The sequence below is a fragment of the Streptomyces sp. MBT65 genome, assembly GCF_016612545.1.
Taxonomy (GTDB): domain Bacteria; phylum Actinomycetota; class Actinomycetes; order Streptomycetales; family Streptomycetaceae; genus Streptomyces.
Map to the genome: position 1 here is coordinate 1 of NZ_JAENRY010000038.1, position 57671 is coordinate 57671.

Annotated in this window: 38 protein-coding genes and 1 pseudogene (1 of these 39 running past the window's edge); 16 read left to right on the plus strand and 23 right to left on the minus strand. The window is 68.8% G+C overall.

Going from position 1 to position 57671, the window contains the following annotated elements:
* The first annotated feature begins 60 nt into the window (after positions 1 to 60).
* The 4 genes from JHN63_RS11265 (at position 61) to JHN63_RS11280 (ending at position 6087) form a co-directional block, all read left to right on the plus strand.
* Positions 61 to 1338 carry a ribonuclease D gene (locus JHN63_RS11265; protein WP_200679301.1) on the plus strand — a complete coding sequence of 426 codons (1278 nt, stop codon included), beginning with the start codon at positions 61 to 63 and terminating at the stop codon, positions 1336 to 1338.
* A gap of 231 nt (positions 1339 to 1569) precedes the next feature.
* Positions 1570 to 2592, plus strand: coding sequence for a LacI family DNA-binding transcriptional regulator (locus JHN63_RS11270; RefSeq protein WP_200679303.1), 1023 nt, complete (start codon positions 1570 to 1572; stop codon positions 2590 to 2592).
* A 142-nt stretch (positions 2593 to 2734) separates the two neighbouring features.
* Positions 2735 to 3952 (plus strand): acetyl-CoA C-acyltransferase, encoded by a 1218-nt coding sequence (locus JHN63_RS11275; protein ID WP_200679304.1) that lies wholly within the window; start codon positions 2735 to 2737, stop codon positions 3950 to 3952.
* Positions 3949 to 6087: a 3-hydroxyacyl-CoA dehydrogenase NAD-binding domain-containing protein gene (locus JHN63_RS11280; protein ID WP_200679305.1), complete on the plus strand. Its 2139-nt coding sequence runs from the start codon at positions 3949 to 3951 to the stop codon at positions 6085 to 6087. Before JHN63_RS11275 ends, JHN63_RS11280 begins: the two co-directional genes overlap by 4 nt.
* A 123-nt stretch (positions 6088 to 6210) precedes the next feature.
* Here JHN63_RS11280 and JHN63_RS11285 read toward each other — a convergent pair whose 3' ends face one another.
* Genes JHN63_RS11285 through JHN63_RS11300 form a run of 4 tightly spaced genes read right to left on the minus strand, consistent with a single transcriptional unit; the run spans position 6211 to position 10104 of the window.
* Positions 6211 to 6354 carry a hypothetical protein gene (locus JHN63_RS11285; RefSeq protein WP_200679306.1) on the minus strand — a complete coding sequence of 48 codons (144 nt, stop codon included), beginning with the start codon at positions 6352 to 6354 and terminating at the stop codon, positions 6211 to 6213.
* Positions 6355 to 6366: 12 nt separating this feature from the next.
* Positions 6367 to 7053 carry a hyaluronoglucosaminidase gene (locus JHN63_RS11290; protein ID WP_200679307.1) on the minus strand — a complete coding sequence of 229 codons (687 nt, stop codon included), beginning with the start codon at positions 7051 to 7053 and terminating at the stop codon, positions 6367 to 6369.
* 43 nt (positions 7054 to 7096) lie between these two features.
* Positions 7097 to 8608, minus strand: a complete 1512-nt coding sequence (locus JHN63_RS11295; RefSeq protein ID WP_200679308.1) for a hypothetical protein — start codon at positions 8606 to 8608, stop codon at positions 7097 to 7099.
* 32 nt (positions 8609 to 8640) lie between these two features.
* Positions 8641 to 10104, minus strand: coding sequence for a hypothetical protein (locus JHN63_RS11300; RefSeq protein ID WP_200679309.1), 1464 nt, complete (start codon positions 10102 to 10104; stop codon positions 8641 to 8643).
* A 79-nt stretch (positions 10105 to 10183) separates the two neighbouring features.
* On the opposite strand from JHN63_RS11300, the gene JHN63_RS11305 reads away from it, so the two are divergent.
* A complete protein-coding gene (locus JHN63_RS11305) occupies positions 10184 to 11089 on the plus strand; it encodes an endonuclease/exonuclease/phosphatase family protein (protein WP_234476451.1) in 906 nt (301 codons plus the stop codon).
* A gap of 88 nt (positions 11090 to 11177) precedes the next feature.
* On the opposite strand, the gene JHN63_RS11310 is transcribed toward JHN63_RS11305, so the two are convergent.
* Entirely contained in the window at positions 11178 to 15137 is a 3960-nt protein-coding gene (locus JHN63_RS11310; RefSeq protein WP_200679311.1) for a bifunctional glycosyltransferase family 2 protein/CDP-glycerol:glycerophosphate glycerophosphotransferase, read from the minus strand.
* Between the two features lie 395 nt (positions 15138 to 15532).
* On the opposite strand from JHN63_RS11310, the gene JHN63_RS11315 reads away from it, so the two are divergent.
* Positions 15533 to 16618, plus strand: a complete 1086-nt coding sequence (locus JHN63_RS11315; protein ID WP_200679313.1) for an LCP family protein — start codon at positions 15533 to 15535, stop codon at positions 16616 to 16618.
* Between the two features lie 13 nt (positions 16619 to 16631).
* Here the strand turns inward: JHN63_RS11315 and JHN63_RS11320 are convergent, their stop codons facing one another.
* Both JHN63_RS11320 and JHN63_RS11325 read right to left on the minus strand, forming a co-directional pair.
* Positions 16632 to 17729, minus strand: a complete 1098-nt coding sequence (locus JHN63_RS11320) for a hypothetical protein (protein ID WP_200679421.1) — start codon at positions 17727 to 17729, stop codon at positions 16632 to 16634.
* 128 nt (positions 17730 to 17857) lie between these two features.
* Positions 17858 to 18877, minus strand: a complete 1020-nt coding sequence (locus JHN63_RS11325) for a hypothetical protein (protein WP_200679315.1) — start codon at positions 18875 to 18877, stop codon at positions 17858 to 17860.
* A gap of 69 nt (positions 18878 to 18946) precedes the next feature.
* Here JHN63_RS11325 and JHN63_RS11330 point away from each other — a divergent pair, with 69 nt between their 5' ends.
* The gene (locus JHN63_RS11330; RefSeq protein ID WP_200679317.1) at positions 18947 to 19318 is read left to right on the plus strand and encodes an NTP pyrophosphohydrolase; all 372 of its coding nucleotides are present in this window, start codon (positions 18947 to 18949) and stop codon (positions 19316 to 19318) included.
* 99 nt (positions 19319 to 19417) lie between these two features.
* Here the strand turns inward: JHN63_RS11330 and JHN63_RS11335 are convergent, their stop codons facing one another.
* The 9 genes from JHN63_RS11335 to ngcE form a co-directional block, all read right to left on the minus strand.
* Positions 19418 to 20941, minus strand: a complete 1524-nt coding sequence (locus JHN63_RS11335) for an amino acid permease (protein WP_200679319.1) — start codon at positions 20939 to 20941, stop codon at positions 19418 to 19420.
* 147 nt (positions 20942 to 21088) lie between these two features.
* A complete protein-coding gene (gene dxs / locus JHN63_RS11340) occupies positions 21089 to 23017 on the minus strand; it encodes a 1-deoxy-D-xylulose-5-phosphate synthase (RefSeq protein WP_200679321.1) in 1929 nt (642 codons plus the stop codon).
* A 204-nt stretch (positions 23018 to 23221) separates the two neighbouring features.
* Positions 23222 to 24541, minus strand: a complete 1320-nt coding sequence (locus JHN63_RS11345) for a sugar ABC transporter permease (protein WP_200679323.1) — start codon at positions 24539 to 24541, stop codon at positions 23222 to 23224.
* Positions 24538 to 25326 carry an ATP-binding cassette domain-containing protein gene (locus tag JHN63_RS11350; protein WP_200679325.1) on the minus strand — a complete coding sequence of 263 codons (789 nt, stop codon included), beginning with the start codon at positions 25324 to 25326 and terminating at the stop codon, positions 24538 to 24540. The genes JHN63_RS11345 and JHN63_RS11350 overlap by 4 nt, the downstream gene beginning before the upstream one ends.
* Positions 25327 to 25553: 227 nt before the next feature.
* Positions 25554 to 26651 carry a sugar ABC transporter substrate-binding protein gene (locus JHN63_RS11355; protein ID WP_200679423.1) on the minus strand — a complete coding sequence of 366 codons (1098 nt, stop codon included), beginning with the start codon at positions 26649 to 26651 and terminating at the stop codon, positions 25554 to 25556.
* Between the two features lie 131 nt (positions 26652 to 26782).
* The gene (locus JHN63_RS11360) at positions 26783 to 27982 is read right to left on the minus strand and encodes an ROK family transcriptional regulator (protein WP_200679327.1); all 1200 of its coding nucleotides are present in this window, start codon (positions 27980 to 27982) and stop codon (positions 26783 to 26785) included.
* Positions 27983 to 28181: 199 nt separating this feature from the next.
* Positions 28182 to 29117, minus strand: coding sequence for a carbohydrate ABC transporter permease (locus JHN63_RS11365; RefSeq protein ID WP_200679329.1), 936 nt, complete (start codon positions 29115 to 29117; stop codon positions 28182 to 28184).
* A gap of 17 nt (positions 29118 to 29134) precedes the next feature.
* The gene (locus tag JHN63_RS11370; protein WP_200679331.1) at positions 29135 to 30070 is read right to left on the minus strand and encodes a carbohydrate ABC transporter permease; all 936 of its coding nucleotides are present in this window, start codon (positions 30068 to 30070) and stop codon (positions 29135 to 29137) included.
* Between the two features lie 59 nt (positions 30071 to 30129).
* Positions 30130 to 31578 (minus strand): N-acetylglucosamine/diacetylchitobiose ABC transporter substrate-binding protein, encoded by a 1449-nt coding sequence (ngcE, locus tag JHN63_RS11375; RefSeq protein WP_200679333.1) that lies wholly within the window; start codon positions 31576 to 31578, stop codon positions 30130 to 30132.
* Between the two features lie 369 nt (positions 31579 to 31947).
* Between ngcE and JHN63_RS11380 the strand changes: the two genes are divergently transcribed.
* Positions 31948 to 35730, plus strand: a complete 3783-nt coding sequence (locus JHN63_RS11380) for a GH92 family glycosyl hydrolase (RefSeq protein ID WP_200679335.1) — start codon at positions 31948 to 31950, stop codon at positions 35728 to 35730.
* Positions 35731 to 35737: 7 nt separating this feature from the next.
* Here the strand turns inward: JHN63_RS11380 and JHN63_RS11385 are convergent, their stop codons facing one another.
* The 3 genes from JHN63_RS11385 to JHN63_RS11395 all read right to left on the minus strand — a co-directional run bounded on the left by JHN63_RS11385 (position 35738) and on the right by JHN63_RS11395 (position 41000).
* Positions 35738 to 36112, minus strand: coding sequence for a hypothetical protein (locus JHN63_RS11385; protein WP_200679337.1), 375 nt, complete (start codon positions 36110 to 36112; stop codon positions 35738 to 35740).
* A gap of 67 nt (positions 36113 to 36179) precedes the next feature.
* Positions 36180 to 39440 carry a GH92 family glycosyl hydrolase gene (locus JHN63_RS11390; protein ID WP_200679339.1) on the minus strand — a complete coding sequence of 1087 codons (3261 nt, stop codon included), beginning with the start codon at positions 39438 to 39440 and terminating at the stop codon, positions 36180 to 36182.
* A gap of 501 nt (positions 39441 to 39941) precedes the next feature.
* The gene (locus JHN63_RS11395) at positions 39942 to 41000 is read right to left on the minus strand and encodes a lytic polysaccharide monooxygenase (protein ID WP_200679341.1); all 1059 of its coding nucleotides are present in this window, start codon (positions 40998 to 41000) and stop codon (positions 39942 to 39944) included.
* A 271-nt stretch (positions 41001 to 41271) separates the two neighbouring features.
* Between JHN63_RS11395 and JHN63_RS11400 the strand changes: the two genes are divergently transcribed.
* Complete coding sequence (locus tag JHN63_RS11400) at positions 41272 to 41829, plus strand: hypothetical protein (protein WP_200679343.1); 558 nt, start codon at positions 41272 to 41274, stop codon at positions 41827 to 41829.
* Between the two features lie 198 nt (positions 41830 to 42027).
* Here the strand turns inward: JHN63_RS11400 and JHN63_RS11405 are convergent, their stop codons facing one another.
* Complete coding sequence (locus tag JHN63_RS11405) at positions 42028 to 43560, minus strand: cell wall metabolism sensor histidine kinase WalK (RefSeq protein ID WP_200679345.1); 1533 nt, start codon at positions 43558 to 43560, stop codon at positions 42028 to 42030.
* Complete coding sequence (locus JHN63_RS11410; protein ID WP_200679347.1) at positions 43557 to 44282, minus strand: response regulator transcription factor; 726 nt, start codon at positions 44280 to 44282, stop codon at positions 43557 to 43559. The genes JHN63_RS11405 and JHN63_RS11410 overlap by 4 nt, the downstream gene beginning before the upstream one ends.
* Before the next feature lie 278 nt (positions 44283 to 44560).
* On the opposite strand from JHN63_RS11410, the gene JHN63_RS11415 reads away from it, so the two are divergent.
* Entirely contained in the window at positions 44561 to 48235 is a 3675-nt protein-coding gene (locus JHN63_RS11415) for a S8 family serine peptidase (RefSeq protein WP_200679350.1), read from the plus strand.
* Positions 48236 to 48314: 79 nt separating this feature from the next.
* Positions 48315 to 49316 carry a response regulator transcription factor gene (locus JHN63_RS11420; protein WP_200679353.1) on the plus strand — a complete coding sequence of 334 codons (1002 nt, stop codon included), beginning with the start codon at positions 48315 to 48317 and terminating at the stop codon, positions 49314 to 49316.
* A gap of 64 nt (positions 49317 to 49380) precedes the next feature.
* On the opposite strand, the gene acnA is transcribed toward JHN63_RS11420, so the two are convergent.
* A complete protein-coding gene (acnA, locus tag JHN63_RS11425; RefSeq protein ID WP_200679355.1) occupies positions 49381 to 52095 on the minus strand; it encodes an aconitate hydratase AcnA in 2715 nt (904 codons plus the stop codon).
* A gap of 258 nt (positions 52096 to 52353) precedes the next feature.
* On the opposite strand from acnA, the gene JHN63_RS11430 reads away from it, so the two are divergent.
* The 5 genes from JHN63_RS11430 to JHN63_RS11450 all read left to right on the plus strand — a co-directional run bounded on the left by JHN63_RS11430 (position 52354) and on the right by JHN63_RS11450 (position 57573).
* On the plus strand, positions 52354 to 52551 hold the full coding sequence (locus JHN63_RS11430) for a DUF4236 domain-containing protein (RefSeq protein ID WP_200679357.1): 198 nt from the start codon (positions 52354 to 52356) through the stop codon (positions 52549 to 52551).
* Between the two features lie 64 nt (positions 52552 to 52615).
* Positions 52616 to 54145, plus strand: a complete 1530-nt coding sequence (locus tag JHN63_RS11435; protein ID WP_200679360.1) for a UDP-N-acetylglucosamine 1-carboxyvinyltransferase — start codon at positions 52616 to 52618, stop codon at positions 54143 to 54145.
* A gap of 1235 nt (positions 54146 to 55380) precedes the next feature.
* Entirely contained in the window at positions 55381 to 55929 is a 549-nt protein-coding gene (locus tag JHN63_RS11440) for a hypothetical protein (RefSeq protein WP_200679362.1), read from the plus strand.
* Complete coding sequence (locus JHN63_RS11445; protein WP_200679364.1) at positions 55827 to 56894, plus strand: ROK family protein; 1068 nt, start codon at positions 55827 to 55829, stop codon at positions 56892 to 56894. The genes JHN63_RS11440 and JHN63_RS11445 overlap by 103 nt, the downstream gene beginning before the upstream one ends.
* Positions 56895 to 56985: 91 nt before the next feature.
* On the plus strand, positions 56986 to 57573 hold the full coding sequence (locus tag JHN63_RS11450) for an immunity 21 family protein (RefSeq protein ID WP_200679366.1): 588 nt from the start codon (positions 56986 to 56988) through the stop codon (positions 57571 to 57573).
* 27 nt (positions 57574 to 57600) lie between these two features.
* On the opposite strand, the pseudogene JHN63_RS11455 reads toward JHN63_RS11450, so the two are convergent.
* Positions 57601 to 57671: pseudogene (locus JHN63_RS11455) on the minus strand (transposase family protein); its annotated part runs 202 nt beyond the window's last position; the annotation flags it as partial.

A 57671-nucleotide genomic window follows, 5' to 3' on the forward strand; every position in this document is an offset into this window, starting at 1 on the left:
ACGCCCGCCGACGGAACGTTCCGTCGGCGGGCGTTGTCCATACACGGATACCCTTGACAGGTGACCGACGCCCAAGAAACCGCAGCAGACAGCTCACTGCGAACCACCGGAGGCGCCCCTCCGGACGACGTCGAACCGGCGCCGATCCCTTTGCTCGAGCCCCGAGAGGGCATTCCGCCCGTGATCGCCGACGAGGAGGCCCTCGCGGAGGTGATCGCGGCCTTCGCCGCCGGCACGGGTCCCGTGGCCGTGGACGCCGAGCGCGCGTCCGGCTACCGCTACGGACAGCGCGCCTATCTGGTGCAGCTGCGCCGTGCGGGGGCGGGCACCGCGCTGATCGACCCCGTCGCCTGCCCCGATCTGTCGGGCCTCGGCGAGGCCATCTCCGGCGTCGAGTGGGTGCTGCACGCCGCCACCCAGGATCTGCCCTGTCTGCGCGAGATAGGCATGGTGCCGACGCGGCTCTTCGACACCGAGCTGGCGGGTCGGCTCGCCGGATTCCCGCGGGTCGGTCTGGGCGCGATGGTCGAGGGTGTGCTCGGTTTCGTCCTGGAGAAGGGGCACTCCGCCGTCGACTGGTCCACCCGCCCGCTGCCCGAACCCTGGCTGCGCTACGCGGCCCTCGACGTGGAACTCCTCGTCGACCTGCGGGACGCCCTGGAGAAGGAGCTCGACCGGCAGGGCAAGCTGGACTGGGCCCGCCAGGAGTTCGACGCGATCGCGGCCGCGCCGCCCGCCGAGCCCCGCAAGGACCCGTGGCGTCGTACGTCCGGGATGCACAAGGTACGGCGGCGCCGGCAGCTCGGTGTCGTACGGGAGCTGTGGCAGACGCGGGACCGGATCGCGCAGCGCAGAGATGTGTCGCCGGGGAAGGTGCTGTCCGACGCTGCGATCGTGGAGGCGGCGCTCGCGCTGCCGCTGGACGTGCAGGCGCTGGCCGCGTTGAACGGGTTCGGGCATCGGATGGGCCGGCGGCAGCTGGAGCAGTGGCAGGCGGCCGTCGACCGGGCCAAGGCCCTTCCCGACTCCGCGTTGCCGCAGCCGGGGCAGCCGGTCACCGGGCCGCCGCCGCCCCGCGCCTGGGCCGACAAGGATCCCGAGGCCGCGGCTCGGCTGTCCGCGGCCCGTGCCGCGGTCTCCGCGGTGGCCGAGGGGCTCAACATGCCTCAGGAGAATCTGATCACTCCGGACACCGTGCGGCGGGTGTGCTGGGAGCCGCCGAAGAGTGCGGACGTCGAGTCCGTGGGGGCCGCGCTCGCCGGGTACGGGGCGCGACCGTGGCAGGTGGAGCAGGTGGCGCCGGTCCTGGTGGAGGCGTTGACCGCGAAGGCGCCGTAGGGGTTCTGTGTCGTTTTGCGGGTGCGGGTCCGCCGGGGCCGGTCGCGCCCGCACGGCGGAGCCGCACATCGACACAGCTCCGCGCCCCAAAAACACCCAGCACTTGGACGTCTAGATCAGGCCAAGATCCTCGGGTCATTTGTGGGGAACAGGGCGCGGTCGGAGTACGTGGCTGCCAGACTCCGGAGGCAGCCGTCGACCGATCGCCCTGTACCGCGTGGAGCGCACCCGATGACGACAACTCGCGTCACCATCAAGGACGTTGCCGCGCGTGCCGGTGTGTCGAAGGGGGCGGTGTCGCTCGCCTTCAATCACAAGCCGGGGTTGTCGGAAGCGACCCGGGAGCGGATCTTCGAGGCCGCGCGGGCGCTGGACTGGGCGCCGAACCTGGCCGCACGGTCGCTGGCCGGGGCGCGCGTCGATGTCGTAGGGCTCGCTCTGTGTCGGCCCGCTCGGCTGCTGGGGCTCGAATCGTTCTCCATGGAGTTCGTCTCCGGTGTGGAGAGTGTGCTGACCGAGCGGTCCTGTGGGCTTTTGTTGCGGCTCGTCGGGGATCCGGCGGAGGAGGCCGGGCTGCTGGAGGCGTGGTGGCGGGCGCGGCAGATCGGCGGGGCGATCCTGGTCGACCTGTGGGCCGACGATCCCCGGGTCGCGGTGGTGCGGCGGCTCGGGATGCCCGTGGTGGCCGTGGCGGATCCGGCGTTGACGGGTGGGCTGACCTCCGTGTGGGTCGACGAGGCCGCTGCCGTGACCGAGGCCGTGCGGTATCTGGGGGCGCTCGGGCATCGGCGGATCGCGCGGGTCGGTGGGGCGGCGGAGCTGGGGCGGACGGCCGTGCGGAGTGCCGCCTTCGAGGCGGCGGTGCGGGCGTTGGGGGTGTCGGACGTTCGGCAGGTGGTGACCGATCAGTCCGGGGAGGCGGGGGCGCTGGCCACGCGGTCGTTGCTGGCGGAGGCGGAGCGGCCCACCGCCATCGTCTACGACAACGACATCATGGCCGTCGCCGGGCTGGCGGCGGCCGTGGCGGCGGGGCTCGGGGTGCCGGCCGATGTGTCGCTGCTGGCCTGGGACGACTCCCCGCTGTGCCGGGTCACGCATCCGACGCTCTCCGCGATGGGCCATGATGTGCACGGATTCGGCGCGGACGTGGCCCGGACGCTGTTCGGGGTGATCGCCAGGCAGGGGCCCGGTTCGCATGCCGTGCCCGCTCCGGTGCTGACCCCGCGGGGGTCGACGGGACCGCCCGGGGCATGATCGCGAGGGTTTCGGGGTGTGACGTTCGCCGCTTGGAGCCCCGGGACTGGGCAGCCTGGTTACTCACAAGTAGCATGGTTCCTGAGCGCGCGCTCAGCGCATCGCAGCAGTGCCGATCCCGCACCCTGGAGGAGAGCCAATCGTGCCTCGTACCGTCAGGGACGTCGTCTTCGTCGACGGCGTCCGCACCCCGTTCGGCAAGGCGGGCCCGAAGGGCATCTACCACGAGACCCGGGCCGACGACCTCGTCGTGAAGGCGATCCGGGAGCTGCTGCGCCGCAACCCCGGGCTCGACCCCGCGAAGATCGACGAGGTCGCGATCGCCGCGACCACGCAGATCGGCGACCAGGGACTCACGCTCGGCCGTACGGCCGGCATTCTCGCCGGGCTGCCGCAGTCGGTCCCGGGTTACTCGATCGACCGCATGTGCGCCGGTGCGCTGACCGCCGTCACCACGACCGCCGGTTCGATCGCCTTCGGTGCCTACGACGCCGTCATCGCCGGTGGTGTCGAGCACATGGGCCGCCACCCCATGGGCGAGGGCGTGGACCCGAACCCGCGGTTCGTGAGCGAGAAGCTGGTCGACGACTCCGCCCTGTTCATGGGCATGACGGCGGAGAACCTGCACGACCGCTACCCGCACATCACCAAGCTGCGCGCCGACGAGTACGCGGTGCGTTCGCAGGAGAAGGCCGCCAAGGCGTACGCCAACGGCAAGATCCAGCAGGACCTGGTGCCGATCTCGGTGCGCAACACCAACGAGCAGGTGGGCGAGGTCGGTTGGGGTCTCGTCACCGCCGACGAGCCGATGCGTCCGGGGACCACCCTGGAGAACCTCGCCGGGCTCAAGACGCCGTTCCGTGTGCACGGCCGGGTCACCGCGGGCAACGCGGCCGGTCTGAACGACGGTGCCACGGCGTCGATCATCGCGAGCGAGGACTTCGCCCGCGAGCACAACCTGCCGGTCAAGATGCGGCTCGTCTCGTACGCCTTCGCGGGCGTCGAGCCGGAGGTCATGGGCTACGGCCCGATCCCGGCGACCGAGAAGGCGCTCGCCAAGGCGGGCCTCGGCATCGGTGACATCGGCCTCTTCGAGGTCAACGAGGCTTTCGCCGTGCAGGTGTTGGCCTTCCTGGACCACTACGGCATCGCGGACGACGACGAGCGCGTCAACCAGTACGGCGGCGCGATCGCCTTCGGTCACCCGCTGGCCTCGTCGGGCGTCCGCCTGATGACGCAGCTGGCCCGCCAGTTCGAGGAGCAGCCGAACGTCCGCTACGGCCTGACGACGATGTGCGTCGGCTTCGGCATGGGCGCCACGGTCATCTGGGAGAACCCGCACTTCGAGGGGGACAAGTGAGCACCACCACCGAGCTTCTGAAGGGTGCGGCCGAGCTGTTCCCGGACGAGGTCGTGACGTCCGCGCACGTCCGCCACCTCGAACTGCCGTACAGCGCCGGGCGGTTCGCGCTCATCACGCTGGACAACGGCTTCGACCACACCAAGCCGACCACCTTCGGTCCGGCCTCGCTGGCGAACCTCAACACCGCCATCGACCAGGTCGAGAAGGAGGCGGCGGCCGGCGAGATCGTCGGTGTCGGCATCACCGGCAAGCCGTTCGTCTTCGCCGTCGGCGCGGACCTCAAGGGCGTCGAGCTCCTGAAGAACCACGACGACGCGCTCGCCATCGGCAAGGGCGGCCACGAGGTCTTCAAGCGCCTCGCGGACATCGCGGTACCGACCTTCACGTACTACAACGGCGCGGCCATGGGCGGCGGCGTCGAGGTCGGTCTGCACTGCGAGTACCGCACGGTGTCGAAGCACATCGCCGCGTTCTCGCTGCCCGAGGTCTTCCTCGGGCTGGTCCCGGGCTGGGGCGGCTGCACGCTGCTGCCGAACCTGATCGGCGCCGAGAAGGCCGTCTCGGTGATCATCGAGAACAGCCTCAACCAGAACAAGCAGCTCAAGGGCCAGCAGGTCTTCGACCTCGGGATCGCCGACGCGCTCTTCGAGGGCGCCGACTTCCTGGAGCAGTCGCTGATCTGGACGGCGAACGTCCTCAAGGGCGACATCAAGGTCGAGCGTCCGGCGATCGACCGCGGCGAGGCCTGGGACCAGGCCGTCGCCAAGGGCCGTCTCGTCGCGGACTCCAAGGTGCACGGCGCGGCCCCGGCCGCCTACCGCGCGCTCGACATCGTCGAGGCCGCGAAGAACGGCGACCTCCAACAGGGTTACGACGCCGAGGATCTGGCCCTCGCCGACCTCATCATGGGTGGCGAACTCCGCGCCGGTATCTACGCGTTCAACCTCGTGCAGAAGCGCGGCAAGCGTCCGGCGGGCGCCCCGGACAAGTCGCTGGCGCGTCCGGTCACCAAGGTGGGTGTGGTCGGCGCGGGTCTGATGGCCTCGCAGCTCGCCCTGCTCTTCCTGCGTCGCCTCGAAGTACCGGTCGTCCTCACGGACATCGACCAAGAGCGCGTCGACAAGGGTGTGGGCTACGTCCACGCCGAGATCGAGAAGCTGCTCGGCAAGGGCCGTATCAACCAGGACAAGGCCAACCGCCTCAAGGCCCTGGTCACCGGTGTGCTGGACAAGGCCGAGGGCTTCTCCGACGCCGACTTCATCATCGAGGCCGTCTTCGAGGAGATCGGCGTCAAGCAGCAGGTGTTCGCGGAGGTCGAGGCGGTCGCCCCGGCGCACGCGATCCTCGCCACCAACACCTCCTCGCTGTCGGTGTCCGAGATGGCGTCGAAGCTGAAGAACCCCGAGCGGGTAGTCGGCTTCCACTTCTTCAACCCCGTGGCGATTCTGCCCCTGTTGGAGATCGTGCGCGGCGAGCAGACGGACGACGCCTCGCTCGCGACGGCGTTCGCGGTGGCCAAGAAGCTGAAGAAGACCGCCGTGTTGGTGAAGGACGCCCCGGCGTTCGTCGTCAACCGCATCCTCACCCGCTTCATGGGCGAGATCCAGAACGTCATCGACGAGGGCACCCCGGTCGCGGTCGCGGAGAAGGCGGTCGAGCCGCTCGGACTGCCCATGTCCCCGCTGGTGCTCCTGGAGTTGGTCGGTCCGGCCATCGGTCTGCATGTCTCGGAGACCCTCAACCGGGCCTTCCCGGACCGCTTCACGGTCTCCCCGAACCTCGCGGCCGTCGTCAAGGCGGGCAAGCGCGGCTTCTACGTCTACTCCGCCGAGAACGGCTTCAAGCCCGAACTCGACCCCGAGGTCGCGGCGTTGCTCCAGCAGGGCGACTCCGTCCTGACCGAGGAGCAGGTCCGCGAGCGGGTCCTGGACGCGGTGGCGCAGGAGATCGGGATCATGCTCGACGAGGGTGTCGTCGCCGAGGCGCAGGACATCGACCTCTGCCTGATCACGGGCGCCGGCTGGCCCTTCCACCTGGGCGGCATCACGCCGTACCTGGACCGCGAGGGTGTCTCGGAGCGGGTGAACGGCAAGCCGTTCCTGGCACCGGGTCTGGCGAGCGTTCCGGCGTAACCGCCTTCGCAGGGACGCGAGTTGGGGAGGGCCTCCGCTTTCGGGCGGAGGCCCTCTACTCATGCCTCGGCTTCGGGCGGAGGCCCTCTACTTATGCCTCGGCTTCGGGCGGAGGCCCTCTACTCATGCCTCGGCTTCGGCCGCCGCGAGCCGTGCCGTCAACTCGGCGTTCTCCGCCTCCAGACGGGCGATGCGCTTGCGGGCGAAGTAGAGCTCCATGACGGCGTCGTGGAACTCGGAGACGAGTTCGTCGGGGGTGAGTTGCATGCCGAATTCCCTTTACGCGGGGGCCAGTTGGGTCACCGTACCGGCGGAGCCCTTCCAGAACAGCTTGCCGTCGCGGGCGTAGAGGGAGCCGCCGCCGGCCGCGGCGGGCGCGTTGGTCGGTTCCGTCGTGACGTTCGCGAGGCGTACGGCGCCCTCGGCGAGGATGGCCGACGCTGCCGCACCGCGCTGGACCACGTGGAGTTGGGACTGGGGTGTGGCGCCGCGGTCGATGCCGACGCCGATCCGGCCGGTGCCCTTGACCACCAGGTCGTCGAGGCCGTCGTTGTTGCGCAGGACGAGCAGGGCGCCCTTGGTCGCGCCGTTGGTGGCGGTCAGATAGATGCCCTGCGGGGCCGTGCCCGCCGTCTGGAGGTCGATGGACAGGGCGGAGGCGCTGGCGTCCGAGCCGTCGGCGTATCCCACGTGGGCGATCTTCAGCGTGCCGCGGCCGGTCTCGACGCCGGTCAGATACATCGCCGAGGTCTCGGGGTTGTCCGAGGTCACGTTGAGCGCCACCGCCGACCCGGAGGTGGCCTTGTGGTTGATCGTCACCGTGTGGGCGGTCGTGGAGGTGCCGTAGAACTGGGCGGGCGCGGTGTACGCGGTGTACTCGCCGTCGGCCGCCGCGTCCGGGGCGGTGGCGACGGTGACGGCGCCCGCGGTGAAGGCGCCGAGGAAGATTCTTCGTCCGACTGTCATGGGGGATACGACCTTTCGGCGGGCGGGTTGGTTGCCCGCTTCCTCAGTAGGTTCCGCCGTAGTAGGACGCGGGGGTCGCTCCGGCCGAGGCGGCCATGACCGTGAAGGGCACCCTGGTCACCGGGGACTCCGTACCGGAGGCGACGACGGCGAAGACGTCGACGACATGCGCGCCCGCGCCCCACTCCCATCCGGCTTCCCACGACCAGCCGCCGTTCGGGGCCACGGGGGTGCCGCCCAGCAGCACTCCGTTCTCCCGGAAACCCACCTGGGCGAAAGCGCCGGCCGAGCCGGTGAAGACGACCCGTGCGGACGCGACCTGCTCGTGGGCCACGGGCTCCAGCACCACCGGCGCGGTGGTGCTCGGCCCGACCGTCGAGATCATCGCGGCCCGGTCCATGGGCGGGGCGGCGACCGCCCCGCCCGAGTCGACCGCCGTGAAGCGGATCTCGGTGCGCCGGGACTGGAAGCCCGCCGCGTCCACGCCGTAGACCTTCACGGGGTGTTCGCCCTTGCTCCAGGCCCTGCCGAGTTCCCAGGACCAGGTGCCGTGGGCGTCGACGTCGGTCTGGCCGAGGTACTTTCCGTGCTCCCAGACGATCACCTTGACCGCTCCCGGGGCGTGGCCCGCGAGCCGTACGGCGTCCCTGCGGATCTCCGTGCCCGGTACGGGTGTTGTCACGGTCGGGGGCAGGAACTCGTCGCCGCGGACCATGGTCGTTGCGGCCAGGTAGGAGTCGATGGCGGACCTGTCGCGGTCCGGCTCCTCGAATCCGTTGCTCACGTACCCGAGCCGTGGGGCGATGCCGTCGATCAGGAGGTTGACGATGCCCATCAGCATCGGGACGTTGCGGCCCGCGATCTGGGTGTGGTCCGCGATGTGCGGGGAGTCGCTGAAGACGAAGTTGAAGTTCTCGTAGTGCTGGAAGAGCCCGAGGAAGGGCTCGATCTGGGTCGGGTACTGGTCGTCCTGGGGCGAGGAGACCAGGTACACGTTGGCCGCGCGGTTGGCCCCGGAGCGGACCAGGTCGGGGACGAGGGAGTCGACGATCCGCACGTTCTCCTCCGGCACGCCCTCGCCGAGCATGAACCGGGCGGTACCGGGGTGCACGTTCTTCACGTACGTGCCGATCGAGAACTGGGGCGCGATGGCGACGATGTTCTTGAAGCCGTACTTCAGGCCGAAGTAGAGGGCCGCGCTTCCGCCCTTGGAGCCGCCCCACAGCGTGACCGACTCCGTGGTGAGGTCGAGGGACTTCATCACGTTCGAGATGAGGGTGACGACGGACTGCTCCAGGCCGAAGTCCATCCCCTTGCACAGGTAGTAGCTCCGGTTGCCCTCGAAACTGTCCCGGATCCAGAGGATGTTCGCGCACAGCTTGTCGAACACCCCGTTGGACCAGCCGTAGTCGCTCGGCGCGGAGAAGTTGGCGAAGACGACGACCAGGTGCCGGTTGCCCTTCTGCGCGTGGGCGAAGCGGTACTCGACCGGGAACGCGCCCGCGGCTTCGATGCCGGTGAGCAGGTGCCTCCCGTTCGCGGGTGCTGGGGACATGGGCGGAATCCGTTCCTGGGTCGAGTCGGGGTTCAGTGGGCGGGGGCGGCCGGGGTCGGGATGACCGCGAAGGTGACGGAGGCGGGCGGCGACTCGTCGCCTGCGGCGTTCACCACGAACGCCTCGACGGTGTGCGGACCCTCGGTCCAGCGCCACTCCGCGTTCCAGAGCCAGCGGCCGTCGTGGGCGAGGCCGCAGGAGCCGAGGAAGACCCCGTTCTCCCGGAAGCCCACCTGGGTAGCGCCGTTGGCTGCGCCGGTCAACCGGACCTGCACGTCGAGGAGTTGCTGGTACGGCTCCGGTGTGTGCACCAGCGGAGGCAGCAGAATTCCTACGGCCACCGGGCTTGGCGTCGGTGCCGCCACGACGTGTTCCGAGACGGTGAACCGGGCCTCCGTGCGCTCGGACTGGTAGCCGCTGGCATCGACGGCGAAGAGCTTCAGCAGGTGCTCGCCCGCGCTCCACGGCCGGTCCCGCTGCCAGGTCCAGCCGCCGTCGGCGCCGACCGGTGCCGACGCCAGGTAGGCACCGTTCTCCCAGATGCTGACGCGGACCGCGCCCGGGGCCCGGCCGGCGCAGCGGACGTCGGTCGTGGGCAGCAGGTCGTGGGGGCGCGGCGCGGTGACGACCGGCGCGGCGAACGACTCCTGCACCACGGCCGTCGACGCCAGGAACTCCGTGATGCCCGAGGTGTCGGCGTCGGGTTCCTCGTAGCCGTGCCGGGTGAGTCCGAGGCGGGGCGTGATCCCCTCGACGAGGAGGTAGGCGATGCCCAGCAGCGGGGGCGTGTTGCGCTGGGTGACCTTCCCGTGGTCGGTGATGAACGGGGACTCGCTGAAGATGAGGTTGAAGTTCGGGTAGTTCCGCAACAGGCCGAGGAACGGCTCCACTTGGGTGCTGTACTGCTCGTCCTGCGGCGAGGACACCAGGTACAGGTTGGTGTCCGGGCTCGCGCCCGCCGCGAGCAGGTCGGGCAGGACCGCGTCGAGGACCCGGACGTCGTCGTCGGCCATCGCCTCGCCGAGCATGTTCCTGCCGGTGTCGGGATAGACATCGCGCACGAAGGTGCCGATCCGCAACTGCGGGACGCTGGCGACGACATTGCGGAAGCCGTATCTGAGCCCGAAGTGGAGCGCGGCGCTGCCGCCCTTCGAACTGCCCCACAGCGTCACGTCGTTCGGGGTCAGTCCGAGGGACTTCGTCACCCGGGTGATGAGCCCGATGACGGACTGCTCGACCCCGAAGTCCATCTCCCTGCACAGGTAGTAGGTGTTCCCGCCGTCGAACCGGTCGCGGATCCAGAGGATGTTGCACCGCAGGGTGTCGAGGATGCCGGTGGCCCAGCCGTAGTCGTCCGGGGCGTAGATGTTGGCGAAGACGACCATCAGATGCCGGTTGCCGCTGCGCGCGTGCGTGAACCGGTACTCGACGGGGTGGCTGCCCGAGGCGTCGATCCCGCCGATCACCTTGCGGCCCTTGGCAGTTGCTTCAGCCATGACGTGCTTCGCTCTCGTCGGGGGTGCCGGGGGCACGGGAAATGTGGTGTCCGGTCGGATGATCAGCGATCATGTCCTGATGCATCCCGCTACCTCCCCGTCCGGGCACATGGGCATCCCGTGGCGCAGGCTCGCCGTCGCCGCGGCGGCCCTGCTCGGACTCGCCACCGTGGTGACCGCGGTCCAGTCGTACGGCCCCACCCGCTCCTACGCGTCCTCCCGGACGCTGACCGTGGCGACCTGGAACATGTGCGGGGTACGGCAGTGGGGCTGTGCCGCGACCGGCAGTTGGGCGGAGAAGCGGACGCAGCTCAGTCACCTCGCGACCCGGGCCGGGGCTCGGGTGGTCTTCCTCCAGGAGACCTGCGAGGCGGAGCTGGAGTCGGTGCGCCGGGAACTCGGCGGGTCCTGGCACATGGCGTTCCACGCCTACTCCGAGCGCGACCGGGCGGGGCGCACGACGCCGATCCGCTGCGCGACGCCCGGGGCGGGCACCGCCGGTTTCGCCATCCTCGCCGCCTACCGTCTGTCGGCCGTCACCGCCGTGGCCGCGCAGCAGCCCACCGTGGGAGTGCGGCGCGGCATCCTGTGCGCCACGGTCGCGGCCCACGACCTCCGGGTGTGCACGGCCCATCTGAGCCCGCGGCACAGCGATGTCGTACACCCCGCATGGGAGTTCCGCGACGACCAGTTGAAGGCGCTGGCCCGCGCGGGGGCCGCGCGGCGCACGGTGTACGGCGGTGACCTGAACGTGAATCCGCCGGGGTCGCGCAACCCCTTCTCCTGGGTGTGGCCGGCCGGCCCCTACACCTCGCACCGGGAGTGCGACCAGGCGTCCGGGTCCTCGCGGGCAGGGCGGGCGACCCATGTGTCGGGCCACAAGTTCGACTACCTCTTCACCGGGTTGCCCCGGGCCGGCTGCACGGTGCGCGACACCGGCAGGTCGGACCACTTCGCCCTGCTCCTGAAGGTGCGCACGGGCTGACCGGAACTCCCGGCGGCCCTCGACGGTGGGGTCGGGGGCCGAGGGTCCGTTCACTGGCTTCGTCATGGCGTGCGATGACCGTTCGATGTCATACGACCACGCCCTCGACGATCCTTCCCGGGGGCGACGGTTCGTCAGTGAAACGATCCTGCCGTGCATCCGTCGACGCGGCCTGCTGCTGCGGCCGCACCATCTGCCGCTGTGGCCCGTTCGCCGTGGCGGAGGGGACCCGGGTGTCGGCCGGCATCGGCTGCGCGGGCAGCGCGTTCACGGACCCGGGGGCACCGGCCGCGGGCTGCGCCGGGTGCCGCTGCGGGGTGAACCAGTGCTGGGCGTTCCAGGCGATCGGCGTGAGCGGGCGGCCCTGGTGACTCGTGTCCACGGTGCCGACGGCCGGCGCCCGTGCCTCCTCGGGCGCGAGGTCGCCGCCGACGACCAGCATCCGGTCCGCGAGCCGTGCCGAGGCATGGCCGTCGTCGAGGTCGCAGAACTCCCGCTGGAACCAGCGGTACCGCTCGGCGTAGGCGTCCTGGATCCCGTCGATTCCCCGGATGGCTGTCACCAGGTCCTCGGAGGAGTACACGAGCGGGCCGGGCGCGCTGCGTTCGAAGTCGAAGTAGAAGCCGCGCAGGGTGTCCCGGTAGTGGTCCAGGTCGTAGGTGAAGAACAGGATCGGGCGCCCGGTGTTGACGTAGTCGAACATCAGCGACGAGTAGTCCGTGATCATCACGTCGGTGATCAGGGACAGATCGGCCATGTCCGGGTAGTCCGAGACGTCGAAGACGAAGCCGTCGCCCGCGCCCGGCACCGGGTCCACCACGTTGGGGTGGCGCCGGACCAGGAGCACATGGTCGGCGGCCAGCCGGGCCCGGGCGTCCGCGAGGTCGACCCGGAAGTCCAGCTTGTACTTGCCGGGCGCGTAGTACTGGTCGTCGCGCCAGGTCGGCGCGTACATCACGACCCGCTTGCCGTCGGGCAGGCCGATACGCCGACGGATCTCCTGTTCGCACTCCTCCATGCCGGGTCTGCGCAGGATGTCGTTGCGCGGGTAGCCGGACTCCACCATCTCGCCCGGGAATCCGAAGGCGCGCTGGAGGATCGGGGTGGAGAAGCTGTTGGGCGAGACCAGCATGTCCCAGTTCCGCACCTCCTTCTCGACCCGCTCCAGATAGCGCTGGTCCGCGAAGTGGATGGCCTCGATGTCGTGGCCGATCTTCTTCAGCGGGGTGCCGTGCCAGGTCTGCACGACGACCTGGCCGTCACGCTTCTGGAACCAGTCGGGCAGGTGGTTGTTGGCGACGACATACCGGCTGGTGGCCAGCGCCTCGTACCACTGCGGCGACCACATGCGCACGGGTGTCGCGGTCGGCGGGACCTGGACCTGGTCGTCGCGGACGACCCAGAGGTGCTCGACGTCGAGGCCCCGGCGCACCAGTTCCTCGTGCAGGGCGCGGGGGCTGTCGGAGTACTGGGTGCCCTTGAAGGCGTCGAAGAGGATCGCGGGGCGTACCTTCTTCCGCCGCGCGGCCGGGTAGGCCTTGGTGCGCAGCAGCTTCTGGCGGTACGGGCCGCGCGCGTCGTCCGGCATCGCGGAGTGCACGAGGAGGGAGAGCCGGTCGTAGGCCTCGGCCTGGAGTTCGTAGCGGCGCTCGTTCTCCTCGAAGTCCTTCGGGAAGGCCTCGACGAGGGACTGCTCGATCTTCACCATGAGGTCTTCGAGCCGGTCCTCGCGGGCCACCGAGGACAGGTCCTGACGGCGCAGGAAGAAGTCCCAGCGCCCGGCGGCCAGCGGGATCTCGCCGGCCAGGGTGCGCATGGCGGCCGGCGAGAGGACGGCGCGGAAGGCGTTGCCGTCCCAGCGGAGCGGGACCTCGCGTTCCGCGCCGTGTGCCCGGGAGCGCACCACGAGGTGGGCGTCGCGGTACTCCCGCGCGGTCAGCCGGTCGGCGGCCAGATAGCGGCCGGTGATCTGGAGGGAGCCGTCCTCGCCCCAGACGAAGTCGTTCGCCATGGGCAGGGTCGCGCGCTCGAAGAGCACGAGGTAGCCGGAGCCGTTGCGGTGGACGACGACCTCGCGGTCGCCCTCGCGGGTCTGGAGCGCGGAGGGCATGGGGTAGTGCCCGTCGGGCGTCTCCTCGGCGACCACCGGATAGATGGTCATCTTCCGGCCCTCGACATGGCAGGTGGTCTTCCAGCCGTTGCTGCCCATGTGCCAGGACTGGGGTACGTCCGCCCCGGCCTCGGCGTCCACGCGGTGTCCCGGTATGAGGACGCGCAGCGGGACCCTGGCGGTGAACGTGCACCAGCCCTCGCCGCCGGGCCGGAAGTGGACGCGTGCGTCGTGCTCCCCGGTCCCGCTCATGCTGGTGACGCGGAGCTTGCCCCACTCGGGGACCTTGGGGCCGAGATAGACGCCGTTCAGCTCCAGTTGGTCGCCGTCGATCCGGTGGCCGGTGATCCGGCAGCGCACGATCTCCACGCGTAGCTTGAGCTTGCCCTGGAGGAACACGGGCAGGACCCGGGTGTTCTTGTCGACATAGCGGTACGGCGGGTTGGCGGCGGTTCCGGCGCCGCCCCGGTCGATGCCCCGGTAGCGGAACAGACCGCGGCTGAGCACACCGGCGGCGACGTCCCAGGTGCCCTCGACCCACTGGCCGCGACGCTTGAGACGGGTGGTGTCGATCCGGGACTCGAAGCCGGCCCAGTCGTAGCAGTAACGATTCTGGTTGGACTGCTCGGTGGCCTGCGGCGCGTACGTGGTCTTCGCCGTGGTGATCACCATCCGCCCCTGCTTCTTGTTGCGCAGGGCGATCGCCTTCACCGACATGTGCTTCTTGTGCACGTTGATGAAGCGGACGTACGCCGAGCCGCTCAGGGTCAGCAGATGGCCGTTCGTGCTCCAGCGGGCGCCGTCGAGCGACCCGTGCAGCGAGAACTCCTTGTCCAGTCGGTAGGCCTTCTTGTCGATGCCCACCTCCCGGTCCCCGAGGTAGGGGTACTTGAGGTAGCGGTGGAACCGGCGCTGGACGGGCATCGGTCCGCCGCGTCGCTCGAACTGGATGACCTCCAGCAGTTCGGGCAGCCGCCAGTCGCGCACCAGGAGCCACTTGACCCGGGCCTCCGCCGGCAGCTCGTCGATGATGGTGGCGTCGGCCTCGTCGAGGAACTCGTTGACCCACTCCATGAAGGCCTGCCGGTACTCCTCGTCCGCGTCCGGGAGCACCTTCAGATGCAGCATCAGGTCGGACTTGAGGCAGGCGAGGTCGTACTTGCGCTTGCTCTCCTCGTACAGCCGGGAGCGTCGCTCGGCCAGGAAGCGGCTGACCGACTGGACGGCGGCGACACGGTCGCGCAGGTTGGACAGCTCGGTGTGGCGCTGGGTGATCGAGGGGGCGGCGCCGCCCTCGCGACGGCGCCAGAAGTAGACGATGTCGGTGACGACGTCGACCTTGGCGGCCCGGAAGTGGGCGAACATGTTGACCCAGGAGTCCTCGTAGAGGACGCCTTCGGGGAACTCGATGAAGTGGTAGTCCCAGAAGGACCGCCGGAACAGCTTGTTCCAGACGGTGCGGTCGTAGATGAGCGCCTCGAACCGGGTGATGTGGGTGCCGCGCCGGCTCTTCTGCATCGGGGTCTTGTGCAGCGGCGACTGCCACTTCTTGGTGGAGTTCATCATCTGCACGTTGCCCGAGACGAAGTCCGAACCGGACTCCTCCACCGTGCGCACGAGGAGTTCGTAGGCGTACTCGGGAATGACGTCGTCCCCGTCGACGAACGCGATGAACTCGCCGCGCGGATGCATCGCCCGCAGACCGGTGTTCCGGGCATGACCCGGCCCCTGCGGCTCCTGCCGGATGAGCCGGAAACGCGGGTCCGCCGCGCAGAACTCGGCGGCGATGGCCGTCGAGCGGTCGGTGGAACCGTCGTCGACGAGGATCACCTCGAAATCGCGGAACGACTGCTGCGCGATCGACTCCAGACATTCCGTGAGATAGGTCTCAACATCCTGAAAGGGAACGACAACACTGAGACGCGGATGATCCGCCAACTCACACTCCTACCGAGACAATTCGCCCACTGAGCTTGGTCGAGAAGCCCACATCGGGCGGACACCCCCCTGGCTCGGCACGCCCCCCAGCCCCATCGCTGGCACGCAACTGCCGTCCCCGTGGCCTCGGGCAGAGCCCCCTCCACCGAGAGCCACAGGATCCACATATTCTTAACAGATACTAACCATGGGTCAAGTGGCGGCAATGTGGAGTTCATCCCCACCCCGCCTCAGGTACATCCCCGCTTAAAGCAGGGTCATGGGGATGTTTATAGTTCTGCCACCGCACTTAGTTCTGACACTGCACCGCTCGTTTCAGTTGGGCCGGAATCCCCCCTACCCGGGCCCCGCAAACTCCGCGCACGCGGAGCCCGTGAGGAGAGGAACCGCACCCGATGTCACACAGCGCCACGACCGAGCCCCGGCGTGCCCGAAAGTCGACCGACCGCCGCAAGAGCACACCGCCCCGCAAGAGACGCCGGGGGCGGATAATCCTGCTGTCGGCGCTGGTCCTGGTGCTGGCGGCGGGCGGTACCGCCTACTGGCTCTACAGCGGCATCGACGGCAACATCAAGGGCGTCGACATCGACAGGGCGATCGGCGACGACCGGCCGGAGAAACTGCCCACATCGGGGCAGAACATCCTGATCCTCGGCTCGGACTCACGCGCCGGCGCCAACGCGAAACTGAACACCGGCGCGGTCTCCGGCGCCCGTTCGGACACCGCGCTGGTGATGCACATACCAGAGGGACGTAAGAAGGCGGTCGCGGTCAGCATCCCGCGCGACACCCTGGTGACCCGCCCCAAGTGCGCCAAGTCGGACGGCTCCTCGGTCGCGTCGGCCAAGCGCGTGATGTTCAACTCCATCTACTCCCAGGTCGGTCCGGCCTGTGTGGTGAAGACGGTGGAGCAGATGTCCGGGGTCCGGATGGACCACTACGTAGAGGTCGACTTCGCCGGTTTCAAGAACCTGGTGGACGCGATCGGCGGCGTGAGCGTCACCGTCGACCAGGACATCGACGACACCTCCAGCGGTCTGCACCTGACCAAGGGCACCCACAAGCTGGACGGCACCCAGTCCCTCGCGTTCGTCCGCACCCGGCACGGCATCGGCGACGGCAGCGACCTCGGCCGGATAGGCCTCCAGCAGCAGTTCATGCTCGCGCTGCTCACCGAGATCCAGAAGCAGGACCTGCTGGGCAGCCCGGTCAAGGCGTACAAGATCGCCGACCAGCTCACCGCCGCGCTGACCACCGACTCCGACCTCGCCTCGCTCACCAAGCTCGCGGAGTTCGGCCGCAGCCTCAACGGCGTCAACCCGTCCACCATGGAGACGATCATGCTCCCGGTGTCGTACGACAAGGTCGACCCGAACCGGGTGGTGGCCGCCGAACCCCAGGCGGGCACGCTGTGGAAGGCGCTCCGGACGGACTCGGAGATCCCCGAGTCGGCCAAGAAGTCCCCGGCGACCGGCGGTTGAGCCGCCCGTAGGCTCAGAGGTCGGACCAGGCGCCGAGGTTCAGCCCCGCGCCCGGCTCCTGCCGGGCGACTCTCGGCGTGCCGTCGGGGGTGATCACCGCCATGACGACGCGTCCGTGGCCGTCCCTGGCCAGCGCCGGAGAGCCCACGCAGGGCTCGGTGAGCGCGTACCACCACAGGCCGTTGCCCTCGTCCCCGGCACCGCCCACGCCGAACACCACGTGTCCGTCCTGGTCCCGGTACGCGAGAACGACGCAGTCGTAACCGTCCACGGTCGTGCGCAGCGTCGCGTACGGCCGCCGCGCCGGGGAGCCGCCCAGCGGAGTCGGCCAGCCGCCGGCCCGCCAGGACATCGCGGCGCCGCTGTCGGCGTCGGTCCAGAAGAAGGTGGCCTGCTCCGGGCCGGTCTCCACCGCGGCGACCGTGCCGGGCGAGGTCCGCAGCGCGAAGCCGCGCGGGCCCGTGAAGTCACCGCCGGCCTCGAGCTGCCGCCAGACGAACACGCCGGTCTCGGCGTCGACGCACACCTCGATCCGGCCGCCGGACAGGGCCACCGGCGCGGGCCACGGGCCGATGCCGGCGCCGTGCAGTTCCTCCCAGGTCCGCCACTTGCCGTTCGTCGCCTCGCGGCGCAGCACCAGTTCGCCGTGCGCGCCCCGGGCGAAGACATGCACAGCGCCGTCCGCCGCGACCGCGCCGACCGGCGGGCCCAGCAACAGCCCCTGCTCCCGGTCCTTGTGCGGGTTGCCCAGCGAACGCCAGTCGGTGAAGGCGAGCCCCGTCTGGTACTGGATCGCGTGCACGACGTCCATCGTGCGGACCCCGTCGGCGCCGGTGCGCTCCCTGCGGCCGAGGAAGTGGACGTAGGAGTCGGCGCCCTGGACCACCGTCAGATGGGTCAGACCGGCGACGGGCACGACATGGGGTCCGCTCCAGCCGGATCCGGCCACGGTGTTCTCGGTCCAGCGCAACAGCCCGCTCTCGGTCGGCGCGTAGAGGCTGAGCCGGCCGTCCCGGCCGAGGGTCAGCCAGTCGCCGTGGGCCGCACCGGATGCGGCCGGTCTCGGGGCCCGGGCGTCCGCCCCGGCCGACTCCGACGCCTTCTTCCGCATCACGTGCCGCACTCCCTCGAAGCCGACGCGTCATGCGTACGGACTGGCTGAAACGCCGATCATCATATGTCGCCCGCGCGGATGTTCCAGGGCGGTACCGACGGATGTGGGGGCCTGCGACCAGGAGGTCAGACCTCCCGCCAGGCCTCCAGCGCCAGCCCCGCCTCCGCCTTCCGCCGGGTGACCAGGAGCTGACCGGTCGACGGCGACACCGTCGCGGCGGCCACCCGCTCGTCCTCGTCCAGGGTGAGGGAGACCTCGGCGTCCGCCGGGAGCTGGTCGCCCGACTCGGTCCACCAGGCGCCGGCCGACTCCTGTTCCGTGGGGTACGCGGCGAAGGCGACCCGGCCGCTGGCCGAGCGCTGGGCGAGCAACGTGCAGTCGTAGCCGTCGAGTTCGCAGCGGACGACGGAGACCGGGCCGGGACCTGCCGAGGCGAGGAGGGGGATCGGCTTGCCGCCGGGGCGCCAGGCGGACAGGTCACCGGAGTCGTCGGTGTAGAAGAGGGTGGTGCTCTCCGGGGAGGTGGCCAGCGCGCGGAGCGTGCCGGGGCGGACGCGGGCCTCCATCGCCTCCTCCAGCACCGGTTGCGTGCCCGGCTCCACTTGACGCCAGTGCAGGATCGCGCCGGACACCGCCGCGTACAGCTCGACCGTGCCGGACTCCCCCGTCACCGCCGCCAGGTCCTCGTGGACGTCACTCCCCTTGAGGTCGCGCCACGGGTCCCAGCCGCCCTTCTCCCGCTGGGCCAGCATGCTCACCCCGCCCGCGGTGTTCCGCACGAAGACATGGGCGCGGCCCTGCGCGTCGACCGCGAGTGCCGGTACGCCGGTGCGGTCGCCCTTCTTGTCGGGGTGGCCGATCGGGGTCCAGTCGAGGGCCGCGAGCCGGGGCCGGAAGTGGGTGGAGTGGACCAGGCCCGACTCGCCGGGCGCCGTGGGGCGCCAGGACACGAGGTGGGCGTAGCCGTCCGCGCCCTGTCCGATGCCGAGCAGCCCCGGGTGCAGCTTCTGGTCGCCGCCGATCCTGCGCGGGGCGCTCCAGAGGCCGCCGGAGGCGGGTTCCGCCCGGCACAGGAGGGCGTCGCCCGAGGGCAGATACACACTGAGCCGGCCGTCACGGCCGCGGAGGAGCCAGTCGCCGTTCACCTGTTCACTGTAATTGGGGCGGGCGCTCGCGCACGGGGCACCCCCCGGCCCGCATGCGACCCTTGCCCCATGGACGAGGACACTCCCCTGCTGGTGATCGTCGACGGCGCCAATGTCGTCGGGTCGGTGCCCGACGGCTGGTGGCGCGACCGCAAGGGTGCCGCCGAGCGTCTCCGCGACCGGCTCGCGAGCGACGGTCTGCCGGGCCGCACGGACCCCGTGGAGCTGGTCCTCGTCGTGGAGGGCGCGGCCCGCGGTGTGGCGTCCGTCCCGGGCGTACGGGTGGTCTCGGCCCCCGGGAGCGGCGACGACCGGATGGTCGAACTGGTCGCCGAGGCCGCGGGCCGGCCGTGCCTGGTGGTGACCGCCGATCGTGAACTGCGGCGCAGGGTCACGGAGTTGGGCGCTGATGTCACCGGGCCGCGCAGCGTACGCGGCTGAACGTCCGTCCTGGCGTGCGGAGTTGATCTGGACGTCATGCGGCCCGGTAACTCCCCCTCGTGGAGCGGGACTTACCGGGCCGACGGTCAACTGGTGTGCCTACGAGGCGTTTCCGCCCGACGGTGTGGTGGACTCGCCCGCCTCCGCAGCCTGTTGCAGACCCAGGCGGCTGTGCGTACGGCCGTAGAAGTAGTAGACGACGAAGCCGATCGCCATCCAGATGGCGAAGCGGAGCCAGGTCTCGGCGGGGAGGTTGAGCATCAGCCAGAGGGAGGCCAGGACCGAGACGACGGGGAGGGCCGGGACCAGGGGGGTGCGGAAGGAGCGGGGCAGGTCCGGGCGCTTGTTCCGGAGGATGACCACGCCGATCGCGACCACGATGAAGGCGAACAGGGTGCCGATGTTGACCAGTTCGGCGAGTTCGCTCAGGCTCGTGAAGCCCGAGACGATCGCGATGATCACGCCGAGGAGGATGGTCGGGCGGTAGGGCGTGCGGAAGCGCGGGTGGACGTGCGAGAAGAAGCGGGGCAGCAGTCCGTCGCGGCTCATCGCGAAGAAGACCCGGGCCTGGCCGAGCAGCAGGATCATGCACACCGTCGTCAGGCCGATCGCGGCGCCGAAGCTGATCAGGCCCGCGAACCACGGGTGTCCGGTGGCCTTGAACGCGTCGGCGAGGGGCGCGTCGATCGACAGCGAGCTGTACTTCTGCATGCCCGTCACGACGACCGCGACGGCGACGTACAGCGTGGTGCAGATGATCAGTGAGCCGAGGATGCCGCGCGGGACGTCGCGCTGCGGGTTGCGGGTCTCCTCGGCCGCGGTGGCGACGACGTCGAAGCCGATGAAGGCGAAGAAGACCACGGAGGCGGCGGTGAAGATGCCCATGACGCCGAAGTTGGAGGGCGCCCAGCCGAACATCAGCTGGATCAGCGGGGCCTTGAGGTTGCCGCCCGCCTCCACGGCCTGCGACTTGGGGATGAAGGGCTTGTAGTTGTCGCCCTTGATGAAGAACGAGCCGGCGATGATCACCACGAGCACGACGGCCACCTTGATGGCGACGACGACCGAGGTGACCCGCGCGGAGAGCTTCATGCCGAGCACGAGGATCGCGGTGAGGACCAGGACGAGCGCGGCGGCGAGGATGTCGAAGCCGAAGCCGTGCGCTCCGTCGCGGCCGCTGAGCGCCTCGGGCAGATGCCAGCCCGCGTTGTCCAGCAGCGAGTGGATGTACCCGGACCAGCCGACGGCCACCACCGCCGTGCCCAGGGCGAGTTCGAGGACCAGGTCCCAGCCGATGATCCAGGCGGGGAACTCGCCGAGCGAGGCGTACGAGAAGGTGTACGCCGAGCCCGCGACCGGGACCGTGGACGCGAACTCGGCGTAGCAGAGCGCCGCGAGGGCACAGACGACGCCGGCCACGACGAAGGACAGGGCCACCGCTGGGCCGGCGGTGTTCTTGGCGGCCGTGCCGGTGAGGACGAAGATGCCGGTGCCGATGACCACGCCGACACCGAACACGGTCAGATCCAGGGCCGAGAGGGATTTTCTGAGCGCGTGCTCGGGTTCCTCGGTGTCCTGGATGGACTGTTCGACTCTCTTCGTCCGGAAGATGGTGCTGCTCACGGGTGTACCTCCCACGCTTGGCGTCCTCGACATGATCGAGAGGGGGCGATGTGCGTATGCCCCGACGCGGGCGGGTTCACGCGAATGGGCCGCTTCCACCACTGCAAAGGGTGGTGGAAGCGGCCCGTTCGGCGGTGCGGCCGTGCCTCAGTCGCGTGCGGACTCCACGGAGTCGACCTCCGCGGTGGGCCGGTCGAAGCGGCCGTCCAACTTCGAGACCAGGCCGGTGACCTGGCGGGCGATGTCGGGGGCGGTGAGGCCGATCTCCGTCATCACCTCGGCGCGGGAGGCGTGGTCGAGGAAGCGCGGCGGGATGCCGAAGTCGCGGAGCGGAACGTCCACGCCCGCGTCGCGCAACGCCTGTGCGATCGACGAACCGACGCCGCCGACACGGGAGTTGTCCTCGACGGTGACGACCACCCGGTGCTGCTCCGCGAGGGGGGCCATGGCCTCGTCGACGGGCTTGACCCAGCGCGGGTCGACGACGGTGGTGGTGATGCCCTGTTGGTCGAGGAGGGCGGCGATCTCGAGGCACATCGGCGCCAGCGCGCCGACCGAGACCAGCAGGACGTCCGGGGCGTCGGTGCCGGGCGCGCGCAGCACGTCCATGCCGCCGACCCGGCCCACGGCGGGTACGGCCGGTCCGACCGCGCCCTTGGAGAAGCGGACCACGGTCGGCGCGTCCTTGACCTGGACGGCCTCGCGGAGCTGGGCCCGGACCTGGTCGGCGTCGCGCGGGGCGGCGAGCCTGAGCCCCGGGACGACCTGGAGGATCGACATGTCCCACATGCCGTTGTGGGAGGCGCCGTCGGTGCCGGTGACACCGGCCCGGTCGAGGACGAAGGTCACCCCGCACTTGTGCAGGGCCACGTCCATCAGCACCTGGTCGAAGGCGCGGTTGAGGAAGGTGGCGTAGACGGCGAAGACGGGGTGCAGTCCCCCGGTGGCGAGGCCGGCCGCGGAGACCGCGCCGTGCTGCTCGGCGATGCCGACGTCGTAGATGCGGTTCGGGAAGGCGTCGGCGAACTTCTTCAGGCCGACGGGCTGGAGCATCGCGGCGGTGATCGCGACGATGTCCTCGCGCTCCTGGCCGAGGGCGACCATCTCGTCGCCGAAGACGGAGGTCCAGTCGGCGCCGGAGGCCTTGATCGGGAGGCCGGTGTCGGGGTGGATGGGGCCGATGCCGTGGAAGCGGTCGGCCTCGTCCTGGAGGGCGGGCTGGTAGCCGCGGCCCTTCTCGGTGAGGACGTGGACGATCACCGGGCCGCCGAAGCGCTTGGCGCGGGCGAGCGCGGACTCCATCGCCTCGATGTCGTGGCCGTCGATCGGGCCGACGTACTTGAGGCCGAGGTCCTCGAACATGCCCTGCGGGGCGATGAAGTCCTTGAGGCCCTTCTTCGCGCCGTGCAGCGTCTCGTAGAGGGGCTTGCCGACGACCGGGGTGCGCTCCAGGAGGTCCTTGCCGCGGGCCAGGAAGCGCTCGTAGCCGTCGGTGGTCCGCAGGGTCGCCAGGTGGTTCGCGAGGCCGCCGATGGTCGGTGCGTAGGACCGCTCGTTGTCGTTGACGACGATCACGAGCGGGCGGTCCTTGGCGTCGGCGATGTTGTTCAGCGCCTCCCAGGCCATACCGCCGGTCAGCGCGCCGTCACCGATGACCGCGACCACGTGGTCCTCGCGTTTCAGCACCTGGTTGGCCTTGGCGAGGCCGTCGGCCCAGCCCAGCACCGTCGAGGCGTGCGAGTTCTCGATGACGTCGTGCTCGGACTCGGCCTGCGAGGGGTAGCCGGAGAGGCCGCCCTTCATCTTCAGCTTCGAGAAGTCCTGGCGGCCGGTGAGCAGCTTGTGGACGTAGGACTGGTGGCCGGTGTCCCACAGCACCCGGTCCTTCGGCGACTCGAAGACGCGGTGCAGGGCGATGGTCAGCTCGACCACACCGAGGTTCGGGCCGAGGTGGCCGCCGGTCTTGGAGACGGCGTCGACGAGGAAGGTCCGGATCTCCTCGGCCAGCTGGTCCAGCTGCTCCAGGCTGAGCCGGTCCAGATCGCGCGGTCCCCTGATGCGGGTCAGCAGCGGCACCCGTGCCTCCTTGCAGTAGAGCTGATCGAGCTGTTGCCGGGCGTGTCGAGTCTAATGTTCCGCCTTTGCGGACGACGCCCGGGCTGTGCGTCATACGTCACGCGATCGGCTGTACCCAAGAACGGTCTTTCCTATGACCTTTCTACGACATGACTGTGCCCGGTACCTCGATCGGTACCGGGCACTCGTCCGAACGGGTGCGGATCAGCCGCGCCCGGACGCCTTCTGGCTCTTGCGGGACACCGAGTCGATGACGACCGCGCCGAGCAGAACACCGCCGGTGATCATGTACTGGATCGACGTGTTCATGTTCAGCAGGTCGAGACCGGTCTGGATCGACTGGATGACGAGCATGCCCAGGAGGGCGGACCAGACCGTGCCGCGACCGCCGAAGAGGCTCGTACCGCCGATGACCGCGGCCGCGATGGCCAGCATCAGGGTGTTGCCGCCGCCGGCGTTGAGCGTGGCGCTCTGGGTCTGACCGGCGAAGAACATACCGCCGACCGCCGCGAAGCCACCGGAGATGGCGAACACGGTGATGCGGATCAGCGGCACGTTGATACCGGCACGGCGCGCGGCCTCGATGCCGCCGCCGACCGCGAAGACCTTGCGGCCGTACGGGGTACGGCGGAGCACGAAGTCCACGATCACCAGGGACACCAGGAAGATCACCAGGGCGTTGGAGACACCGGCCGAGGAGTTCAGCACGTACGCGGTGACGAACGCGGCCACGGCGAGCAGGCCAACCCGCAGCCCGATCTCGCTGGTGGGCCGGAAGGGCACCCCGGCGGCCTTGCGGCGGCGCTGGTCGACGAGCGAGCCGTAGAGCAGGGAACCGACGCCGAGGGCGGCCAGGATGTAGGCGCCCGCGATGGACTGGTCCATGAAGAACGAGCTCTGGCCGAGCAGGTGCACCGGGCCGCTGTCGGTGATGTTGATCGTGCCGCTCGAACCGAGCAGCCACAGCATCAGACCGTTCCAGCCGAGGAAGCCGGCCAGGGTGACGACGAACGCCGGTACGCCGATCCTCGCGAAGAAGAAGCCGTGCAGCGCGCCGATGCCGATGCCGGTGACGATCGTGAGGACCAGCGCCAGCCAGCCGTTCATCCCGTGGTTGACCACGAAGACGGCGAACAGGGTGGACGCCAGACCGCTGACCGAGCCGACCGACAGGTCGATCTCGCCGAGCAGCAGCACGAAGACCAGGCCGATGGCGAGCATGCCGGTGGCCGACAGGTAGTAGCTGATGTTGGACAGGTTGTCCGCGCTCAGGAACCGGCTGTTCTGCGACTGGAAGATGATGCCGATGACGATCAGGCCGGCGACGACCGGCAGCGAGCCGAGTTCACCGCCCTTGACCTTGCGCTTGAACTCGGTGATGTAGCCCTTGAAGCCCTCTTCGCGGACCAGCAGCCGCGGGTCGACGACGGTGGCGGACGCGGCCGCCGCCGTGGGGTCGTCCGCGGGAGTCGCGTTGGCCGTGGCCACCGCGTCCTTCTTCACGGTGTTGGACGTCTCGCTCACTTTGCCGCCTCCGTGCTGCGCACCGCACGACGGGTCACGGCGTTGTCCGTGGCACCGGTGATCGCGGCGATGATCGTTTCCTGACTGGTGTCCTTCACCGGGAAGGAGCCGTTGTTCTTGCCCAGGCGCAGCACGTTGACGGTGTCGGCGACCGCCTTCACGTCGGCCATGTTGTGGCTGATGAGGATGACGCCGAGATTGCGCTCGCGCAGCCGCTCGACCAGGTCGAGGACCTGCGCGGTCTGCTCGACGCCGAGGGCGGCGGTGGGCTCGTCGAGGATGACGACCTTGGGGTCACCGATCAGCGCGCGGGCGATGGCGACGACCTGCCGCTGACCGCCCGAGAGGCTGGCGATCGGGATGCGCACGCTCGGGATGCGGATCGAGAGCGTGCTCAGCAGCTCACGGGAGTTCTTCTCCATCGTGACCTCGTCGATCACACCGCGGTGCAGCAGCTCACGCCCGAGGTAGAGGTTGCCGACGACGTCGAGGTTGTCGCAGAGCGCGAGGTCCTGGTAGACGGTGGCGACGCCGAGTCCCTGGGCGTCGTGCGGCTTGTTGATGCTGACCGGGTTGCCCTCCCACTCGATGACTCCTTCATCGATGGGGTGCACTCCGGCGATGGTCTTCACCAGGGTGGACTTTCCTGCGCCGTTGTCGCCGACCAGGGCGACGACCTCTCCGGCGTGAACCTCCAGCTCTACTTCGGTGAGGGCCTGCACCGCACCGAATCGCTTGGAGACTCCGCGCAACGCCAGCACGGGCGTAGCGGACACGTGAACCATCTCCTTCGCCGCCTGACCGGCGGGGATGCCGCGCTTGTCGAAAGACGCGGAGGGTTGTGCCTAGGCACAGATTTACAAGATGAACATGCGCGCGGCCGATGCCTGTTGGCAACGGCTGCGTTCGCACAGGTTCCGATCGGCGCCCGCCCCACAGCGGGGTTGGAAGGTGGGGCGGACGCCGAAGGGGGTCTGTCACCGCGGGGCGGCGGCTGCACCGCCGGGCGGTGTTACTGCAGACCGGCCGCCTTGCACGCCGCGGCGTAGTCGGCGGTGCAGATCTGCGCGACGGTGTAGAGACCGTCCTTGATGACCGTGTCCTTGATGTTGGCCTTGGTGACCGACACCGGGGTCAGCAGCTGCGAGGGCACCTTGTTGCCGGAGCCGCTGGTCTGGGTCGTGGTGGCGAGCGAGGAGATGCTCTTGCCCTGCGCCAGGTCGACGGCGAGCGTGGCGGCCGCCTCGGCCTCCGGCTTGAAGGCCTTGTAGACGGTGCTGGACTGGGTACCGGCGACGATGCGCTGGATACCGGCGAGCTCCGCGTCCTGACCCGTCAGCGGGATGCCGCTGATCTTGGCGCCCTTGAGGACGGTGGCGATGCCACCGGCCATGCCGTCGTTGGCGGAGTAGACGCCCGCGATGTTCTTGGCACCGAGCTGGGTGATCGCCGCGGACATCTTCTGCCCGGCGACGCTGTCCTTCCACAGGCCCGACTGCTCGTAGGCGATGTCGACCTTGCCGTCGAGGGCCTCGTGGGCGCCCTTCTTGAACTGCGCGGCGTTCGGGTCGGCGTCGTCACCGTTGATCATGACGATCTTCGACTTCGTGGTGGCCTTCGAGCCCAGCGAGGTGAGGAGCGCCTCGCCCTGGAGCTTGCCGACCTGGACGTTGTCGAAGGAGACGTACGCGGAGACCGGGCCCTGGGCCAGACGGTCGTAGGCGACGACCTTGATGCCCTTGTCGACCGCCTGCTGGATCGAGGACTTGATCGCGGCGGAGTCCTGGGCGCTGATCACGATGACCTTGACGCCCTTGGTGATCATCGTGCTGACCTGCTGGGCCTGCGTGGCGGCGCTGGCGTTGGCGTTGGCGTACTGGACGCTGCAGCCGGAGCAGAGCTCCTTAACCTTGGCCTCGAAGTACGGCTTGTCGAACTTCTCGTACCGAGTGGTGACGCTGTCGGGCAGGAGCAGACCGATCGAGGCGTTGGTGCCGCCCGAGGAGCTGGAGCTGCTGCTGTCGGACTTCTTGTCGTCGCCGGCCTTGCCACAGGCGGCCACCGAGACGGCCATCGTGGTGGCGATGAGAGCAACGGCGGCACGACGCATACGCGTGTTCACTTTAAACCTCCCTGACGAGGCCGCGTCGTTGCGGCCGAGGTGGCTGGAAGTCAACTCGGCCGCGCGTTCGGCGTCAAGAAGTAAATACTTAACGAGATGGCAACGGCGTCGTGCGTTCTCTAAGTGAAGACAGGTGTCGCTGCGGTCAGCGACCCGTCCAAAAGGGTCGAATCGCCCATCTCGCTGAGTGCGAGAGCGAGCGCTCCGAGCACTTCCGCACGGCCTCCAAGTGCCCCCGGGAGAACGGAAAGTTGACGCGCCGCACTGGGGATCGCGTAGCGGCCGACAGACTCCCTGATCGGCCCGAGCACCAGCTCACCGGCCTCGGCGAGATCGCCACCGAGGACCACTCGGCTCGGGTTCAGCAAATTGCAGAGATTGGCGACTCCACTGCCGATGTGGCGGCCGACGTCGGCGATCACCCGACGGCAACCAGGGTCTCCGTCCCGTGCCAGCCGTACGACTCCCTCCATGGTCAGGTCGGTGCCGTGGCTGGACTGGAGCAGCGGCAGCACATAGCGCGCGGCCGTGAAGGTCTCCAGGCAGCCCCGGTTTCCGCAACGGCAGACAGGGCCGGACTCATCAAGAGTAATATGCCCGATTTCTCCCGCTGTGCCACCCGGGCCCCGGTAGATCGTCCCGTTGATGACCAGTCCCGCGCCGACCCCGCTCGCGACCTTGATGTACGCCAGGTCCCGTACGCCCCGGCCACTGCCCCAGACCAGCTCACCGAGGGCGCCGAGGTTCGCGTCGTTGTCCACGTGCACCGGTACGCCCAAACGGCTGCCCAGCTCCTCGGCGGGTCTGATGCCCGACCAGCCCGGCAGGATGGCGCCGGAGCCCAGAGTGCCCGACTCCACGTCGATCGGTCCGGGCACGCCGAGGCCCACCCCGGCGATCTTGGAACGGTCCACTCCGGTGGCCTCGATCAGCCGGTTGACCAGCTCTTCCGCCCGGTCGAAGCCCTGGCTGGAGGAGGCGTCCACGTCGAGCGGCTCGGACTCCTCGGCCAGCACCTGATGGGCCAGATTCCCGACCGCGACGCGCAAATGCGTGTGCCCGAAGTCCACGCCGATGACAATGCCGGCGTCCCCGCTCAGCGACACGCTGCGGGCCCGGCGGCCACCCGCCGAAGTCGGTGTGACCTCGACCGTTCCGCCGTCCTTGAGTTCGCGCACGATGTTGGAGACGGTCGCGGCCGACAGGCCCGTCGTCCTCGCGATCTCCGCCTGCGTCAGCGACCCGGCCAACCGCACCGCTCGCACGACCCGTTCGAGATTGGCTCGGTGCAGTGACGACTGCGACCCCGGAGTCTCCACGACGACCTCCTGCGCGCGGGACCGCATCGATGAGGCCCCGTCTATGTCCAACTAGTGAACTCTAAGCTGAGCTGTTCGGGTTGCCTCCCGTCAAGAGGTTGAACCGCATCCGGGTTCTCGGACACATACGTGACCACCACTCCCGGCCTGCCGGGAGCGGTGGTGGAACGATCACTTCCTGTCACGTTCTCCAGGTGTGCTACTTCAGGGTCGCCGAGGTCAGACCGGACTGCACCTGGCGCTGGAACGACAGGTAGACGACCAGCATCGGGATCATGGCGATCGTGACCCCCGCGAAGAGAACGGGCAGGTCAGAGGCGTAGCCCTGCTGCTGCTGGAGCTGGATGAGCCCCTGGGTGAGGACATAGCGCTCGGGGTCCGAGCCGCTCTGCGGCTGCATCAGGACCGTCGGCAGGATGAACTGGTTCCACTGACCGAGGGTGTTGAAGATGCCGACACTGATCAACCCGGCCTTGGCCATCGGCAACATCACTTGGAAGAACGTCCGGGTGTGCGAGGCGCCGTCGAGGATCGCCGCCTCGAAGACCGCGGTGGGCAGCGTCCGGAAGAACGCGTGCATGAAGAACACCGTGAACGGCATCGAGTAGGCGATGTAGACCAGGATCAGCCCCTGGTACGTGTTCAGCATGTCGAGCCGCTTGACCATGAAGAACAGCGGCACCAGCGCGAGGAACACCGGGAACATCGCGCCGGCGACGAAGAAGTAGTACAGCAGCCGGTTGCCCCAGAACTGGTAGCGGGCCAGCACGTACGCGGCCATCGAACCGAAGAGCATCGTCAGCGGGACCGAGAACACCAGCACGATCAGGGTGTTGAGGAAGTAGTCGCCGATGCCCTTGCTCCAGGCCCGCCGGAACACGTCGAACGACCAGTTGTGCGGCCAGCCGAAGGCCGAGTTGCCGATCTGCACGTCGGTCTTGAACGAGCTGAGCACCAGCCACAGCAGCGGCAGCACGATCAGCAGGGCCCACAGGGCCAGGAAGCCGTGCGAGAAGACGTTCAGTACGACGCCCTCGCCGCGGGGTTCACCGGACCGGGCAGGGGACTTCCCGGCCGACGGCTGCGGCGGGACGGTGCCGCCCGTGGGGGCGGTCTCCTTCAGGGGTGCGCTCATCGTCGTATGTCTCCCGCTCAGAACTCGATGCGCTCACGGCGGGTGGCGCGCAGCGTGACCACGGACAGGACCAGGGTGAGCAGCAGCATGACGACGCCCATCGCGCAGGCGTAGCCGCTCTTCCCGAAGTAGAGGAAGTTGCGCATCATCACGGTCGACATGACGTCGCTGCCGTGGTCGGGACCGCCTCCGTAGGCGCCCATGTTCGAGGTCATGGAGGAGACCAGGACGAACATGTCCATCGCGATGATGCCGAGATACACCCAGGCCGTCTGGACGGTCTCCCACAGGAGCGGCAGGGTGATCCGGAAGAAGGACTGGGAGCGGTTCGCGCCGTCGATCAGGGCGGCCTCGTAGATGTCCCGGGGAATGGACTGCATGGCGGCGGAGAACAGCACCAGATAGAAACCGACGCCGTGCCACACCACGACCGCCATCAGCGCCCACAGCACCACGTTGGGCTCGTTGAGCCATTCCACGGGATTGTTGACGTCCACCAGGTGGAGTTTGATCAGGAAACCGTTGAGCAGACCGCCGCCGTCACTGCGGTACACCGCGTTGAACAGCACCGCGAGAATCGCCAGCGACAGGACCTGCGGGAAGAAGTAGACGATTTTGTAGAACCCGCTGCCGGCGACGCCCTGCACGCCACCGGCCTTGCTGCGGCCGCCCGCGTTCACCATGAAGGCGAAGAAGAGCGCGAGCAGAATGGTGATCACCGGGATGAACACCAGGAACAGGAGGTTGTGCCAGATGGCCTCCTTGAAGACGTCGTCGTGGAGCAGCGCCCGATAGTTGTCCAGTCCGACGAACTTGAAGGTCTGTGACTCGCCCTTCCAGTCGGTCAGCGAATAGCCGAACGTCTGGATGTACGGCCAGATCACGAAGATCAGATAGAGCGCCACGGGAACGAAGAGAAATCCCGCGACGAACCTGTACTGCCCTTTGCGCATTGGCGTTTCCTGCCCCTGGTGTCCCGAGCGTGATCAGGTGGTGCGATCAGGCGTTGTGATCAGGAGTGCACGTTCTTCTTGGACGCCGGGTCCTTGGCCTGCTTGTCGACGGCGGCCTGGCAGCGCTTCAGCCACTCCTTGGGCTGGATGCGCTTGGCCATCAGCTCGTTGGACGCGTTCTGGATGGAGGTGTCCATCTCGCTGTACCAGTCGGGGTACAGGAAGCGGAAGGTGTTCTCGCCGGCCGCCTTGGACGCGTCGACCGTGGACTGCGTGCCCGGGCGCAGGGTGACGCTGGAGTCGACACCGTCCTTGAGGATGGTGAGCGAGTTGGCCTCCTTGGCGAAGAGCGTCGACCACTCCTTGGAGAGCATGTGGCGCATGAACTCCTTGGCGCCGGGGAGGTTCTTGGCCTTCGCGGGGATGATGAAGGGCTCGCCGGAGCCGGCCCGGATCGCCTCGAAGGGCATCTTGCTGTCGGGCAGCAGCGGCATCGGCAGGAACGTCATGTCGAAGTCCGTGGGCGTCAGCTTGAGCTGCTCGTTCTCCAGCCAGGAACCACAGGTGATGAACGCGGCCTTGTACTGGTTCCAGCGGGTCTGCGACTCGGTGTGGGTCAGGCCGTTGGTGCCGGGCATCAACAGGTCCTTCTCGACCACCTCGTAGATCGCCTCGACACCGGCCTGCGCGGCGGCCGAGCCGACGAACGCCTTCGGGTCGAGGTTGTCGATCGCCTTGACGGCGTCGATCCCGCCCTTCTTGGCGATCAGGTCCATGATGGCGACGTTGATGTAGTACGGGTACTTGCCCTGGTGGGCGAGTCCGCCGATGCCGGCCTTCTTGGCCGCCTGGCACACGGCGATGAACTCGTCCCAGGTCTTCGGCGCGGTCCAGCCCTTCTCCTTGAAGAGCTTGCCGGAGTACCACAACCCCCAGACCGTGTAGATGTAGTTGAGGGCGACGACCTTGCCCTCCTGCACACCCGGGTCGAGGGTGCCGGGGATCAGCAGATCGCGCACCTTCTTGGTCGGGTCGTCGATCGCGGGCGCGTCCAGGACCGGCGAGAGGTCGAGCAACTGGCCGTTCTTGTACAGGACGTCGATCTTGATCTGCTGGGCGCCGGAGTCGTCGACGATGTCCGGCGGGTTGCCCGCGTTGAAGCGGGGCTGGAGTTTGCCGGTGATCTCCTGCGTTCCGGTGTGGGTGGACGCGACGCCGATCTTCGTCTTGAAGTTGGCTTCCCACGCCTTCGCGTAGTCGTCGCCGTAACCGCCCTTGAAGACGACGACGTCGAGCGTGCTGCCCTTCTTCACACCGAAGGGATTCGTCTTCGACGTGGTGCCCTTGGTGTTGTCGTCACTGCTGCTGTCGTCCCCGCCACCGCTGGCACACGCGGACAGGAAACTCATCGTGGGTACGGAGATCAGACCGAGTGCGGCCGACCTCTTGATCAGATCACGGCGGCCGACGCCATTGGAACCGTTGTTCTCGGCTGAAGTGGATCCCATGCTCAAGTCCTCGCCTTCAACAGGACTCAGGCGGTGAACCGGATCCTCCCCGGCACCGCGGTCAGGTCGAGCTTGGTCGTGCAGAGGTACTTCGTGCGTGCTGCTGTGAGAGCGGTGTCGAACGCGACAGGTATAGTCCACTTCCCGTCGACAGAGCAAGATCGAATGCAGGGTAGGTTGTCGGTCTTTTCCGAAGTGAGACCTCGCGGAAATATGAACGCCCTGTGTGTTCGATGACGGAGAAATCCCCGTTATTGCCCTCGAATGCCTCACTCAACACCCTTGACACACCAGGGCACTTGACTCCCTACTGTTCCTTGCGCGTCGTAGCTGACAACGTTGTCCAACGTGCAGGGAGGGTTCTCTCGTATGCGTCACAGATGGTGGAGTTCAGCAGTCGCTCTGGCGTTGGTGGTGGGCTCGCAGGGAGTGGCGGTCGCGCTTCCGGGCCGGGCCCCGTCCGGGGGCGGGGAGTTCGCCTCCTCGTTCGAGTCGGGAGATCCGGCACCGGACTGGCTCAACACGGTCGACACCGCGCCGGACGGCACCAAGCGTGCCTCGGGCGTGGACGGCGGCTACAGCACCGGCATCCCCGGCAATGTGACCGACCATGTCACCGACGTCCGGGCGAGTTCCGAGAACACCGGCGGCGGCGAGGTGAAGGAGAACCTCGTCGACGGCGAGTCCGGCACCAAGTGGCTGACCTTCGAGCCCACCGGCTGGGTCGAGTTCGACCTCGACAAGCCCGCCAAGATAGTGACGTACGCCCTGACCTCGGCGAACGACTTCGCCGAACGCGACCCGAAGGACTGGACGCTGTCCGGCTCGACGGACGGCAAGGACTGGAAGCCCGTCGACACCCGCACCGGCGAGACCTTCGCGAACCGCTTCCAGACGAAGTCGTACGACCTCGCCGCACCGGCCGAGTACCAGCACTTCCGGCTCGACATCACGAAGGACAACGGCGCGAGCGGCATCCTCCAGCTCGCCGACGTCCAGTTCTCGACGGGCGGCTCCACCGCGCCGATCCCCGAGGACATGCTCTCGCTGGTCGACCGGGGCCCCAGCGGCTCGCCCACCGCGAAGGCGGCCGCGGGCTTCACCGGGAAGCGGGCGCTGCGCTACGCGGGCCGGCACACGGCCACCGGGCGGGCGTACTCGTACAACAAGGTCTTCGACGTGAACGTGCCGGTCGGCAGGGACACCGCGCTGTCGTACAAGATCTTCCCGCAGATGGCCGACGGCGATCTCGACTACGACGCCACGAACGTCTCCGTCGACCTGGCCTTCACCGACGGCACCTACCTCAGCGACCTCGGCGCGACGGATTCCCACGGCTTCGCGCTGACTCCGCAGGGACAGGGCGCGGCGAAGATCCTCTACGTCAACCAGTGGAACAACGTCCTCTCGCGGATCGGTTCGGTCGCGTCCGGGAAGACCGTCGACCGGATCCTCCTCGCCTACGACTCCCCCAGCGGGCCGGCGAAGTTCCGCGGCTGGCTGGACGACGTGAGCCTCAAGACGGCCGCGCCCGAGAAGCCGAAGGCGCATCTGTCCGACTACGCGCTGACCACCCGGGGCACCAACTCCAGCGGCAGCTTCTCGCGCGGCAACAACTTCCCCGCGACCGCGCTGCCGCACGGCTTCAACTTCTGGACCCCGGTGACGAATTCGTCGTCGCTCAGCTGGCTCTACGACTACGCACGCGCGAACAACGACGACAACCTGCCGACGCTCCAGGCGCTCAGCCTGAGCCATGAGCCCAGCCCCTGGATGGGCGACCGGCAGACCTTCCAGGTGATGCCGTCGGCGGCCTCCGGCACCCCCAACACCGACCCGAACGCACGGGAATTGGCGTTCAAGCACGAGAACGAGACCGCGCGCCCGTACTACTACGGCGTCACGTTCGAGAACGGTCTCAAGGCCGAGATGGCCCCGACCGACCACGCGGCCTCGCTGCGCTTCACCTACCCCGGCGACGACGCGAGCGTCATCTTCGACAACGTCACCGAGCAGGCGGGCCTGACCCTCGACAAGACCAACGGGACCGTCACCGGCTACTCGGACGTCAAGTCCGGGCTGTCCACGGGCGCCACCCGGCTCTTCGTGTACGGCACGTTCGACGCGCCCGTGACGGACGGCTCCTCCAGCGGCGTCAAGGGCTATCTGAAGTTCAAGGCGGGCGCCGACCACACGGTCACCCTGCGCCTGGCCACTTCGCTGATCAGCATCGACCAGGCGAAGGACAACCTGCGCCAGGAGATCCCGGACGGCACCTCCTTCGACACCGTCAAGGCGCAGGCCCAGAAGGTGTGGGACAAGCTGCTCGGCAAGGTCGAGGTGGAGGGCGCCACGCCGGATCAGCTCACCACCCTCTACTCCAGCATGTACCGGCTGTACCTGTACCCCAACTCGGGCTTCGAGAAGGTCGGTTCGACCTACCAGTACGCCTCGCCGTTCTCCCCGATGACGAGCCAGGACACCCCGACGCACACCGGCGCGAAGATCGTGAACGGCAAGGTGTACGTCAACAACGGCTTCTGGGACACCTACCGGACCACGTGGCCGGCGTACTCGTTCCTGACGCCGAGTCAGGCGGGTGAGATGGTCGACGGGTTCGTGCAGCAGTACAAGGACGGCGGCTGGACCTCGCGCTGGTCCTCGCCCGGTTACGCGGACCTGATGACCGGCACCTCCTCGGACGTGGCGTTCGCGGACGCGTACGTCAAGGGCGTGAAGTTCGACGCCAAGTCGGCCTACGACGCGGCCGTGAAGAACGCGACCGTCGTCCCGCCCGCGTCCGGTGTCGGCCGCAAGGGCATGACCACCTCGCCCTTCCTCGGCTACACGAGCACCGACACCAACGAGGGCTTCTCCTGGGCGATGGAGGGCTATGTCAACGACTACGGCATCGCGCAGATGGGCCAGGCCCTCTACAAGAAGACCGGCGAGAAGCACTACAAGGAGGAGTCCGAGTACTTCCTCAACCGGGCCCAGGACTACGTGAACCTGTTCGACAAGCGGGCCGGGTTCTTCCAGGGCCGGGACGCCAAGGGCAACTGGCGTGTGGACTCGGCGAGTTACGACCCGAAGATCTGGGGTTACGACTACACGGAGACCGACGGCTGGGGCTACGCCTTCACCGCCCCGCAGGACAGCCGGGGCCTGGCCAACCTCTACGGCGGCCGGAAGGCCCTCGGCGACAAGCTCGACGAGTACTTCGCCACCCCGGAGAAGGCCACGTCGGCGACCGTCGGTTCCTACGGCGGTGTCATCCACGAGATGACGGAGGCCCGCGACGTCCGCATGGGCCAGTACGGCCACTCCAACCAGGTCGCCCACCACGTCACGTACATGTACGACGCGGCCGGCGAGCCCTGGAAGACCCAGAAGGACGTCCGTGAGGTGCTCTCGCGCCTCTACACCGGCAGCGAGATCGGGCAGGGCTACCACGGCGACGAGGACAACGGCGAGCAGTCGGCCTGGTACCTCTTCTCCGCGCTCGGCTTCTACCCGCTGGTGATGGGCAGCGGCGAATACGCCATCGGCTCCCCGCTGTTCACCAAGGCGACCGTCCACCTGGAGAACGGCAAGGACCTGGTCGTCAAGGCACCGAAGAACAGCACGAAGAACGTCTATGTCCAGAGCCTGAAGGTCAACGGCAAGGCCTGGACCTCGACTTCACTCCCCCACTCGCTGCTGGAGAAGGGCGGAGTGCTGGACTTCTCGATGGGCTCCAAGCCCTCGTCGTGGGGCAGCGGCAAGAACGCGGCGCCGGTGTCGATCACCAAGAACGACAAGGTGCCCACCCCTCGCAGCGACCAACTCGTGGGTACCGACGCCCTGTTCGACAACACGTCGGCCACGGCCGCGACGGTGAGCTCGGTGGACCTGCCGGTCGCGAGGGCCACCAAGGGCGTCCAGTACACGCTCACGTCGTCGGCGGACCACACGCAGGCGCCGACCGGCTGGACCCTCCAGGGCTCGACCGACGGCAGCAAGTGGAAGACGCTCGACCAGCGTTCCGGGGAGTCCTTCACCTGGGACCGGCAGACGCGCGTCTTCTCGATCAAGTCACCTGGCTCGTACGGGTATTACCGCCTGGTGCTGACCGGCCCGTCGACCCTCTCGGAGGTGGAGCTGCTCGGCTGAGGGCCGCTCACGGCACGGGGAGGCGGGGCAGCAGTCGCCGCAACGCCTCCGCGTGCTGATGGACCCGTTTGAGCACACCCCGTCTGGTCGACGCGAAGACGGGGACGTCCTGGGCGGGTCCGCACGCGGCGGCCTGGTACAAGTCGTCGAGCCACGCCCCGCTCCCCCTGGTGCCGTCCGGCGCCAGGGGGATCAGTCGCGTCAGGACCTCCGATTCGGCGCCGCCCAGGAACCAGACGCGCACCATCAGGTCGGCGCGCAGATATCGCAGACCGCCGTCTATGTCCTCGGGCGGCGCGAAGCCCTCGTCCCCCACCAGGAACGCGAAGGCCGTGCGCGCCTCGGCCCGGAACTCCTCGGGCAGTTGCGGCCGTTTCACCATCTGCGGATGCTCGCACGCGCCGATGTGCCCCCGCCACCGAAACCGGCGAGGGCACACATAGTGGACGTCAGTTCACCGCAAGGGTGAACACATGCAGATCCGGGTCGTCCGGAAGTGTCACGCTCTTGATGGTCTTGCCCGTGGGCGCCGCGAACGGCTTGGTGGCGAACACATAGGTGACGACCGGGTCTTTGTCCGCACCCGCGACATTGCGGTACGCGGTCCTGGCGACGATCTCGTTGCCGTACTGCACGGTGCCGCCGCCCCCGCCGACCGTCCAGTCGGTGAAGGACAGGTCGACCAGGTCGGTGCTGCCGTCGGTGTAGGTGACGGTCGCCTTCGTCTGCTGGTTGCCGTTGACCGCGCTGCCGACGAAGGACAAGTGGGCGGCGGGCTGCGGGAGTTGGACGGTCTGACCGGCCGCCGAGACATTGTCCGGGCGCCCGTTCGGCGAGTTCGGCCAGGTGAAGCCGAGCCCGTCCACCGTGCCCGTGCCGCCCGGAGTCAGCCCGGCAGCCGCGAGCGCCTGGAGGGAGTAGCTCCAGCCGCCTCCGTCGTAGTCCGCCTCGTCGTGCTCACCGGAGTCGTCGGAGACACCGGTGTTGTTGTAGGCGGCGAGGAGAGTGCCGGGCGCGGCGACCGTGAGGGACACCGGCTGCTCGTACGACGTGTCGCCCGAGGTGACGGTGACCTTCACGTCGTAGAAGCCCTGTGTGACGTCCTCGGCGGCCGTGAGGGTGATGTCCTGGGAGCCGTCGACGACCGTGCCCTGTGCGGGAGTTGCGGTGACTCCGGGGGGCGTCTCGACGCTGTAGCGGACCTCGGGTCCGGTGCCGCCGCTCAGGGCCAGGGCCTTGATGTTGACCTTGGTGCTGTCGCCGGGTGCGAGGGTCGCGGCGGTCGGACCGACGCCGATCTGGTACGGCTGTTCGCCGGTGCGGAAGGACGGCGGGGCGTCGGCGGGGGCGCTGCCCCAGGTGCGGTTCGGGGTGGTGGAGAGGGTGTAGTCGAGGGTGCCGCCGTTCCTGACGATCGATGAGGAGAGCCAAGGACGCTCGCTGGTACGGCCGTTGACCTTCAGGGACTGGATGTACGGGGCGTCGGTCGCGGCGCCCTTCGCGCGGATGGAGATGTCGTTGCCGTGGGGGCGCTTGATCTCGATGCGCTCGAACAGCGGTGAGGCGAGGGTGAGTTCGGCGCGGGAGGGAACCTGGGGGTACATGCCGAGCGCGGAGAAGACGTACCAGGACGACATCTCGCCGAGGTCGTCGTTGCCGGGGATGCCGGCCGGGTCGGTCGTCCAGAGCTGCTTCATGGCCGCCCTGACGGTCTCCTGGGTCTTGTAGGGCGCGCCCGCGTAGTCGTACAGGTAGGGGACGTTGACGGACGGCTCGTTGTCCAGCTCGGACTTGTCGCCGCCGCTGCCGGTGAAGGCCCAACTCCCGTCCGCCTCATGGAAGAAGGAGTCGAGGCGGGCGAGTGCCTTGTCCGTGCCGCCCATCGCCGCGAACAGCCCGGCGGGGTTGTGCTGGACCATCCAGGTGTACTGGGCGGCCGTGCCCTCCACGAAGCCGTTGCCGGTGCCCGGCGTGAAGCCGGTGACCCAACTGCCGTCCGCCTTGCGGTTGGCGATGTAGCCGCCGGTGGGGTCGGCGGCGATGTTGAAGTTGTTCTGCCACCACTGGGCACGCTTGGCGAAGTCGGCCGCCGTGCGCTTCTTCCCGGCCGCCGTGGCGAGTTGGGAGAGCGCGAAGTCGGCCGTGGACATCTCCAGCGTCTCGGCGGCGCCGCCCCAGGCGTTGGAGACGGACGGCATGTAGTGGAGCTTCAAGTACTTGTCGAGGGAAGGGCGTTGGCCCGCGGAGAGGACCGGCTTGCCCGCGGAGGACAGGTCCTGCGCGGTCGGTACGGTCGCCGCCTGCACGAGGGAGGCGAGGGCCCCCTTGAGGTCGAAGTCGGTGCCGCCGAAGGCGCGGATGCCGGCCAGGGCGGTGGGTGAGGGGTCGCCGTTCATGACGTGGGTGCCGCTCGCGCCGTGCAGCCAGCGGTCCCAGATCCCGCCGTTCTGCTGGGCGAGTTCGTAGAGGGACTGCGCGATGTCCGAGCCGGTGCGCGGGCTGAGCAGGGTGAGGAGCTGGACCTGCGAGCGGTAGATGTCCCAGCCGGAGAAGGTGCCGTACTGCGCTTGATGGCCCCGACCGACCTTGTGCACCTTGCCGTCGCTGCCTGTGTATCTGCGGTCGGCGTCGCTGATGACGTTGGGGTGCAGGAGGGAGTGGTAGAGCGCGGTGTAGAAGGTGGTGCGCTCGGTGTCGGTGCCGCCACCCACCTTGATCGCGCCGAGTTGGTCGCGCCAGGCGCGGTGGGCCGCGTCCTCGACGGCGTCGAAGCTGCGCTTCGGCGGGTTCTCCGCCGCGAGGTTGGCCTTGGCTCCGGCCTGACTGACGTACGAGACACCGACCTTGACGCCGACCGGCCCGGTGCCGGGCTCGAACTCGACGTACCCGCCCGCGCCCTTGCCCGCGACGGGACGGCCGCCGTTGGTGAAGCCGCCCGTGCCGCCGGTCGCGGACGTCGACCCCGGGGTCAGCCTGTCGTCCTGCCAGGTGCCGGTGGTCTTGAAGGCGCGGTCGAAGGTGGCGGTGAAGTACAGGGTGTAGTAGGCGCGTTGGCCCTCGGGGTCGAGGTAGCCGCAGAAGTTGCCGGAGGTGACCGAGCCGGAGACCGTGCGGGTCGCCGGGTCGATGGTGACCGACGAATCGGTGGAGCCCACCTCGGAGTTGGCGGTACGGATCAGGAGGGAGGCGGGCTTGTCGGCGGGGTAGGTGAAGCGGCCGGAGCCGGTCCGGGCGGTCGCGGTGAGGTCGGCGGTGACTCCGGAGGCGAGGCCGACCTTGTAGTGGCCGGGTTCGGCGGTCTCGGCGGTGTGGCTGAAGTCGGAGGCGTAGACGGCGTCCTTGGTGTCGCTCGCGGGCGACGAGGTCACCTCACCGGCGTAGGGGAAGAACGGGATGTCGCCGCTGCCGCCCGCGCAGCCCGTGCCGGACATGTGGGTGAGGCTGAAGCCGCGGATGCGGGTGGCGTCGTACTGGTACCCCCCGGGCGCGGCGGTGCTGGTCGCGCTGCCTCTGGTGTTCTCCGGGCTCCAGGAGAGCATGCCGAAGGGCACGACGGCGCCGGGGAAGACGTTGCCGCCGTTCTTGGTGCCGATCAGCGGATCGACGTAGGCGCTGGGGTCCTTGACGAGTTGTGGTGGGGCGGCGGTGGCCGCCAGGGCGGGGGTGGCGCCGCCGAGCGCGAGTGCGGCGGCCAGTGCCGCGGCAGGCAATGTTCGCCCAACACGGAGCGGCGTTCGGTGCGTACTCTCGGCGTGCCGGCCGGAAGCCCTCGTACTGGACGTACTTGGGCTTTCCGCCGGTGCGGCGAGAGTGCGTGCCGGGCGTCGCGACGGGGCGGACATTGCCTGTCGCGGCGCTGACAACAGGGACATGGGACGGAAACGCATGACGCGGCCCCTCCTCCTTCGGACGGGTCGCGCACCACAGGTCGCACAAGCCGCAGGGACAGTAACGTGCGCCACCCGTACCACGGAAGAGCGCGTGCGCCGGCGAGGGCGCGCGGACCGGCCACTCGGACGGCGTTCCCAGGCCAACTGGGTTGACATCGTTGTCCGTTGGGGCGGTAGAGTCATATGCAGACCATTCGACAACATTGTCGCACCGCAGTGTCGCCCCAAGCCACGCACCACCCGGGCAGGTTGAACCCCCATTCCCTGCCCGGCTCGCGGACCCGGTGGCCCCCGACCACCGGGTCCGCCCCGAGCCCTCGCTCAACCGACCTGGCAGGGAAGGGCAGTTGCCGGGTCACCTCCGTCGCCGTTCACGACGTATCCGAAGGTGGCGCTCTGGCCCGGACTCAGTGAGCCGTTCCAGTCGGCGTTGTGGACCATCACGTCCTGGCCGGTGTAGGTCGCGTTGCCGTTCCAGAGGCTGGCGACCGACTGGCCGCCGGGGAGCGTCCAGTTGACCATCCAGCCGAGCATCGGGACATCGCCGGAGTTGGTGACGGTCACCTCCGACTGGTAGCCGCCGGGCCAACTGCCCGTCGTACGGCGGCTGGCCGAACAGACCCCCGGCACCGGGTCGGTGGGGTTGCCCGGGTCGTGAATACCCGTCACTTCTCCGTTCCCGCCGTCGAACACGACGTCGGAGCAGGAGTAGAAGGTCTCCGTGCTGTCCGAGCGCTGCCACACCATGTAGATGATGTGCCGCCCCGACTTGTTCGCCGGAAGCTGCCCGGTCCAGGAGTAGTTGGCCTCGACCGTGCCCGGGGACCCGTTGAGCGGCGGGTGGTCGACGGTGAGGAACGGGGTGTCCTCCATGGCGTCCCAGGTGAGCGTCTTCGTCGGGTCGAAGCCGTCCTTGGTGACGTACACGTAGAACCAACCCGGGTGCGCCGCCCACGCGTTGTACGAGAAGTCGACCGTCGCGCCCGAGGTGAGATGCGTGAGCGGCCAGTCGTCGCGCGGGAGGTTGAAGCCGGTGAAGTTGGTGTTGCCGCCGCTGCACAACTGCCCGTCGGGCACGAAGCCGCGGGTGCGGCCGGCGCCGTCGGAACGCAGCACCGAGAACCAGTTGTAGAACGGCGTTGTGCCGCTGACCTGTTGGGCCGCCTTGCAGGCCGGGTTGATGGGCTTGATCTCACCGGTCGAGGTGAGCGCGTCCTGCCAGCAGAGGAAGGTGCGGCTGGCGGGTTTCATGGGGGTGCCGTGGGCCTCCGCCCGGCCGCCGGTGGCGAGGATCAGGGCCAGGGCGGGGACGGTGGTGAGCAGGGCCAGGAGAACGAGGAAGAGGGCTCGATGGGGGGTGGGGCGCGGTAATCGCGGCATGGGTTTCGGTTGCGGTTGCGGCTCTGTCATAGACATGACAGTTCTACGTCCCTTCGCTCGGCGGTCGTGAGGAACGTGCGGATGGGGATGCGTGGGGTGGGGGCGATCCGGTACCGCCCGACGGGTTCCGGACCGCCGGGCGGGTGGGAGCGCTCCCACCCCACTTGTCCGTGAAGTTAGCGCGGACTGGGGAGGCTGTAAACGGCGGGCGGGGCGTGAAGTGGCGCCAGGAGCGGGCTGGTTCGGGATCCGGGGCTCGTACGATCCCGGCATGATCGCAGTCGTCGTCACGGTCGCCCTGTCCTTCGCCGGGTATGTCGCCACCTACCTCAACGGCCTGCGGCTGGCCCAGCGGCAGGAGCGGCTCGCCCGGGTCAATCGCCAACTCAGCGACTTCTACGGCCCGTTGTTCGCGCTGACCGAGGCCAACGCCCGTACCTTCGCCGCGTTCGTGGAACGGCACGGCCGGCCAGGCGGCACGTCGCCCTTCAGTGACGGGACTCCCCCGACCGACGAGGAGCTGGCGGAGTGGCGGCTGTGGGTGACGGCCGTCTTCCTGCCGGTCCTGAGGGACATGCGTGAACTCGTCGTCGGGCGGGCGGATCTGCTGCGCGAGCCGGAAATGCCGCCCCTGCTGCTGGAGTTGTGCGCGCACGCGGCGGGATACGAGATCATCGCGGCGCGCTGGGCGCAGGGGGACTTCTCGGAGCACCTGTCGCTGGTCGCGTTCCCGAGTGCGGAGCTGTCCGGGTACGCGCGGCGGGGCTTCGGCGAACTGAAGCTGGAGCAGGCGCGGTTGCTGGGCGGCGGTGCGGGCGGCGGCAGTTGACCCCGGTGGGCGCGGGGAGCGCAGTCGGACCTTCCTCCTCCCGGCGCCGCGGTGCCCCACGGGCTTGACCCCGTTTCGGCCAAGCGTGCCATGTGGTGACCGGCGTCGGGGCCTGTTCACCTGTCGCGTCGACGGGGTTGGTTCCTGACGTTTTCGGCGGGCTCGCCGTCGCGGTGTCCGTACGGCGCGCGGTGCTTTCTAGACGCGGGCCGTGCGGGCGTCCGACACCGTTTCGGCGGGCTGGAGTTCGGCCGCCGGGAGCTCGATGGTGAACTCCGTGCGGCCCGGGACGCTGGTGACGTCGATACGGCCGCCGTGCGCTCCGACGATCGCCGTCGCGATGGCCAGGCCGAGGCCGGAGCCGCCCTCCTTGCCGCCCGATCGAGCGCGGGAGGCGTCGGCCCGGGTGAAGCGTTCGAAGACCGTGGGGAGGAGGGACGGGGGGATGCCGGGGCCGTCGTCGCGGACCCGGACGACGACGGTGTGGCCGGCCGTGGCCTCGACGCTCGCCGTGACCGTGGTGCCGACTGGCGTGTGCATCCGCGCGTTGGCCAACAGATTGGCCAGCACCTGGTGCAGGCGGGCTTCGTCGCCGACGACCAACGCCGTTGCGTCCAGGGAGAGTTGGAGCTGCCACTCGTGGCCGGTGCCCGCCGCGCGCGCGTCCCACACCGCCTCGGCGAGCAGCGCCGCGAGGTCCACCTCGGCGGACTGGAGCGGCCGGCCCTCGTCGAGCCGGGCGAGCAGCAGCAGGTCCTCCACCAGTCCCGTCATCCGGGCGGACTCGGCGGTGACCCGGCGCCAGGCGAGACCCGGTTCGATACGGTCGGTGCCCCGGTTCATCAGCTCGGCGTAGCCCGCGATCGAGGCCAGCGGGGTGCGCAGTTCGTGGCTCGCGTCGGCGAGGAAGCGGCGCATGCGTTCCTCGCTGCGGCGCATCTGCTCCTCGCTGCGCTGGCGTTCGGCGATCGAGGACTCGACGTGGTCGATCATGCGGTTGAGCGCGGCGCCTACCTGACCGGCCTCGCTGCCGGGGTCGGTGTCCCGCTCGGGCACCCGGGTGAGCGCGGTGACCTCGCCGCGGCCGAGCGGTGAGCGGGAGACCTCGACGGCGGTGGCGGCGACCCGGCCGAGCGGCCGTAGCTGCCGTCGTATGACGACCGCGCACAGGAAGCCCGCGACGGTCAGTCCGGTGAGGGCGACGGCCGCCTCGACCACGACCAGGCCCCTGATCATGTCCTGTACGTCGTCCATCGGAAGGCCGGCGAGGACCCGGACGCCGTTGTCGTCGAGCACGGTGATCCGGTAGGTGCCGAGGCCGGGCACGGTGCGGGTGTGCTTCGCGCCGTCGGCCGTGATGCCCTTGAGGGCCGCGCGCTGGGCGGTGGTGAGGTTCTGCGGCGGAGTGTCCTGGCCAACGACGGCCGCGGCGATGATCGCGCCTTTGGCGTCCAGTCGCGCGGCGAGTGTCCCGGCCGCGTGACCGTTCTCCGAGAGGAACCCGAGGTCGTCGTCGAAGCCCGGACGCAGTTCGGCCCCGCCCAGGCTCCGTTGGGCCGCGTTGCCGACCCGGTCGTCCAAGTTGCCCAGCAGATAGGCGCGTTGGACGAAGACGGTGGTGAGGGACATCGCGGCGCACACGACGACGAGGGTGGCGCTGATGAAGAGGAGCAGGCGGGTACGGAGTGAACGGCCGTGCAGGCGGCCTCGGTTGCGGGTCAGGAGGTTCATCTGCCGTCCTCCACGGGCCTGATGGCGTAGCCCATCCCGCGCACGGTGTGGATCATCGGCGCCCGGCCCCGGTCTATCTTCCGGCGGAGGCTGGAGATGTAGACCTCGACGAGGTTGCCGGCGCCGTCGAAGCTGCTGCTCCAGACCCGGTCGAGGATCTGCGCCTTGCTCAACACCTGGCGGGGATGGTCGAGGAACAGGGTGAGCAGGTCGAACTCCTTGGCGGTGAGCTGGATCGGCTCACCGGCGCGGCGCACCTCACGGGTCTCGCCGGACAGCGCGAGGTCGCCGAGGACCCGTGCGGAGTCGTCGGTCGGGGTCCGTTCGCTGCCCGCCCGGCGGAGCAGTCCGCGCAGCCGCAGCACGACCTCCTCCAGGGAGAAGGGCTTCGTGACGTAGTCGTCGGCGCCCGCTCCGAGACCGTCGAGGCGGTGCTCGATCGCGTCGCGGGCGGTGAGCATGAGGACGGGCAGCCGGGGGTTCTCGTAGCGGAGTCTGCGCAGCACCTGGACGCCGTCGAGGTCGGGCAGCATGCCGTCGAGGACGACGGCGTGCGGGGCGCAGCCGCGGGCGATCCGCAGCGCGCTGTAGCCGTCCGGCGCGGGGTAGGGCCGCCAGCCGGCCTCGGTGACCGCGACGGAGAGCAGCTCGGTGAGCGCGGGCTCGTCGTCGACGATGAGCACGCGCACGCGGCTGCTGCGGGACCCCGAAGTGCCAGTCATGTCCCGATTCTGTCCCGGCCCGCTGAGGGAATCCTGTGTTCCACCTGAGCCGGAGCCGTGCGAACGGGCGGGAGTCCGGGGCACGGACACCGGCGGGCGGTCGGCGACGGCCGCGCCCGCCCACCAGCGCCTTCGCCAACTGCCATGGCCAAAGCGGGCGTTGGCACTCTCCGGCCACCTGATCCTCTTGAGTCGCCGTCGACCCGGCACGCACTCTGATGACCGGCTTCCGCTCACCGGGCGGAAGCGTTTCCGCGTTCAGGGGAGGACGTCCACCCATGCGAAGACTCCACGCCCTGTGGGCCGTGGCCGGTTTGGCCGGACTGCTCTCGGGTGCCATCACGCCCGCGACAGCCGCCGCCGGTCCCACGGTCTCCACCCACCTCACGGGCCCGAGCACCACCCCACCGCAGACCGTCACCCTCATCACCGGCGACACGGTGACCCTCACCGTCGGACCGGACGGCAGGAACGCCGTCGACGTCCGGCGCGGCAAGGGCCGCGAGGCCGCCACCTTCCTGTCCAGCGAGAAGGACGGCGAGATCAGCGTCCTGCCGGCGGACGCCGTCCCGCTGATCAAGGCGGGCCGCCTCGACCCGGCCCTGTTCAACATCACCCAGCTCGTCGAGCAGGGCTACACGGACGCGAAGACCGGCTCCACCCCGGTCATCGCGACCTACGGCAAGGGCACCGAGACCCCCGAGGGCGCGCGCCGGACGCTGGCGCTGCCCGGGATCGACGGCGCCGCGCTCAGCGCGAAGAAGTCCACGGCCTTCTGGTCGGACATCGCCCCGGCGCTCGGCACCGCGCCCACCGCGAAGGCCGCGAAGCAGCTCGGCGACGGCATCGACAAGATCTGGCTGGACGCCAAGGTGCACGCGTCCCTCGACGTCAGCGTGCCGCAGATCGGCGCGCCCGAGGTGTGGAAGGCGGGCTACGACGGCACGGGCATCGAGGTCGCGGTCCTGGACACGGGCGTGGACACCGGGCACCCGGACCTGGCCGGGAAGATCGCCGGCTCGGAGAGCTTCGTACCGGACGAGACGGTCCAGGACGGATTCGGCCACGGCACCCATGTGGCGTCCACGATCGTCGGCTCGGGCGCGGCCTCGGGCGGCCGGTACAAGGGCGTGGCGCCGGGCGCGAAGCTGCTGGTCGGCAAGGTGCTGGACAACACGGGCAGCGGCCAGGCCTCCTGGATCATCGCGGGCATGGAGTGGGCGGCGGACTCCGGCGCGAAGATCGTCTCCATGTCCTTGGGCGGTACGGCCTACGGTCCCTCCGACGTGCTCAGCGATACCGTCGACCAACTGTCCGCGTCCACCGGCGCGTTGTTCGTGATCGCGGCCGGCAACGCGGGCCCGGGCGAGCAGACCCTGGGCACCCCGGGCATCGCCGACTCGGCGCTGACCGTGGGCGCGGTCGACAAGTCGGACAAGTTGGCCTCGTTCTCCAGCCGGGGTCCGCGCCTCGGCGACTCCGCGGTCAAGCCGGAGATCACCGCGCCGGGCGTGAGCATCACCGCGGCCCGCGCGGCAGGCACCACCATGCCCGGTGGTACGCCGGTCGACGACTACTACACGACGGCGAGCGGTACGTCGATGGCCACCCCGCATGTCGCGGGCGCGGCGGCTCTGGTCGCGCAGGCGCATCCGGACTGGACCGGCGAGCAGATCAAGGAGGCGCTGGCCAGTACGGCGAAGACGAACGCCGTCAACTCCGTGTTCGAGCAGGGCGACGGCCGGGTCGACGCCGTACGGGCGGTCGAGCAGGACGTCTTCGCGACCTCGACGCTGAGCTTCGGCAGGTTCGAGGACGGCGACACCGGTGTCGTCAGCAAGGACATCACGTACACCAACACCACTGACAGTTCGGTGGAGTTGAAGCTCTCGTCATCGCTGGCCGACCTCGCTCTGGGCGCGGACACCCTGACCGTGCCCGCGCGGGGCACCGCGACCGTCTCCGTCGGCGTCGACCCGGCGCAGGAGGCCGGGGGCCGGTACGCCGGCCGTGTCACGGCGACCGCCGACGGCGGAATCCAGGTCACCACCAGTGTCGGCTTCCAGAAGGCGCCGAAGACGTACAGCCTCAAGGTCTCGCTCGTGGACCGCGAGGGCAGACCGTCCACCGCGGCCTCGCTCTACGCGTTCCAGGAGCTGAACGGCGCCTACGACGACCAGTACGGCTTCCTCGGCACCGGCGCGACCTGGCAGGTGCCGGCGGGCACCTACTCCATCGCGACCTGGATCCCGGACCGGGACGGGGCCGGCCTGGCCGTGGGCACGTCGGTCGTCGGCAACCCCGAGATCAAGGTCGACGGCAACACGGCGGTCGTCCTCGACGCCCGCAAGGCCGTGGAGATCAAACCGAAGACCAAGCAGGACTCCGAGTTCCAGGGCTTCAGCACCAGTTGGCACCGGGAGGGGCCGGGCACCGCCTGGGGAATCACCTACAGCCAGGGCTTCTGGACCGACCACATCTATGTGGCGCCGACCCAGCCGGTCACCGTGGGCACCCTGAGCTTCTACGCCAAGTTCCGGCTGTACGCCAAGGAGTTGACGGCGAGCGTCACCAGCCCGGAGAAGACCTCGCTGTCCTCGCTCTACTACTCCCAGACCTACAACGACTTCCCGTTGAAGATCAGCGGTGACCACACGGTGCGGGCGGTGGACGCGGGCGGCGGTACCGCGGCCGACTTCGCGGGGCTCGACGTCAAGGGCAAGGTGGCCGTCGTCGGGGTCGGTGCCACCGAGCGGGCACAGACCGCTCTGGACAACGCGACCAAGGCCGGGGCGGGTTACCTCATCGTCTACCGCAAGACACCCGGTTTCTGGATCGAGGCCGTGGACCGGGCGACCACCGTCCCGCTGATGATCGCCACCGGCGAGGAGGGCGCCCAACTGGCCGCCCTGCTGAAGACCGGCAAGAAGGTCACGCTGAAGCTGAGCGGCACATCGGTCAGCCCGTACGTCTACAACCTGCTCGCCGCGCAGAGCGGTGCCATCACCGCGGACCAGACCTACCGCCTGGACAAGTCCAACACCGTCAAGCGGAAGGCCCGTTACTACGGTGGCACGGCCGGCGAGATGGGCGCGGACACCCTGTACACCTTCCGCCCCTGGCAGCTCTTCGGCGTCGACAGCAGCGTGCCCACGCAGTTGGGCACGGAACGCGACGAGTACTACTACGTCGACCCCGACACCCGCACCTGGCATGTCGTCTATCCCGACTCGAAGGCCTACAAGGGCGAGTGGAGCCCGCTGCGGATCTTCACCAAGGCGGGCACCGAGCCCACCGAGGACTGGCTGCGCCAGGTCGTCCGGCCGGGCAGCAGCGAGGAGTACGGCCTCTCGACCCGCACCGGCGACAAACTCGCCCTCTCCGTAACGGAGTTGAACGACTCCACGCAGGGTCACTACGGATACATCGACACCGTCGACACCACAGGGCAGGGCAAGCTCTACGCGGACGGGCAGTTCGTCGGTGACTCGACGCGCGGCGGATACGGCGTCTTCGACGTCCCGGCGGCCAAGTCCTCGTACCGCTTCGATCTGGACGTGCAGCGCAAGGCGGCCTGGGCGAAGTACTCCACGAGCACGCACACCGAGTGGACCTTCGCCTCGGCGCACACCGACTCCGCGACGGCACTGCCGCTGCTCACCGTCGGCATCGCCCCGAAGGACCTCGACCTCCTCAACAGGGCCGACGCCAAGCGGGAGTTGACGGTCGGGCTGCCGGTCGCGAACCAGTCGGGGAGCGTCCGGGCGAGCAGTCTGAAGGCATGGGTCTCCTACGACGACGGCGCGTCCTGGAAGGAGGTGAGCGTCAAAAAGGGCGAGGCGCGGTTCAGGCCCGCGAAGGGCGCCGCGTCGGTGTCGCTGCGCGTGCGGGCCACCGACCGTGACGGCAACAAGATCGACCAGACCGTACTGCGGGCGTTCGGCCTGAAGTGAGCCTGGAGTGACCTGAATTGAACGGACGGGCCGAGCCACTGTAAGGATTCTTAACAAAGAACCCCTACCGTGGCGAGCCATGGTGAACACGGCACAAGATCCTGAACGACAGACCCCTGCCGCGAGCCCCTGGGCCGCGGTGGGGGTCTCCGCCTTCGACGAGCGGGTGTACCAGTCGATTCTCCATCAGCCCGACGCGGGCGCGGACGGCTGGGCACTGATGGCCAGGGCGACCCCGGCCGAGCTGCGCGAGTCCTGCGATCGGCTGCTCGCGCTGGGACTGCTCCAACCGCCGGACTCCATGGGCGGGTTACGCGCGGTCGACCCGCGGGTGGCGATCCGTGCGCTGATCCGGCGGCGCGAGACGGAGTCCGAACTGGTCGCCGCCACCGCCGAGGAGATGGCCACCGCGTACGAGGCCGGGCTGCTGCGCGAGGAGCCGTCCCGGCTGATCGAGGTCGCCTCCGGCGAGGGCGCCATCGCGGCCCGCCTGGAGGAGATGTACGCCCGTGCGGAGCACGAGGTGTGTCTCTTCGACACCCCGCCGTATCTCGCCCCGCCCGCTCCGCAGGTGGACCTCCAGGCCGATCTGCTCAAGCGCGGGATCGTCTCGCGCGGCATCTACGCGGCGACCGCGCTGGAGGACCCGAACACCCTGTCCCGGGCCTGGAACATGGTCGAACTCGGCGAGCAGGCGCGGGTGTTGCCGTCCGTGCCGCTCAAACTGCTGGTGGTCGACGGACGCCGTGCCCTGCTCCCGCTGACCTCGTCGGCGGCCGGCGGCTACTGTGCCGTCGTCGTATGGCACTCGGCGGTGACCGAGGCCCTGCAGAAGCTCTTCGAGCTGGCGTGGCAGCAGGCGACTCCGCTCGGCCGGCCCGCCGGGAACGGTGAACTCTCCGAGGACGAGCAGGCGTTGACGCGGCTGCTGGCGGCCGGGCTGAAGGACGAGGCGGTCGCCCGCCATCTGGGGATCAGTCTGCGCACGCTGCGGCGGCGGGTGAGCGACCTTCAGGAACGGCTCGGGGCGGCGAGCCGGTTCCAGCTCGGGCTGCGGGCGGCGCAGCGGGGGTGGCTGTAGGGAACGGCGGAGGGCCGCACCCCCGTCACCGGGGATGCGGCCCTCAACTGCCTTACCGGGTCCGCTAGTTGCGGATCAGGTTGCGCAGCACGTACTGCAGGATGCCGCCGTTGCGGTAGTAGTCGGCCTCGCCGGGGGTGTCGATGCGGACGACCGCGTCGAACTCCACACCGGTGTCGGTGGTGACCTTGACCGTGCTCGGGGTGGTGCCGTCGTTCAGCTCGGTGATGCCGGTGACGGAGAAGGACTCCTCGCCGGTCAGACCGAGGGACTCGGCGGTCTGACCCGCCGGGTACTGGAGCGGGACGACGCCCATGCCGATGAGGTTCGAGCGGTGGATGCGCTCGTAGGACTCGGCGATGACGGCCTTGACGCCGAGGAGCGCGGTGCCCTTGGCGGCCCAGTCGCGGGACGAGCCGGAGCCGTACTCCTTGCCGGCCAGGATGACCAGCGGGATGCCCTGCTCGATGTAGTTGCGCGAGGCGTCGTAGATGAAGGAGACGGGCGCGTCGGCCTGCGTGAAGTCACGCGTGAAGCCGCCCTCGGTGCCCGGCGCGACCTGGTTGCGCAGGCGGATGTTGGCGAAGGTGCCGCGGATCATGACCTCGTGGTTGCCTCGGCGGGAGCCGTAGGAGTTGAAGTCACGCCGCTCGATGCCGTGCTCGGTGAGGTACTTGCCGGCCGGGGTGTCGGCCTTGATGGCGCCGGCGGGCGAGATGTGGTCGGTGGTGACCGAGTCGCCGAGCTTGGCCAGGACGCGGGCGCCGGCGATGTCCGAGACCGGGGTGGTCTCCATCGTCATGCCCTCGAAGTACGGGGGCTTGCGGACGTAGGTCGACTGCGCGTCCCACTCGAAGGTGTTGCCCTCCGGGATGGGCAGCGCCTGCCACTGGGCGTCGCCCGCGAAGACGTCGGCGTAGGACTTGTTGAACATGTCCTCGCCGATGGAGTTCGCGACGACGTCGTTGACCTCGGCCTCGGTGGGCCAGATGTCTTCCAGGTAGACCGGCTTGCCGTCCTGGTCGACGCCGAGCGCGTCCTTGGTGATGTCCACCTTCATGGAGCCCGCGAGGGCGTACGCGACGACCAGCGGCGGGGACGCCAGGTAGTTCATCTTGACGTCCGGGTTGATCCGGCCCTCGAAGTTGCGGTTGCCGGAGAGCACCGAAGTCACGGCCAGGTCATGGTCGTTGACGGCCTTGGAGACCTCTTCCGGCAGCGGGCCGGAGTTGCCGATGCAGGTGGTGCAGCCGTAGCCGACGAGGTTGAAGCCGACCTTGTCGAGGTAGGGGGTGAGCCCCGCCTTGTCGAAGTAGTCGGTGACGACCTTGGAGCCGGGCGCGAGGGTGGTCTTGACCCAGGGCTTCCGCGTCAGCCCCTTCTCCACGGCCTTCTTCGCGACGAGCGCGGCGGCGACCATGACGTACGGGTTCGAGGTGTTGGTGCAGGAGGTGATGGCCGCGACCGTCACCGCGCCGTGGTCCAGCTCGTAGGTCGAGCCGTCGGGGGCGGTCACCGTGACCGGGTTCGACGGGACGCCGTTGCTGGCGGCCGGGGAGTCGGAGGCCGGGAAGGACTCCTTGCCCGCCTCGTCGTCGTCGGAGACGTAGTTGCGGACGTCGCTCTTGAACTGCTCGGAGGCGTTCGCGAGGACGATGCGGTCCTGCGGGCGCTTCGGGCCGGCGATCGAGGGGACGACCGTGGCGAGGTCGAGCTCCAGCTTCTCGGAGAAGTCGGGCTCGGCGGCCGGGTCGAGCCAGAGGCCCTGCTCCTTGGCGTACGCCTCGACGAGCGCGACCTGCTGGTCGCTGCGGCCGGTCAGGCGCAGGTACTTCAGGGTCTCGTCGTCGATCGGGAAGATCGCGGCGGTGGAACCGAACTCCGGCGACATGTTGCCGATGGTGGCGCGGTTCGCGAGGGAGGTGGCGGCGACGCCCTCGCCGTAGAACTCGACGAACTTGCCGACCACGCCGTGCTTGCGGAGCATCTCGGTGATGGTCAGCACGAGGTCCGTGGCGGTGGTGCCCGGGGTCAGCTCGCCGGTGAGCTTGAAGCCGACGACGCGCGGGATGAGCATCGAGACCGGCTGGCCGAGCATCGCGGCCTCGGCCTCGATGCCACCGACGCCCCAGCCCAGCACACCGAGGCCGTTGACCATCGTGGTGTGCGAGTCGGTGCCGACGAGGGTGTCGGGGTAGGCCTGGCCGTTGCGGACCATGACCGTACGAGCGAGGTGCTCGATGTTGACCTGGTGGACGATGCCGGTGCCCGGCGGGACGACCTTGAACTCGTCGAACGCGGTCTGGCCCCAGCGCAGGAACTGGTAGCGCTCGCGGTTGCGGCCGTACTCCAGCTCGACGTTCTGCGCGAAGGCCTCGTGGGTGCCGAACTTGTCGGCGATGACGGAGTGGTCGATGACCAGCTCGGCCGGGGCCAGCGGGTTGATCTTCGCCGGGTCGCCGCCCAGCTCCTTGACGGCCTCACGCATGGTCGCGAGGTCCACCACGCAGGGCACGCCGGTGAAGTCCTGCATGATCACACGGGCCGGCGTGAACTGGATCTCCTGCGACGGCTGGGCCTGCGAGTCCCAGGTGCCGAGGGCGCGGATGTGGTCGGCGGTGATGTTCGCGCCGTCCTCGGTGCGGAGCAGATTCTCCAGCAGGACCTTAAGGCTGTAGGGGAGCCGAGCCGAGCCCTCCACCTTGTCCAGGCGGAAGATCTCGTACGACTCGTCGCCCACCTGCAGTGTGCTGCGGGCGTCGAAGCTGTTCGCCGACACGACAGTCTCCTTCATTGATGTGCGCGTTCCCACCGCATCCTGCCGCCACAACGTCTTGGCCGATCCGCTAAGGTAAGGCTAAGTTAGGCAAGCCTTACCGCTGGGATCGGCGGAATGTGCGGCTGCGGTGCACCTCGGCAGATATCTCGATGTCGAGATAACTCTAGTACATGGGGGCGGGCTGGTCATGCCCGGACCCTTTCCGCCGCCATACCCGCGCATCTTCGGGGTACCAGGTGCGGGACGAAAGGGGGCGGGATGCCGCTCACGTTCCGCAAGAGCTTCCGGATCCTTCCTTGGCTTCGGCTCAACATCAACAAGGGATCCATGTCGTTCACCACAGGCGGCAAGAAGGGGCCGCGCTACACGCGCAGCACCACAGGACGTCGTACGACATCGATGGATTTGCCCGGGCCTTTCGGGTGGCGCAAGACGCGCACCAAGAAGGACGACTGACCGGCCGTCACCCGAACGGCCCCCTCATGAGGCGCCATCTCATATCTGAGATAACCTCGGCCTCATGGCAGACGACTACCTCGTACGTATCGGCAAGCTCATCCGTGACGCCCGGCAGCATCGGGGCTGGACACAGACGCAGCTTGCCGAGGCGCTCGGCACCAGTCAGAGCGCCGTCAACCGCATCGAGCGCGGCAATCAAAACATCAGCCTTGAGATGATCGCTCGAATCGGTGAAGCCCTGGACAGCGAGATCGTCTCTCTGGGCTACGCCGGTCCGATGCATCTTCGGGTGGTCGGCGGTCGTCGGCTCTCCGGCGCGATCGATGTGAAGACCAGCAAGAACGCGTGCGTGGCACTGCTGTGCGCCTCGCTCCTCAACAAGGGGCGCACAGTGCTGCGCAGGGTCGCGCGGATCGAGGAGGTGTACCGCCTTCTGGAGGTACTCGGCTCGATCGGCGTCCGCACCCGCTGGATCAACGACGGCGTCGACCTGGAGATCGTCCCGCCGGCCGAGCTGGAGATGGCCGCGATCGACGCGGAGGCCGCCAAGCGCACCCGCTCGATCATCATGTTCCTCGGCCCGCTGCTGCACCGCATGGACAGCTTCAAGCTGCCGTACGCGGGCGGTTGCGACCTCGGCACCCGCACGATCGAGCCGCACATGATCGCGCTACGGCGGTTCGGGCTCGACATCGCCGCGACCGAGGGCCTCTACCACGCGCGGGTCGACCGGTCCGTCTCCCCCGACCGCCCGATCGTGCTGACCGAGCGCGGCGACACCGTCACCGAGAACGCGCTGCTCGCCGCCGCCCGCCACGACGGTGCCACGGTCATCCGCAACGCCTCCTCCAACTACATGGTCCAGGACCTCTGCTTCTTCCTGGAGGCGCTCGGCGTACGGGTCGAGGGCATCGGCACCACCACGCTCACCGTGCACGGCGTGCCGACCATCGACGTCGACGTGGACTACTCCCCCTCCGAGGACCCGGTCGAGGCGATGAGCCTGCTGGCCGCGGCCGTCGTCACCGAATCGGAGCTGACGGTCCGCCGGGTGCCCATCGAGTTCCTGGAGATCGAGCTCGCGGTCCTGGAGGAGATGGGCCTCGACCACGACCGCACCGCCGAGTACGTCGCGGACAACGGCCGTACGCGGCTGGTGGACCTCACGGTCCGGCCCTCCAAGCTGGAGGCGCCGATCGACAAGATCCACCCGATGCCGTTCCCCGGCCTGAACATCGACAACGTGCCGTTCTTCGCGGCGATCGCGGCGGTCGCGCAGGGGCAGACCCTCATCCACGACTGGGTCTACGACAACCGCGCGATCTACCTCACGGACCTCAACCGCCTCGGCGGACGCCTCCAACTTCTCGACCCGCACCGGGTGTTGGTCGAGGGCCCGACCCGCTGGCGGGCCGCCGAGATGATGTGCCCGCCGGCGCTGCGGCCGGCCGTGGTCGTGCTGCTCGCGATGATGGCGGCGGAGGGGACGTCCGTGCTGCGCAACGTGTACGTCATCAACCGGGGTTACGAGGATCTGGCGGAGCGGCTCAACTCCGTGGGGGCGCAGATCGAGATCTTCCGGGACATCTGATCGGCGGAGTGTCGTGCCCCTGGGAGACGAGGGGCACGACACTCCTAATGCCGGCTGACCTGCTGTTACACACTTGCAGGACCCTCCATTGATCATCGCTGTTTTTCATCGCCTTGTGCAACGCGCATGCAAGATGATCTTGAATTGGTGACGATGCATCAGGGATATCCGAGTGTCCGTCAGCCTTCACGGGGAGTGCTCGCCAAAGGGGCCTCGCAACGGCCGCACCGACGGTGCCACTGGCGTTCCTGAGATTCGGAGTTCGGTCCTCGCCGCGCACGCGCATCAAGCGCACTACACGCTACGGCCAGTTCCAGCCCGGACCTCCACGCGCACCGGCGCTCCTTCGATCATCCGGCCGACCCCCACGTCCGGGTCGGCGACCTGCCGACCGAGGCGCCCGCCGACAGCATCCGCGACGACCCTGCCCGAGAGCGCGTCGAGACGAGCAGTGAAATGCGTGCTGCCGTCGTCGGGCCTGCCAACGGGATGAGAGGGCGGACGCGTACGTCGAGACCAGCAAGGTCATCAAGACCATGAAGGACACCTGCGCGGACATGTCCGTGAAGTACCAGGAGACCGCGCGGGGGCCTCGCGGTGAACATCATCGAATGCTGGAGAGGTAGGCACTGAACAGCGCGTTCGTGTCTTTCAGTGCTGTCAGGGCCTTCCCCGCTTACGCGGCGGAAAGTTCCTGGAAACTTCCTGGGAAATCCCAGAGGACGAGCGCCTGGCCTGGGGGTTCGTGACATCCGCGATCGCTGTTCCGATCCGCCCTGACCGCCGACCGGATGTACCAAATCGATCCCTCAAGTCCGCCGGAGGGGTGCTATGCGATACATGACTGCTGCGGAGATCTCAGGCCTGGACCAGCGACTGGCTGGCATGCCGCCCCGTCCGGCTCTGTGCGGAGCCACACCTCCGATTCTCCGTCCCGCGTGGCCCGGCACTGCTGTTGGCACTTTCACAGTCGAGGCGGACGACGTACCACGGCTCTGTATTTGTGCCGACGCGACCGTTCAGCGACCTCCGACCTCCGACCAGAAACAGACGTGTGCCCCTCTCAACTTCTTCTACTGTCGAACACTCGGTCGGTACGCGAGGGATGATCTGGTCCCTCGCTCGGGGAATACCTTCAACTGCTGCCTGTCGTTGCGGTGTTGGGATGACGGCCTTCCACTCCGGTTGCCCGATGGATGGGGAACAAATGAGGGCAGGCACGTGACGGGGGCGTCATGTTTGACTGGCTCGACCAATTCGTACGTCTCGCCGACGAGGTGCGCCCGGAAAAGGCGAGGCATCTGGTCCGATTGGCCTTCATCAGCACAGCCGCCGCCATCCTTTGGGCCGTGGCTGCAGGGCCGGTGGCTGATGGACTGACCGTATGGGCCCCGTTGCTCGCCTTCGGGCTGTCCGCCGTAGTCGCCCTGGTGATCGCGGGGCTGTTCGTTCTCTCCGCCAGCGGTGAAATCATCGACAGCGTCAACCAACGGCCACCCTCAATGCCCGGCGGTCACCACATCGCCTGCCGTGTCGGCCGCCGCCGGCTGGAGTGCGGACTGCTTCACGTGACCGGGCCGACCACTGCCCTGCCGGAAGCGGACGTTATCGGCCCGTGCGTGATGAGGACGTGGTCCGCGTCGACTCACCGCCACCGGACGGGCGCTTCGGGCACACCGAGATGTACGACGTTCTCTGCAATGCCCTGCGCGCACTCATTGAGCAAGCCGACCAGCGCAATCTCACTGTCGCATCAATCGGCATTGCTGTACCGGGCGGAGTGATTCCGGAGCGAGGCCGGTTCGACAAGGCCGTGGAAGGAGTCCCCATCGAGGCGGGCGAAGATGTGGCCGGTCGGGTCGCCACAACATTGAAGCGGATCTGCGGCATGGAGATTCTGGGGCGAGTCTTCCAGGTCGAGGACGTACAAGGGATGCGCTCGAAGATTCACCTCGACAACGACGCGCGCTGCGCGGCCCGATGGCTGATCACCGAACAGGGTCCCCAATGGGCCGACTTCGTCTGCGTCTTCGCCGGCACCGGCGTGGGATCCGGGCTCGTCTTCGACCGGCGCATTTCCTACGGCGCCACATTCCGCGCGGGTGAAGTGGGGCACGTCGAACTCAACATGGGCGACATACTCGAACTGGGTGGCCTGACCCTGCAGCCCCGCCGTTGCTCCTGTGGGAAGCACGGCTACCACTTCGAGTCACTGATCGGCATCGGCGGGCTCGGCCATCTCGCCGGCGTTCTGGACCGTGACAGCCTCACCGCGGTGATGGACGCCTATCGCGCTGATACCCGGCACGAGGACATCGTGCGCAGGCTCAGCGGTGACCCCGAGGAAATCGCGGGCATCATTCTCCTCCATGTACTGCGCGCCCTTGGCGACCGCGCACTCACCGTGGTCGCCGACGATCCGCTGCTCCATCACTTCCTCGAACGACTGATGGTGCTCTACGGTCAGCTCTTCGCCGTCGGCATAGCGGCGATCCTCGACGCGCTCGACCTCCCCTACGTCGCCCTGTGCGGCACGATCCCGGAATACCTCCAGGGCAACAATGCCTTCCGCCGGGCCTTCATCCAGCATCTGGCCGCCTGTGTCATGGAAACCTCCCCGCAGTACCTCTACGGCGACATGCGCGCGTGGGGATGGCGTGGCGCCGCTCTGCTCACCCGCGATCCCAGTTACCTCAAACACCGCTTTCCAGGGCTGTCCGGATTTGCCCCCCTAAGGGCTGTCCCGTAACTGCAGGTTGCCGCAGGCCCTGGGCCGTTCCTGTCCTGAGTGCCAATCGGTCACCGTGGGCGTTGTCAGTGGGCGCGGGCACACTGACGGCATGAGCGTTTCTTCGTCTACCGAAGCCCATGCGTCCGACACCTCTCCTGTCTGGGTGGAGTCGATGGGCGGGCCTTTGATCGTCGTCCCCGTCTCCGCGTTGGCTGCATGGCGTGGGTGTACGGAGACCGGAGTCATGGCAGGAGATGCCACCGTTCCAGACGACTACGACCGAGCCTGCGCAGTGGACGATCTGGCCGGTGTGATCACTGTTGGCGAGAACGGTGCGCAGGCACTGGTGCTGGCGGACGAGCCGGCCACCAGCTGTTTTCTACCCGAGCATCGGACCTTCCTGCGGTGGCTTGCGGCTGACTCTGAGGCCGAACTGAAGGCGGCGGCCAGGGCTGTGCTCGCAGACCCCGCCACCGAGTGGGAGGAGTGCGGCACGTGGTCATCGGACGGTCCAGCCACACTCATGGACTCCGCGGAATCAGGCTCCGCACTGGACACCGAGTATCCCGGCGGCGGGACGCCCTCCCAGGCATCGGTTGCGCTGCCCGCCGGCTGCTGGAGGGTCCGAGCTACCCATACCAAGGCGGACGACGAGAACTGGGTCGGCCTGGTCCAGATCCTGCCGATCGAATCATGAACGGTCAGTTGCTTCGGTTGAGTGCGGTCACGCGCTGCGCGCAAGGTTGTGTAAACGGGCGATGCCGAGCACCGCGTGGTGGACACCTTCGCCTTTCA

What these genes read in the sequence shown, in the direction of transcription:
- JHN63_RS11270 (WP_200679303.1), top strand. Translation starts at nt 1,570, where the DNA reads ATGACGACAACTCGCGTCACCATCAAGGACGTTGCCGCGCGTGCCGGT.
- JHN63_RS11420 (WP_200679353.1), top strand. Translation starts at nt 48,315, where the DNA reads ATGGTGAACACGGCACAAGATCCTGAACGACAGACCCCTGCCGCGAGC.
- JHN63_RS11410 (WP_200679347.1), bottom strand. Translation starts at nt 44,282, where the DNA reads ATGACTGGCACTTCGGGGTCCCGCAGCAGCCGCGTGCGCGTGCTCATC.
- JHN63_RS11400 (WP_200679343.1), top strand. Translation starts at nt 41,272, where the DNA reads ATGATCGCAGTCGTCGTCACGGTCGCCCTGTCCTTCGCCGGGTATGTC.
- JHN63_RS11290 (WP_200679307.1), bottom strand. Translation starts at nt 7,053, where the DNA reads ATGACAGTCGGACGAAGAATCTTCCTCGGCGCCTTCACCGCGGGCGCC.
- JHN63_RS11450 (WP_200679366.1), top strand. Translation starts at nt 56,986, where the DNA reads ATGAGCGTTTCTTCGTCTACCGAAGCCCATGCGTCCGACACCTCTCCT.
- JHN63_RS11440 (WP_200679362.1), top strand. Translation starts at nt 55,381, where the DNA reads ATGTTTGACTGGCTCGACCAATTCGTACGTCTCGCCGACGAGGTGCGC.
- JHN63_RS11405 (WP_200679345.1), bottom strand. Translation starts at nt 43,560, where the DNA reads ATGAACCTCCTGACCCGCAACCGAGGCCGCCTGCACGGCCGTTCACTC.
- JHN63_RS11355 (WP_200679423.1), bottom strand. Translation starts at nt 26,651, where the DNA reads ATGCGTCGTGCCGCCGTTGCTCTCATCGCCACCACGATGGCCGTCTCG.
- JHN63_RS11385 (WP_200679337.1), bottom strand. Translation starts at nt 36,112, where the DNA reads ATGGTGAAACGGCCGCAACTGCCCGAGGAGTTCCGGGCCGAGGCGCGC.
- JHN63_RS11320 (WP_200679421.1), bottom strand. Translation starts at nt 17,729, where the DNA reads ATGCGGAAGAAGGCGTCGGAGTCGGCCGGGGCGGACGCCCGGGCCCCG.
- JHN63_RS11395 (WP_200679341.1), bottom strand. Translation starts at nt 41,000, where the DNA reads ATGCCGCGATTACCGCGCCCCACCCCCCATCGAGCCCTCTTCCTCGTT.
- JHN63_RS11295 (WP_200679308.1), bottom strand. Translation starts at nt 8,608, where the DNA reads ATGTCCCCAGCACCCGCGAACGGGAGGCACCTGCTCACCGGCATCGAA.
- JHN63_RS11415 (WP_200679350.1), top strand. Translation starts at nt 44,561, where the DNA reads ATGCGAAGACTCCACGCCCTGTGGGCCGTGGCCGGTTTGGCCGGACTG.
- JHN63_RS11365 (WP_200679329.1), bottom strand. Translation starts at nt 29,117, where the DNA reads ATGAGCGCACCCCTGAAGGAGACCGCCCCCACGGGCGGCACCGTCCCG.
- JHN63_RS11445 (WP_200679364.1), top strand. Translation starts at nt 55,827, where the DNA reads ATGTACGACGTTCTCTGCAATGCCCTGCGCGCACTCATTGAGCAAGCC.
- JHN63_RS11430 (WP_200679357.1), top strand. Translation starts at nt 52,354, where the DNA reads ATGCCGCTCACGTTCCGCAAGAGCTTCCGGATCCTTCCTTGGCTTCGG.
- JHN63_RS11380 (WP_200679335.1), top strand. Translation starts at nt 31,948, where the DNA reads ATGCGTCACAGATGGTGGAGTTCAGCAGTCGCTCTGGCGTTGGTGGTG.
- JHN63_RS11285 (WP_200679306.1), bottom strand. Translation starts at nt 6,354, where the DNA reads ATGCAACTCACCCCCGACGAACTCGTCTCCGAGTTCCACGACGCCGTC.
- JHN63_RS11300 (WP_200679309.1), bottom strand. Translation starts at nt 10,104, where the DNA reads ATGGCTGAAGCAACTGCCAAGGGCCGCAAGGTGATCGGCGGGATCGAC.
- JHN63_RS11305 (WP_234476451.1), top strand. Translation starts at nt 10,184, where the DNA reads ATGCATCCCGCTACCTCCCCGTCCGGGCACATGGGCATCCCGTGGCGC.
- JHN63_RS11435 (WP_200679360.1), top strand. Translation starts at nt 52,616, where the DNA reads ATGGCAGACGACTACCTCGTACGTATCGGCAAGCTCATCCGTGACGCC.
- ngcE (WP_200679333.1), bottom strand. Translation starts at nt 31,578, where the DNA reads ATGGGATCCACTTCAGCCGAGAACAACGGTTCCAATGGCGTCGGCCGC.
- JHN63_RS11315 (WP_200679313.1), top strand. Translation starts at nt 15,533, where the DNA reads ATGTCACACAGCGCCACGACCGAGCCCCGGCGTGCCCGAAAGTCGACC.
- JHN63_RS11350 (WP_200679325.1), bottom strand. Translation starts at nt 25,326, where the DNA reads ATGGTTCACGTGTCCGCTACGCCCGTGCTGGCGTTGCGCGGAGTCTCC.
- JHN63_RS11370 (WP_200679331.1), bottom strand. Translation starts at nt 30,070, where the DNA reads ATGCGCAAAGGGCAGTACAGGTTCGTCGCGGGATTTCTCTTCGTTCCC.
- JHN63_RS11330 (WP_200679317.1), top strand. Translation starts at nt 18,947, where the DNA reads ATGGACGAGGACACTCCCCTGCTGGTGATCGTCGACGGCGCCAATGTC.